The sequence below is a fragment of the Streptomyces sp. NPDC034049 genome, assembly GCF_055575575.1.
This window is the reverse complement of the sequence record NZ_JBVISJ010000006.1, coordinates 230,687-287,728: the sequence shown is the minus strand read 5'-3', so window position 1 is coordinate 287,728 and position 57,042 is coordinate 230,687. Positions and strand designations below refer to the sequence as shown.

Below are 57,042 nucleotides of genomic sequence, written 5' to 3'. Positions count from 1 at the left end.
GGCGTTTCCCGTACGCCCGTTCACCATTACTCGGTGTGTGCGAACGGCGACCCGGTGTGTAAATGACCAGAGCGTACTCCTGTCGCGAGGGTGATTTCAGTCGGTTGCTGAATATGACACAGCGATGATCCGGTCGGACTAAGCTCGCCCGCAGCGCACCGAGTTGAGATGTATTCGGGCGCTTGTTCCAAAAAATACCGAAGAACCAGTTTGATGCGTGGATGAACCCGAGCAACCTCCAGCAACACCCCGCAAGTCCCCCCACCTTCAGCCGAACCGTCTTTAGAGGGCATACATGGTGAGTGTTCAATCGCCTCCCGGTGGCCGTGAACTTCCCTACGCGCGCGTGCTGCCACTACCGGCGATACTGATGGCCGCGGCGACCGGGACCACCGTCTTTCTGGTGACGGGACCGGCCCGGCTCGCCGTCGGCTTGTGCGGAGCCGTCGCGACGCTCCTGCTGCTCGCGGTCGCCGTCGTCGCGGTGCGCGGCGGCCGCCGTACGGTCCGCGAACTGCGCGCCGAACAGCAGCGGCAGACCGCCTTCCTCGAGCAGCGGATCGCCGCCCACGACCAGGAATTCACCCGGCTGGGCAAGGAGATCCTGCCCGCCGCGCTGTACCGGCTGCGCACCGGAGAATCCCCCTCAGAGGTGATTCGTCACGTCGTCGACGGTGACGCCGAATGGCGCGAACTTCCCGAATCCCAGCGCGACTTGCTGCGCACCCTGCTCACCATCGTCGACCGCGAGGAAGCGCTGCGCGACTCCTCGCAGCGGTCCTTCGTCAACATCGCCCGCCGCGTCCAGGCGATCGTGCACCAGCAGAACAACGAACTCCGCGAGATGGAGGAGGACCACGGGCGCAACCCCGAGGTCTTCGACGACCTGCTGCGCATCGACCACGGCACCGCCCTGATCGGCCGCCTCGCCGACTCCATCGCCGTCCTCGGCGGCAGCCGCCCCGGCCGTGTGTGGTCCCGGCCCGTCCCGCTCTACAGCGTGCTGCGCGGCGCCATGTCCCGCATCCTGGAGTACCGCCGCATCGAGCTCGAATCGATCGCCAAGGTCAACGTCAACGGCGTCGGCGTCGAGCCGGTCATCCACGCCTGCGCGGAACTCCTCGACAACGCCACCCGCTACTCGCCGCCCCACACCAAGGTGCACGTCACCGCGGTGGAGGTGCAGACCGGCATCGCCATCGAGATCGAGGACGGCGGCATCAGCCTCAGCGAGGAGAGCCGCGCCAAGGTCGAGGACATGCTCGCCAAGGCACAGCAGGGTGTGGACATCCAGGAGATGGGCGACACCCCGCGCCTCGGCCTCGCCGTCGTGGGCCGCCTGTCGACCATGTACAAGATGCACGTCTCGCTGCGGCCCTCCGCCTACGGCGGCGTCCGCGCCGTGATCATCGTGCCCCGCGACCTGCTGACCGACGAACCCGCCCCCGGCCTCGCGCACGGCATCGGCGCCGGTGCCGTGACGACCATCGACAACGGCGGAGTCGAAGGACCCAACCGCAAGCCCAAGCGCCGCCGCCCCACCACCGGACCGCGAATCCCGAGCTCCGCGGAGGAGATGAGCCGGGAGATGGAGGACGACGTTCCCGTCGTCACCGAGTGGACCGCCAACGGCCTGCCGCAGCGCCGCAGCCGCAGCACGATCCCGCTCAGCCAGCGCTACGCCGAGGCCGCCGCCGCGGAGGCCGCCGCCGAGGCCGCCATGGCCGCCGCCCCCGTGTGGCAGCCGGAGCCCGAACCGGAGAAGGAGCTGCCGCCGCCCGGCATGTGGGTCGAGGCGTTCATGGCCGGGCTCAAGGGCGATCCCGACCCGAACGCCCGACGGAACCCGGACGACTCGACGGCGTCCACCGCTCTCACCGCGAACACCGAGCCGGCCCGCACCGAGGCCGACGACGAGGGGGACCTCAAGTGATCCAGCAACGAGCCAATTTCGACTGGCTGCTGAAGGATCTGGCCGACGGCGTACCCGGTATCCAGCAGATCGTCGTGCTCTCCGCCGACGGTCTGCGGATCGCCCGCCACGGCGGCGACCCGGACGCCGCCGACCGGGTCGCGGCCGCCTGCGCGGGACTGCAGAGCCTGGCCGGGGCCGTGGCCGGTGAGATCCCGCACAGCGACGGCCACATGCGGATGGTCATCATCGAGATCAACGGCGGCTACTTCTACATGATGGCCGCCGGGGCCAACGCCTATCTCGCGGTCCTCGCCAACGAGGTCGCCGAACCCGGCCTGATGAGCAACCGCATGCGCGACCTCGTCGACCGGATCGGCTCCCACCTCACCAGTCCGCCGCGGCGGAACGGGCAGACCGTATGACGCCTCCGCAACGCCGACGGCGCCAACCCAAGCACGAGCCCTCGCCTCCGCCGCCCCTGTCGTCCTCGTTGCCGTCGCCGCCCTCCCCGTCCGACGGGAAGGACTCCACCGGCGGATCGGGCGGCCGGCCGCCCGAGCGGCTCTACATCCTCACCGGCGCGGACGGCGAGCGAGCACCGATCGACCTCGTCACGTTAATCGTGGCGCGGGCCGATCCGCCGCCGTCCGCCGCTCCGGAGCAGTCGGCGTTGCTGCGGATGTGCCAGGCCCCCTTGTCCGTGGCCGAGATCTCGGCCTATCTCAACCTGCCGATCAGCGTGGTGACCGTCCTGCTCACCGAGCTGCTGACGGCTGAACTGGTTCAGGCGCGCGCACCGGTCGTCCGGCAGGCGCGGGCAGACCGTTCCCTCCTCGAAGCGGTGATGCATGGACTTCAAAAGCTCTGACACCATCACGGGTCCACGGACCGAGGACCACCTGCCGCACACCGCACAGGCCGCGGCGAAGATCGTGATCGTGGGCGGTTTCGGCGTCGGCAAGACGACCATGGTGGGGTCCGTCAGCGAGATCAGGCCGCTGACGACCGAGGAGACCATGACCCAGGCCGGCATCGGGGTCGACGACAACTTCGGCTCCAAGACCAAGACGGCCACCACCGTGGCCATGGACTTCGGCCGCATCAGCATCACCGACGAGCTGGTGCTCTATCTGTTCGGCACCCCCGGGCAGGAGCGCTTCTGGTTCCTGTGGAACGGCCTGTTCGAGGGTGCCCTCGGGGCGGTCGTCCTGGTCGACACCCGCCGGCTGGAGGTCAGCTTCGACGTCATGGGCCGCCTGGAGGAACGCGGTGTGCCCTTCGTCGTGGCCGTCAACGACTTCCCCGACGCGCCCCGCTACGCCATCGATGAACTGCGCCAGGCGCTCGACCTGGCCGCGGAGATCCCGATCATCCGCTGCGACGCCCGCCGCCGGGCGTCCAGCAGGGACGTCCTGATGACCCTCATGACCTTCCTGCACTCCCTGGCGATGTCGGGGGCGGCGGCACCGGGGGCGGCCACGGCCTGACCGGCACGCGCGCGCCGCCGCGCGCGTGCCGCGGAGCCCGCTCAGCGGTCCCGCACCCCCCCATCACCCTCAGACACCGGATCCACCTCAGTTCGAAAGCGATCACCGTGACGCCTGAATCGAAGTCCCCGACCGGCACGGACGACCCCACGCTCGGGCCGCCCCCCGGTTGCCCCGCCCACGGCACGGGCACCGACGGGCTCCGCCGCCTGTACGGCCCCGAGGCGGAGGACCTGGGAGCCGTGTACGAAAAGCTCCGCGCGGAACACGGCTCGGTGGCCCCCGCCCTGCTCCACGACGACGTACCCATCTGGGTGGTGCTGGGGCACGGCGAGAACCTGCACATGGTGAGTACGCCGTCGCAGTACTCCCGGGACACCCGTCTGTGGAACAAGCTCCAGGACGGCACGTTCAAGCCCGACAACCCGCTGATGCCGCACATCGCGTGGCAGCCCATCTGCTGCCACGCCGAGGGCGACGAGCACCTGCGGCTGCGCGGCGCGGTCACCGGCGCCATGTCGACCATCAACTTCCGCGGCATCCGCCGCAGCATCAACCGCTACACCCAGCAGCTCGTCAACGAGTTCTGCGAGGAGGGCGAGGCGGACCTCGTCAGCCAGTTCGCCGAGCATCTGCCGATGGCGGTGATGTGCGAGATCCTCGGTATGCCCGAGGAGTACAACGACCGGATCGTGCACGCCGCCCGCGACATGCTCAAGGGCACCGAGACGGCGATCGCTAGCAACGCCTACATCATGGAAGCCCTGATGGGACTCACCGCCCGCCGCAGGGCGAACCCGCAGGACGACTTCACCAGCCACCTGATCAACCACCCGGCCGGGCTCAACGACGAGGAGGTGAGCCAGCACCTGCGCGTCGTGCTCATCGCCGCGTACGAGGCCACCACCAACCTCCTCGCCAACGTGCTGCGCGTGGTCCTCACCAACCCCGGCTTCCGCGCCCAGCTCAAGGGCGGCCAGATGACGGTGCCCGAGGCGGTCGAGCAGTCCCTGTGGGACGAGCCCCCGTTCAGCACGCAACTCGCCTACTTCGCCAAGCAGGACACGGAGCTGGGCGGTCAGCGGATCCGCAAGGGCGACGGTCTCCTCTTCGGTATCGCGCCGGGCAACGTCGACCCGCGGGTACGGCCCGACCTCACCGCCAACATGCAGGGCAACCGCTCCCACCTCGCCTTCGGCGGCGGCCCGCACGAATGCCCGGGCCAGGACACGGGCCGAGCCATCGCCGATGTCGGCGTCGACGCCCTGCTGGCGCGTCTGCCCGACATCCAGCTCAACTGCGAGGAGCACGAGCTGCGTTGGCGGGCCTCGATCTCGACCCGGCATCTGGTCGCGCTCCCGGTGCGGTTCGAGCCGAAGGAGAGGGAAGTCCTGGAGTCGCGGCCCCTGGGCCGTCCCGTACCGGCACAGCGTGCGGGACAGCAGGCCGCCACGGCGTGCCCGGTGTCCGGGGCCGCCCCGTCCGGGACCGCGCGGTCGGCGCCGACCGCGGCCGAACCGCCCGCCCGGCCCGGTCTCCTGCGCCGTGTGCTGCTGTGGATGAGCGGCCGATAGCCGAGCCCTCAGGCCCGGGCGTCGTGCGGGGTGCCCGCCCACTCCTCGTACGACGCCCACGCCTGGAGCACCCGCCCGCTCATGAACCGGTGCTCGTGCCCGGTGACCGGATCGGTGAACTGCATGGTCCGCGCCAGCAGTTGCAGCGGACGCCCGAAGTCGTCGGCCGGCACGGGACCTCGCACCTCCGGGTAGAGCGGGTCACCGAGAATCGGCACGCCCAAGGCGGCCATGTGCACCCGTAGTTGATGCGTCTGCCCGGTGCGGGGCGTGAGCCGGTAGCGGGCCAGGCCGTCGCCTCGCCGCTCCAGCAGCTCCACACCACTGACGGCGTTGGGTTCGCCGTCGACCTCCCGGGCCGCCATCACCCCGCGTTCCTTCACGATCCGACTGCGCACGGTGCGGGGGAGGGCGAGCGCCGGGTCGTACGGGGCGACGGCCTCGTACTCCTTGGTGACGAGCCGGTCGCGGAACAGCGACTGGTAGGCGCCCCGCTCCTCGGGGCGCACGGTGAACAGCACCAGCCCGGCGGTCAGCCGGTCCAGGCGGTGGGCGGCGCCCAGCGCGGGCAGCCCCAGCTCGCGGCGGAGCCGGGCCAGCGCGGTCTCGGCGACATGGCTGCCCCGTGGTGTCGTGGCCAGGAAGTGCGGCTTGTCGACCACGACGACATGCTCGTCGCGGTACACGACGTCCAGCGCGAACGGCACCGGCACCTCGTACGGCAGGTCCCGGTGGAACCACACGTACATGCCCGGCACATACGCCGTGTCACGCGCCACGGCCCGCCCGTCGACGTCCACGACCAGCCCCGCGTCCAGCATGCCGTCGATCACGCCCGGCCCGGGCGCCAGCCGCTCCACCAGGTGATCACGCACGGTCGCCCATGCCTTCCCCTGCGGCAGCCGGACCCGCACCGGGTCGACCCCGTCGCGCTGCGGCAGGGGAGAAGGGGGGACCGGACTTCTGCGTCTCATCACGGTCAAGCGTACGAGGGGACCGGCGGCGCGGGCGCCGTCCGGTCCCCCTTCCGAGCGGGCTCGGGGTCGGTCGCGTCAGGCGGCGCACCGGTAGCGGTCGGTGGCCTCGTGCCAGTGGTAGGAGCCCGCTGCCCAGCCCTGGATGGCCCTGGCGTGGCGGAGGACGGCGCGCTGGGTGTGCTGGCTCGTCCGCAGATCGTGCAGGGCCTGTGGGAGGTCCGACGCGACCGTCTCCTCCAGGGTTCTGACACGGCCCGTCAGGATGTGGTTGACGAGCGAGACCGCTTCATGGAGGGGGACGCCGTGCAGTTCCTGGGTGACGCGCACGATGTTGTTCTTGGCGACACCTTCGTGCACCTCCTTGGGGTAGGACACGATGTCGTTGTGCAGGTCGACGGTGTCCCGGAACGCGTTGATCAGTACGGTGAAGGGGCGGGTCGCGCGGATGTCCTCGGTTATCTCCCAGCCGAGCGAGTGCTCCATCAGCAGGGCGCTGCATCCGGCCGCACCGTAGTCACGGCGCATCTCCATCTGCTCGATGAGGTCGGGGAACCGATGACGGGTCAGGTTCTCCGTCTCCCACAACGAGGCTTCCAGGAACTGGCGTATGGACCTGGTGTACAGGAACTGCCACGCGAGGGAAGCCGCGGGCGCGGTGCGCTGCCACAGGTCTGCCAGCGCGTGTTCCAGCGGCTCCTTCGGAGTCGGGCCCGAATCCGGTGCGTGCGCGGTCACCGGCAGGAAGGACATCAGGCGCTCGATGCGGTCGAGTATCTCCTCGCGCTTTCCGAGCGCCTCGCACCAGGGCAGGAAGATGTCGTCGAGGCACCAGATCACACTGTGCCAACCGGACAGCAGTTCCAGCTCACGGGCCGACGCGTGCGGATAGGTCAGGGCGGTGAAGCGCGTGAAGTCCGCCCGGTCGAAGATCTCGGCACTCCACCCGCCGTGGTGCGAATCGGTGTGCTGCGGTTCGAGTAATCCCATGGAGTGGGCCCACGCGCGAACGCGTGGACGGGTCTCGTCCAAATGAGGGTTCACCCTGGCCGGGAACGGCATGTAGAACGAGGGTATCTGGAAGGTGTCCGCCACGGCTGCCTCCTGTCTGTGACGACGTGCCTCTGCACCGCCCTCTGCCCTGGGTCGACGGCGTGCGGCCGCCCCCAGGTCATGAATGACGCGCTGTGCTTCCTCCGCGCTGCCACCGCGGCACCGCCGACCTGCGGACGAACTGGGCTTGCGGCTTGCTGGGCGGAACCGGTCGAACGGGGCCTCGTTGCCTGCGTGCCGGGCGGTGTCGTCGGCCATGACCGTCGAGGTGACGTACGGACGGTGCAGAAAATCCGTGATCACCACTGCCGCGGCCGAGCCGCCGACGACCGGGCCGTGAACCGCCCCCGCCTTCCTCTGGACGCTCTCCGGGTAATTGACCTTCCAAACCACCATCCGCTCCACGCTGTCCTGCGTCAACCTCGGCGGACCGTCCGGCACGAGGAGCTGAGAAGCCCTATGGGGATTTGTCAACCGTTTGGCTTGAATCTGGGGCGACGAGGGTGAAAACAGGCCACTCCCCTGCGAAAGGTGTACGAGTCACCGTGGGACGCTCTCTCATCCCCGCCCCCTGCCGCGACGGCAACCCGCCCTGACGATCCACCACTTCGCACCATGCGATGGTCGCGATGCGGCGGAAAAGGGCGTGCGCCCCCGGCGCGTGGAGCGGCCCTCCGGTCCGCTCTGCCCGGCGCGCCGTCCGTGCCGGGCCTGTGTGCCGGCCGAGCAAGCGGCTCACCGCCGAGGCGGGACGTGGTGGTGGTACCGAGTGGGGCGCCCGTCACCGGGAGCGCGTGCGGTGGCGGTGCGTGAGGCGGTAGGCGAGGCCCGCGGTGACGGTGGCCAGGAGGAACAGCACGGTGAACCACTGGAACCACCAGTGGCCGCCGGCCGGGTCGTAGACGTCTGCTCGGGGCCAGGCCAGGTTGACGGTCATGAAGAGGCCGTAGAGCAGGGCGAGGGCGTTGACGGGGAGACCCCAGCGGCCCAGGGAGAAGAGAGGCTTGCCGGTCTCGTCGGTGCCGGTCGAGGGGAACTCGCCCTTCAGGCGCCGTATCAGCAGGGGGCCCGTGACCATCGCGTACGCCAGGTACAGCATCACGATGCAGGTCGTGCCGATGGCCAGGAACGCCTCCGGCGAGGCGAAGTTGAGGAGCAGCAGGGCGGCCGCGAGGACGCCGACGACCAGGGCGGGGGCGGTGGGCATGCCGGTGCGCGGGTTGACCTTTGCGAGCCGCCCGGCGAAGGGGAGTTGACCGTCGCGGGCCATCGAGAAGAGCATGCGGCAGGCCGACGTCTGGATCGCCAGCGTGGCCACGGTGATCGCCACCACCACGTCGGCGAGCAGGACGCGGCCCACGCCGTCACCGAGGCTGCTGGTCAGCACATAGCTCAGGCCGTCCACGCCCAGCCTGCCGTCGGTCAGGCTCGGCGCGGCGAGCAGACCGCCGAGGACGAGCAGACCGCCGAGCAGACCGGCCGCGCCGAGGGCCGTGAGGATCGTGCGGGGCGCGGTCCGGCGCGGATGGTGGGTCTCCTCGCTCATCTCGCCCGCGCTGTCGAAGCCGATCATCACGTACGCCGCCATGAACGAGCCCACCAGCAGGGCACCCAGCAGATCGGTACTGCCCTCGGCCATGTGGAAGGTGATGCCGGGGGAGCGCTCGGAGTGGGTGAACAGCAGGACGACGATCAGGATCGCGCCGATGATCTCGGCGGTCACGCCGACCCGGTTGACCACGGACAGCACCCGGTTGTCCAGGACGTTCACGAACGTCGTGAGCACCAGCAGGAGCACGCCCAGGACGGCCGCGTTCGCCGCGCCCGTCGGCGAGGTGGGCGTCGGGTCGCCGCCCACGAGCTGGAAGCCCGACCAGATCGCCGGCAGCACCATCTGGAGCGCGAGCGCGGCCGCCGCGACCACCACGATCTGTCCGATCACCATGGTCCAGCCGGCGAACCAGCCGAAGGTCCGGTTCGACAGGCGGGTGGACCACTGGTAGATCGAGCCCGATATCGGATAGCGCGCCGCGAGTTCCGCGAAGCAGGCGGCCACCAGCAATTGACCGACGAGCACCGCGGGCCAGGTCCAGAAGAAGACCGGGCCGCCGAACGCGTAGCCGAAGGCGAAGAACTGGAAGACGGTCGTGAGGACGGAGATGAAGGAGAAACCGGCGGCGAACGAGGCGTATCTGCTCAGGCTGCGGTGCAGCTCCTGGGCGTAGCCGAACTCGGTCAGCGAGCGGTCGTCGGGGGAGTGGGGCGGCTCCGGACGGAGGTCGGGGGCAGTGCTCGTCATGGCGGCAACCTGCTTTCGCAACAAGCGGCGCGAGCATTCGCGCACGAGCGGCGCGAATTCCTGTCGGGCGACAGAAATTAGGGGAGGCCTGTGTCGCGCGAGTCACACGACCATGTCCGGAGGGAGCCCAAATCCTCACGACCATGGCAGGGGTGGGTGGTTGCGACAAGGCGCGGCCGAGAATGCTCGAGGAGGCCGACGGGCGACGCCCGGAGGGGGCCGGAGCACGCCTGATCGCGCCGGGATACGGTCGGAGACCGCTCCCCCCGACCCTGGTGAGGAACCTCCGGATGAACGACGTTGCGCCGCCGCCAGGACCGCCCTCCCATCGGCTTCTTCCCGGCGCGTCCGAGTCGCCCGTCCTGCTGCACGTGCCGCACGGTTCGCGGGCGATCCCGGCAGCCGTGCGGAGCGGCATCGTGCTCGACGACGCCGCGCTGGAGCGGGAGTTGGACCACATCACCGACGCGTACACGGACCAGATCGCCGAGCGGGCCGCCGGGTGGGCGGCCGTGCGCCCGTGGCGGTTCGTGAACCAGCTGTCCCGGCTGGTGGTCGATCCCGAGCGCTTCCCGGACGAGCGGGAGGAGATGCTGGCCGTGGGCATGGGGGCGGTCTACACGAGGACCACGCACGGGGAGGTGCTGCGTCCGGCCGGTCACGACGGGCTGCCCCTCGACGGCAGCGCGCGGTCGCTCGTCGACGGGTACTTCCGTCCGTACGCCGACGCCATGACCGACGCCGTCACCGACCGGCTGGCGGCCGTGGGACGGGTGGTGGTCGTCGACGTCCACTCGTACCCGAGCGGGCGTCTGCCCTACGAGCTGCACGGCGACGGGCCCCGGCCGCCGGTCTGTCTGGGCACCGACCCCTTCCACACACCGGCCGAGCTGCTCGCCGCCGCCGAGGAGGCGTTCGCCGGGTTCGGTGGGACGGGTGTCGACAGCCCGTTCGGGGGCGCGTACGTCCCGCTGACGTACTACGGGCACGACCCCAGGGTGACCGCGCTGATGATCGAGATCCGCCGGGACGTCTACATGGCCGAGCCGGGCGGGGCGGCGGGCCCTGGGGTGGACGAACTTGCACAGGCGCTGGCACGCCTGGTGGACCGGCTCACGGACGTCTGAAGGTCCCCAGGCCGTTCGCGTCGAGCGCCTCGATCGTCACCGACGTCGCCCGGCCGTTCTCGTCGCCCTTGAAGGTCACGCCGGAGGGGCCGGTCGCGTTCTCGCCCACCGTCTCGTAGAAGAAGGTGTCGCCGTCGTAGTGGGTCAGACGGAACGTCATGGGCCGCGGGCCGAGGCGCAGCGTCAGGTCGCCGCCCGTCTCGGTGACCGTGAGGGGGCCGTAGTACGGGTTGGCGTAGGTGCCGGTGTAGGTGGAGTCGGCGCGGGCGTCGGAGGCGTCGTCCGGGGGCTCGGAGTAGTCCGTGGGCGAGCGGAGTTCGTCCTCCTCGTGCTCGTAGATCCCGGCGGCCAGTTCCAGCCAGTCCTCGGTCGGCTTGCCGTGCTGGGCGGTGTCGAAGAAGTTCAGGGCGACGGCGTCCGCGAGGCCGACCGGTGCGCCGTTGGTGAGGACGACGATGCCGAGCTGTTCGCCGGGCAGCATCGTGACGTTGGTGTGGGCGCCGAGGGCGAAGGCGCCGGTGTGGCTCAGCCGGAGGCGGCCGAGGTCGTCGTAGGAGACGTTCCAGCCGAGGCCGTAGAAGCCGGCGCGGCCCGCCGGTGCGGGGGGCGGCTGCGAGACGGTCTCGGGGAGGTGGGTGCGTTCGAGGGGGTCGGCCGCGATGACGCGGTCGCCGTCGAGTTCGCCGTCGGCGAGCTGGAGCCGCAGCCAGCGCGAGAGGTCGCGGGCCGAGGAACTGGCGCCGCCCGCCGGGGCCTGGGCATCGGCGTCCCGGACGTACCGAGCCTCCCAGTCGGCGGGGTCCCCGCCGTCCGATCCCTCTTTCTCGACGTGGGCGAACGCCTTGTTGTTCGTGCCCTCGTAGTCGCTGAAGCGGGAGCTGGTGGCGTCCATGCCGGCCGGCTCGTAGAGGACGTCCTCGGAGAGCTTCTCCCAGGTCGTGCCGGCGGCGTCGGCGACGGCCTCACCCGCCGCCGTCAGACCGAAGTTGGTGTACGCGTAGCTCGCGCGGAACGGTGTCAGGGGCTCCAGCCGGAGGCGGTCGACGATGTAGTCGCTGTCGTAGCCGAGGTCCTCCAGGAGGTCGCCGGCGTGGTCGGGCAGACCGCTGCGGTGGGAGAAGAGGTCGGCCAGGGTGACGTGGTCGGTCACCCACGGGTCCTTGAGGGCGAAGCCGGGGAGGTGTTCGGTCACCGGGTCGTCCCAGTCGACGGTCTTGTCGCCGACGGCCCCGGCTACCACGGTCGAGGCCAGCGGCTTCGACAGGGACGCCAGCTGGAACACGGTGTCCGGGTCGACCGGTGCCTCCTGGCCGACGTGCCGCTTGCCGTAGCCCTCCAGGTGGACCACCCGGTCCTTGTGGACGACGGCGACCGCGACGCCCGGCACCCCGGTCCGGTCCATGCCGCGCTCGACGATGCCGTCGACGGCCTCGACGGCCCGGTCGACGTCCTCCTGTGTGAGCTGGGGCGGCGGCTGCGGCGGGGGTGCGGCCGAGGCGGTGCCGATGCCGTACGGGACACCGCCGAGGACCAGGAGCGAGGCCAGGGCGGTCGCGGCCCCGGCCCTGGTTCCGGTCCCGGCCCAGATCCTGGGCGCTCCCTGGGCCTTGCCTCCGCGGCGGGCCCTCTGGTGCCGAACAGCCATGTGTTCATTCAAACGGGTGAGCCGCGCTTTGTCCTGACGAAGCCGCGCCTTCCCGTCCTGATGAAGCCGCGCGCCCTCCCGTCCTGGCGAAGCCGCGCGCCTTCCCGACCTGGCGAAGCCGCATGCCCCCGCCCGGGCAGGGCGCGCCCGCCCGGTGGCAGGGTCGCCGGATCAGGCCGTCGTCGCGGCGCTCTCCTGCTCGGACTCCACGCGGGCGTTCCACTCCTTCTTCGCGGCCTGCCAGCCGTCCTCGTCGTGGCCGAGGCGCCAGTAGCCGGAGACGGACAAGTCCTCGCGGGGGACGGCGAGTTCGACGCGGAGCAGGCGGCGCAGCTCCTTGACGAAGCCGGCTTCGCCGTGGACGAAGGCGTGCAGTCGGCCCTCGGGGAACTCCAGTGCGCGCACGGCCTCGACGAGGGCCGCGCCGACGGGCCGGTCCCCGCGGTGCAGCCAGACCACTTCCACGTCGGAGTTGATCTTCTGCTCCTCCTCGGCGCCGGCGACCTCGACGATCGCGTGCGCGCGGGCGCCGTCGGGAAGGGCCTCCAGCGAGGCGCCGATCGCCGGCAAGGCGGACTCGTCACCGACCAGGAGATGCCAGTCGGCCTCCGGGTTGGGCGCGTACGCGCCGCCGGGGCCCAGAAAGCGGATCAGCTCGCCCGGCTGGACGCGCGTGGCCCAGGGACCGGCGATGCCCTCGTCGCCGTGGAGCACGAAGTCGATGGTCAGCTCGCGCAGTTCGGGGTCCCAGGCACGCACGGTGTACGTCCGGGTCACCGGCCACTGGTCCCGGGGGAACTCCGCGCGGATCCGCTCGATGTCGAAAGGCTCCGGATAGGTCACGCCCTCGGGCCCGAACAGGAGCTTCACATAGTGATCGGTGCTGCCGCGCAGGGCGAACTCGGCGAGGCCGTCGCCACCGAGCACGACGCGCTGCATGTGCGGAGTGAGCCGCTCGGTGCGGACGACTCGCGCGGAGTGGGGCTTCGGGGTCCTGCGTACCGGACGCTCTGCCATGACGGCCTCCCAAATACCTAGCTAAGGCTTACCTAAGTTACCATCTCCCCCTTGTCGACACTCCATGCTCGGAGCGAAGACGAGGACTTCACGATGTGAATCGCGCCTCAGGCCCCTCACCACCGAGTGTCACCCCACCCACCGGCGTACGCCCCCTCCACCAGGCGTGCCTCATCACGTCCCGAGCGTCGCCAGCAGTCGCTGCAACGATCCGCCGAGCCCCCAGCGCGCCGCGAGCGCCTCCAGCGCCGCCGGATCCCGCGGAGCGCGCGGGAGCGCCGTGTCGACGTGCGGCAAGGGTACGTCCGCCGCCACCAGCACCACCTTGGGCGCCACCGCGACATAGGCCCGCGCCTCGTCGAGCCTCTTGCGCTGCGACGGGGTCAGCTTCGCCGCCGGGTCGTCGACGGCGGCCATGATCCCGGCCAGGTCGCCGAACTGGTCGAGCAGCTTCGCCGCCGTCTTCTCGCCGATGCCGGGCACCCCCGGCAGACCGTCGCTCGGGTCGCCGCGCAGCAGGGCCAGATCCGCGTACCCGCGCCCGACCACCCCGTACTTCTCGCGCAGCCACGCCTCGTCGGTGAGCTGCAGGGTGCCGACGCCCTTCAGCGGGTACAGCACCCGCACCTCGCGCTCGTCGTCGACCAGCTGGTACAGGTCGCGGTCGCCGGTGACGATGTCGACCGGCTCCTTCGCCCGTGCCGTGAAGGTGCCGATCACGTCGTCCGCCTCGTACCCGGCGACGCCCACGCGCGCGATGCCGAGCGCGTCCAGCACCGCCTCGATCACCGGTACCTGCGGGGAGAGGGTGTCCGGCACCTCCTCCTCGTCCGGCCCGGCCTCGTGCTCCTCGGCGACGCGGTGCGCCTTGTAGGAGGGGATCAGGTCGACCCGCCACTGCGGGCGCCAGTCCGCGTCCATGCACGCCACCAGGTCCGTCGGCCGGTGGTCCTTGACCAGCCGGTCGATGAATTCGAGCAGCCCGCGCACGGCGTTCACCGGGGTGCCGTCCGGGGCCTTCACGGATTCCGGCACCCCGAAATAGGCGCGGAAGTACAACGAGGCGGTGTCGAGAAGCATCAGGCGTCGGGTCACGTCCCGCATCATGCCGTACACCACGGACACCCCGCCGCCGACGCAGCAGCGCGCGGCTCTCCCCGCACCGGCGTGCGGGCTCCGCGACACCGGCGTGCGGCCCTCGGTGGGTCGACCCGCGTGCCCTCCGGCGACCGCGCGTGCGCCCCGTGGAGGTGTTCCGTGAACGCCCCTGGCCTGCGGTGAATGCCCTGTGAAGCGGGACACGGTCGCGTTTCGCCGGTCGGGCCGGGGCAGGCGCGGCCCCGGAGCAGCGCCGGTCGTGGTGTCCACACCGCGGACCGGGCGGGCCGATCCCGCCGCGCTCCACGGCCGACCTGCGGGCGGGGGAGGCGGGCCGTTTCGTAGCGAACCAAGAGGTGCACGTGTCAGCCAGGGAGTCATCCAGACTCGAAGCCGAGGGCCTGTTCAAGGTGTTCGGCAGACGACCCGACGACGCGGTGGACCGGCTGAGGGCCGGCGCCGACCGCGAGGAACTGCGAGCCGAGGGCACCACCGCCGCCGTGATCGACGCCTCCTTCACGGTGGAGCCGGGCCAGATCTTCGTCGTCATGGGCCTGTCCGGGTCCGGCAAGTCCACACTGCTGCGCATGCTCAACGGGCTCCTGGAGCCCACCGCGGGCCACGTCCGCTTCGGCGGACGGGACCTGACCGCGATCGACGAGCGCGAACTGCGGGCGGTGCGCGCCACCGGCATCAGCATGGTCTTCCAGCACTTCGCGCTCTTCCCCCACCGCAGCGTCCTGGAGAACGCCGCGTACGGCCTGGAGGTCCAGGGCGTGCCGCGCGCCGAACGGCTGCGGCGCGCCACCGAGGCGCTGGCCCTGTGCGGCCTGGCCGGCTGGGAGAAGTCCTGGCCCGACGAGCTGTCCGGCGGGATGCAGCAGCGCGTGGGCCTGGCCCGCGCGCTCGCCACCGACGCCGACGTGCTGCTGATGGACGAGTCGTTCAGCGCGCTCGACCCGCTGATCCGCCGTGACATGCAGGACCAGCTGCTGGAGCTCCAGCAGACCCTGAAGAAGACCATCGTCTTCATCACGCACGACCTCAACGAGGCCATGCGCCTCGGCGATCGCATCGCCGTCATGCGCGACGGCCGCATCGTGCAGACCGGCACCGCCGAGGACATCCTGATCCGTCCCGCCGACGACTACGTGGCCTCCTTCACCCAGGACGTCGACCGCTCCCGGGTGCTCACCGCCGGGGCCGTGATGGACACCGCCGTACGCGGCGACGAGGCGGACTGCGGCTGCGGGACCGCGACGCCCGACATGCCGTTCGCGGACCTCTGCGCGCTCAGCGCCCGTCTGTCCCACCCGGTCGCGGTGCTCGACGGGAAGGGCGCCGTCGTCGGCGTGGTGCCGCAGCGGCGCCTGATCGGCTTCCTCGGCGACCGGGACGGTCAGGACGGCCGGTACGACCAGGTCGGCAGGCCGGACCCGCAGGGCGCGCCCGTGCCCTGTGACGCCCCGCGCGACAAGGCCGTACGGGCGGTGAAGGCCAGTGCCTAGGATCCACCTCGGCGACTGGGTCGCCCACGGCGTGGACTGGCTGCGGGACCATCTCGGGCCGCTCTTCGACCTCGTCAAGGTCGTCGTCGAGGCCATGTACGACGCGGCGAACGCGGTGCTCACCGCCCCCGACCCCCTGCTGCTCGCCGGCATCCTCGCCGTGCTCGCCGTCTGGCTGCGCGGGCTGCTCCCCGGTGTGCTGGCCTTCGCGGGCCTGGCGCTCATCGACTCGATCGAGCAGTGGGAACCGGCGATGAACTCGCTCGCGCTGGTGCTGGTCTCCTGCGTGATCATCTTCGCCGTCGCCGTGCCGATCGGTATCTGGGCGGCCCGCAGCCGCGCGGTCAGCGGCGCGATCCGCCCCGCGCTCGACTTCATGCAGACGATGCCGGCGATGGTCTATCTGATCCCGGGCATCTTCTTCTTCGGCGTGGGTCCGGTGCCCGGCATGGTCGCCACCATCGTCTTCGCGATGCCGCCCGCCGTACGCCTCACCGAACTCGGCATCCGGCAGGTCGACGCCGAACTCGTCGAAGCGGCCGAGGCGTTCGGCACCCCTCCGCGCCGCACGCTGTGGCGGGTGCAGCTGCCGCTGGCGCTGCCCACGATCATGGCGGGTGTCAACCAGGTGATCATGCTGGCCCTGTCGATGGTCGTCATCGCGGGCATGGTCGGCGGCGGCGGACTCGGCTCCACCGTGTACGACGGCATCAGCTCCGTGGACGTCGGCCTCGGTTTCGAGGGCGGTATCGCGGTCGTCATCCTCGCGATCTACCTCGACCGGATGACCGGCGCTCTCAACCAGCGCGTGTCGCCGCTCGGCCGCCGCGCCCTCGCCAGGGCGAACACGGCCGTCGGCGGACTCGGCTTCCTGCGCTGGAAGCCGGCCACCCCGGTCGCGATGGTCGGTGTGGTCGTCCTCGCGCTGGTCGCCGGCGGCCTGAACGTCTTCGGCCGGTCGGCCGACGGCACCGAGGTGACCTCGAACGTCGGCCGGGGCCGCCCCATCAGCATGGGCTACATCGACTGGCCCGAGGGCGTCGCCTCCACCTACCTCTGGAAGGAGATCCTCCAGCAGCGCGGCTTCACCCCGCGGACCAGGTCGCTGGAGGTCGGCGCCCTCTACAACGGGCAGGCGCAGGGCAGCGTCGACATCCAGACCAACTCCTGGCTGCCGGCCACGCACGCCTCGTACTGGGCGAAGTACAAGGACCGGCTGGAGGACTACGGCAGCTGGTACGACAAGACCTCGCTGGAGATCGCCGTCCCCTCCTACGTCAAGGGTGTGAAGTCCCTCGACGACCTCAAGGGCAGGGCCGACCTGTTCAAGGGGAAGATCTACGGCATCGAGCCCGGCGCGGGCGAGACCAGGCTCTACGAGGACGAGGTCCAGCACGCGTACGGACTCGAGGGCGAGTACCAGCTGGTCAAGTCCAACACCTCCGCGATGCTGGCCCAGCTGGACCGTGCCTACCAGAAGAAGGAACCCATCGCGGTCACGCTCTGGTCGCCGCACTGGGCGTACGACGAGTACGAGCTGACCAAGCTGAAGGACCCCGAGGGCGCCTTCGGCGCGGGCGACGGGATCCACACCCTCGGGCGGAAGGGCTTCGCGAAGGACGAGCCCCAGGTCGCCCGGTGGCTGAAGGACTTCAAGCTCGGTGACGCCCAGCTCACCTCCCTCGAAGGGGCGATCCAGGACGCGGGCAAGGGGCACCAGGAGGACGGCGTCCGGGCCTGGCTGAAGAAGAACCCCGGGATCGTCGACAAGCTGGCCCCGGTCGCCGGGTCCCACTACGAGCGGGGCAGGCAGGCCGGTGCCGCGCCGGTCATCGGCTACCCGGCGTGGGACGAGGGCATCGCCGTCACCCAGCTCTGGGAGAACGTCCTGGAGAAGCGCGGCTACCGGCCGAAGAAGACCAAGCTCGACATCGGCCCGCTGTTCACGGGCCTGTCCACCGGGCAGGTCGACGTCGAGTTCGACGCCTGGCTGCCGGTGGCGCAGAAGTCGTACTGGGACAAGTACCGCGACGATCTCGTCGACCTCGGCGCCTGGTACGACCGGACGTCACTGGAGATCGCCGTCCCGTCGTACGTGAAGGGCGTGCGCACGATGGACGATCTGCGGGCGCACAAGGACGAGTTCAAGGGCCGGATCGTCGGCATCGAGCCCGGCACCGGTGAGATGGTCCGCCTGGAGAACACCGTCATGCCGGCCTACGGGCTGTCGGACTTCAAGCTCACCAAGGCCGGGACGAGTTCGATGCTGGCCGAGCTGGACCGCGCCTACGCGAACAGGGAGCCGATCGCCGTCGTGCTCTGGTCGCCGCACTGGGCGTACGACAAGTACGACCTGACGCGGCTCGCCGACCCCGAGAAGACCTGGGGCGCGAACAACCAGATCCGTACGCTCGCGCACCGGGACTTCCCCGAGAAGTACGCCGAGCTGAACGGCTGGCTGAAGAACTGGCACATGACCCCGGAGGAGCTGATGAGCCTGGAGCAGGCCGTCCAGAAGGCCGGGCGGGGCCGGGAGGACGAGGGCGTCGAGAAGTGGATCGACGCGCACCCGGGGATCGTCGACGAGATGGCCCCCGTGACGTAGCAGGACGCGACGGCCCGAACGTACGAAGGGGTTCGCGTACGGGCGTACGAGAAAGATCCGGACAACCCTGGGGCGGTCCGCATCCACCCGGTTCCGCCCCCTGGCGGCCGGGTGGGGCGGGCCGCTCCCGCGTCCCCAACTCCTCTTCAGGGTACCTGCCTTGGCGGGACGGCAAGCGGCCGCGCCGTCCTCCCGGGACGATGTCGTGGCTGCGCGGGACGGCTTCGGCGATCGGCGGACCCGCACCGGCGGCGTGGTGACACTGTGTGCCGGAGGGGGTGCTGCGCGCGGTCGCGGGGGCCGCGGTGACCCTCGCCGGGCGGTGCGACGAGGCCGCCAGAACGGAGGCGGGGTGGTGGCCGTGCTGGCGAGAAGTGTGAGCATGGACCCCCTGCCGTTTCACAGCGATGTGACGGGCGCGTGAAACGGTTTGCCGAACATGCGTAGGGTGCAGAGAACTCATCAGGACCATCGCGCCCGATGAGTGCCGGACGGGTGGGCATCCGTACCCGGACCAGTGAGCGTTCGCGGACCCGTCCGACGGGAGTCCGCGAGCCGACCGACGAGCGAAGGAGGGAGCCGGAGCGATGGGCGACCACAAAGAACAGCCCCTTCGGGTGGGCGCGGCCGTCCGGCGGCGGCGCCGGGCACAAAAGCTCACCCTCGCTGCCGTGGCCGAGCGCAGCGGCCTGTCGGTCCCCTTCCTCAGCCAGGTCGAGAACGAACGGGCCCGCCCCAGCAGGCCCTCCCTGGAACGTATCGCGGACGCCCTCGGCACCACCGCCGTCGAACTCCTCGCCGCGGCCGACCCGGCGTGCAGCGTCGACGTCGTGCGCGCCGCCGACGAGGACGGCTTCACGCCCCCCGACGCCTCCTCGCGCTCCCTGGTGCGCGGTCACCACCAGTTGCACGCCATGGAGTTCACCGGCGACCACGACGAGGGCCGCGAGGTCCAGCACCGCAACGACGAGCTGATGTACGTCGTCGACGGCGCCGTCGAGGTCGAGGCCGAGGGCCGTGCCCACCGCCTCGGACGCGGTGACACGCTGTACATGTCCGGTGGCGTACGGCATCGCTGGCGGGCCACCGAGCCCGAGACCCGGGTGATCGTGGTCGCCGTCGCGGACCACATCGAGGCCCTGGAGGACCGCCACCGCAAGGGCGCGTGACGCCGTGGTGCGCTCGATCCCCCGGGTCGTCTCCCTCGTCCCGTCCCTCACGGAGGCCGTCGCCGTCTCGCTGCCCGGCGTGCTGGTCGGCGCCACCGACTGGTGCGCCCACCCGGGTGATCTTGACGTGGTGCGCATCGGCGGCACCAAGAACCCCCGGACCGACGCCGTCGTCCGTCTCGCCCCCGATCTCGTCATCGCCAACGAGGAGGAGAACCGGGAGCCGGACCTGGCCGCCCTGCGGGAGGCGGGTGTCGAGGTCCTCGTCACCGAGGTACGGGACGTGCCGGGCGCCTGCGCCGAACTGGACCGGGTGCTGCGGGCCTGCGGGGCCCGGTCCCGGCCGCGCTGGCTGGACGAGGCGGAGTCGGCGTGGTCCCGGCCGACGGGCGCTGCCGACGGGCCGCTGACGCCGGGCCGCAGGACGACCGCCGTCGTGCCCGTCTGGCGGCGGCCGTGGATGGTCCTCGGCCGGGACACCTTCGCCGGTGACGTGCTCGCCCGGCTCGGTGTGGACCACCTGTACGCCGGGCACGCGGAGCGCTACCCGCGGGTGCCCGTGGAGGAGCTGCGGGCCGCCGCGCCCGACGTCGTGGTCCTGCCAGACGAGCCGTACCGCTTCACCGCCGACGACGGCCCCGAGGCCTTCCCGGGGGTGTCGTGCGCGCTGGTCAGCGGCCGGCACCTCACCTGGTACGGGCCGTCGCTGGCCGAGGCTCCGCGGGTGCTGGACGCGGCGCTGCGGGCAGCGCGCCGCTGACCAGACCGCGCGCGGTGCACCCGGCGGCGGTGGTCCAGGCCGCCAGCAGCAGTGCGTACAGCGCGACGGCGAGGGCGTCGAGGGCGACCAGCCCCGTGTGCCGGGCCAGTCCCGTCGCACCGGTCGCACAGGTGCCGACCGGGAAGGTGAACGCCCACCAGGCCATCGAGAACCCCATGCCCCGCCGCCGGGCGCGGACCACCAGGGCGGCGGCGAGCGCGAGCCAGAACAGCGCGAAGCCCAGGACGGGCACACCGTAGAGAACGGCGAACGGGGCGAAGGCGTGCGCGTACGGGGCCGGTACGGCGCCCGGGGCCGCGTCGGCGAGGTTGCCTACGGCGGTGGTCGACTGCCCGAGCGGGCCCAGGACCAGGAACAGGCTCGGCGTGAGCGCGAGCGGCAACGGCCCCGCCGCGACGAGCCGGCCGCACACCGCCGGCAGTACGACCAGGGTGGCCAGCAGGCTCAGCCCGAACAGCGCGAGACAGCCGAACAGCAGCGTCTGCCGGGCCTGCCCCGGCGGCAGGTACGGCACGAGCAGCGGACCGAGCGCGGCGGAGACCATCGGGGCGACGAGGGGGAGCAGCAGGGCGGGGGTGACCCGGTCCGCGTCGATCCGCTGTCGGACGATCAGCAGATATGGCACGACCACGGCGGCGAGAACGCCCGCGACGGTCCCGGCGCCGAAGAGCACGACGTCCAGGGCGACGGCCGCCCGCACGCCGATCCAGTCACGGCCGACGACGAGGGCACCGCCGCCGACGGCCAGCAGGGCCATGGAGAGACAGCCGTGGAAGGGGGCCACGGCCGGGTCGAGGAGGTCGGCGCGGGCCTGGTCGCGGTGGTGGGTCCAGTGCAGGGCGCGGGCGCCGAGCACGGCGACCAGGGCGACGAGCGCGAGCGCCCACACCGCCGCACAGGCCGTCCGCAGACCCGGGAGGTCCAGGGGGAGCCCGGCACCGGCGGAGGCCACGATCGCGGTGCCCATGACCGGGGCGTACCAGTTCGGACCGAGGTGGCGGAGGGCGGGGAACGGGCGGGGGCGGGAGTGGGCTCGCGAGGGGGAGGGAGGCGTGGAACCCAGGACCGGATGGGCTGGATGGGCGGGATGGGCTGGATGGGCTGGGCGGACTGCGGTGGCCATGTTTGCGAGCGTCCCGCTGCCGGGCGGGGCCCACCAGGGAGTTCGGCTGTATGGGGACATAAGCTGGGGTTATGAGTGAGACGAGCGGGGAGCGGGGCGGACTGGCCCACCGGGTGCCGGACCTCGGGGCGCTCGAACTGCTGCTGGCCGTGGCCCGGCTGGGTTCGCTCGGGCGGGCGGCGCGGGAGCTGGGCATCACCCAGCCCGCCGCGAGCAGTCGTATCCGCTCGATGGAACGCCAGCTGGGGGTCGCGCTGGTCGACCGGTCGCCGCGCGGGTCCCGGCTCACCGACGCGGGGGCGCTCGTCACCGACTGGGCCCGGCGGATCGTGGAGGCGGCCGAGGCGTTCGACGTGGGCGCGCAGGCGTTGCGGGACCGGCGTGACTCGCGGCTCCGGGTCGCCGCGAGCATGACCATCGCCGAGTATCTGCTGCCGGGCTGGCTCATCGCGCTGCGCGCCGAACGGCCGGACACGGCGGTGTCGCTCCTCGCGGGCAACTCGACGGTCGTGGCGGAGCGGTTGCTGGCGGACGAGGCCGACCTGGGGTTCGTGGAGGGGCCGACCGTGCCGGCCGGGCTGGACGCGGCCGTGATAGCGCACGACCACCTGATCGTCGTGACCGCGCCGAGTCACCCCTGGGCGCGCCGCCGCAAGCCGCTGGAGGCGGCCGAGCTGGCCTCCACGCCGTTGATCCTGCGCGAGAAGGGGTCGGGTACGCGGCAGGTCCTGGAGGCGGCCCTGGGGGGCCTCGCCCGGCCGCTCATCGAGCTGTCCTCCACGACGGCGGTCAAGTCCTCCGCGCTGAGCGGCGCCGGCCCGGCGGTGCTCAGCGAACTCGCCCTCGGCGAGGAACTCTCCGCCCGCCGACTGGTCCGCGTCCCGGTGAACGGGGTCCGCCTACGGCGCGCCCTCCGAGCGGTCTGGCCGACGGGCCACCGCCCGGCGGGCCCGGCACGGGACCTGCTGGGGCTGACGAGGGGGGTGGCGACCGGCGGGTGAGTCGCCGGGCGCGGGTGCGTGGGGCTTCTCGCGCGGTTCCCCGCGTCCCTGAAAAGCAGGGGCCGCGCCCCGTGCTTTTCGTCGAAGGGCCGAAGGCGCCTTCAGGGGCGCGGGGAACTGCGCGACCAGCCCCCACCGGGCCCGCACCCGACGACGCACCCCCCGCTCAGCGCCCCGCGGCCTCCACCAGCGCTCGCATCACCCGCACGTCCTCGCCCATCTCCGGATGCCACTGGACGCCCAACACCCACGCGGGGGCGGGTAGTTCGATGGCCTCGATCGTGCCGTCGGAGGCGTGGGCCGAGGCCAGCAGGCCGGGGCCCAGGTCGTCCACCGCCTGGTGGTGGTACGTGGGGACGTCGGTCTCCTCGGGGACGAGGTCGCCGTAGCGCGTGCCCGGTACCGGCTTCACCGCGTGGCGGCCGAAGACGCCGACCTCGGCCACGTGGTCGTCGATGTGCTGGATCAGTGTGCCGCCGAGCGCGACGTTCAGCAGCTGCATGCCCCGGCAGATGCCCAGCAGCGGTGTCCCGGTGTCCAGCGCCGCCCGGATCAGCGCCAGCTCCCACGCGTCGCGCGCCGGCGCGGCCGGGCCGCAGCGCGGGGAGCGGTCGGCGCCGTAGCGGGCGGGGTCGACATCGGGCCCGCCCGCGATGACCAGGCCGTCGAGACGGGCGACCGCCGCGGCGGCGTACGACGGGTCGTCCGGCGGCAGCATCGCGGCGACGCCGCCCGCCGCCTGTACGAGCCGGGGGTAGCCGACCGGCAGCAGCGCCGCCTCCAGCTCCCAGACACCCCAGCGCGCGCCCGACTCCAGATACGTACTCACACCGATCAACGGCCTGGTCACACATGCTCCTCACGCGTGGAAGTCACGAAACCCCGCACCACCGAACCCGTGGAACGGAGCGCTCAGTCCCGTGCCAACTCTGCCTCGGCCGCGGCCAGCGCGGCGAATTCCTCCTCCGGCGCCTTCGCCACCAGGTGCTTGCGGCTGTAGAACCCGAAGTACGCCGCCGCGACCGCGTACACGCCGAGCGCGATCAGCGCCGCCGTCACGTCCACCAGGAACGTCGCCACCAGCGCCGAGCACGCGAGGACGAGGGCGACCGAGGAGGTCAGCACGCCGCCCGGCGTCCGGTACGGCCGCTCCAGACCCGGCTCGCGGCGGCGCAGGACGATGTGCGAGAGGGACATCAGCGCGTAGCTGATGGTGGCGCCGAAGACGGCGATGTTCAGCATCCGGCCGCCGTCCCCGGTGGCCGCGGCCAGCGCGAAGCCGATCGTGCCCGGCACCAGCAGCCCCAGGTACGGGGCCTTGCGGCCGCTGGTGAGGGAGAGGACCCGGGGGAGGTAGCCGGCCCGGGAGAGCGCGAAGAGCTGGCGGGAACCCGCGTAGATCAGCGAGAAGAACGAGGCCACGAGGCCGGCCAGACCGGCGTAGTTCACGAAACGGCTCAGCGCCGTGGCCTTGCCGTCCGGCTGGAGTGCCTCGACCAGCGGATTGCCCGCCGCCTGGATGGCGTTCGAGCCGCGCGCGCCGGCCGCGGCGAAGAAGGTGATGACCGCCAGCACCACCAGGACGGCCATCGACGAGCGGATGGCCTTGGGGAGCGTACGGGCAGGGTCCCTGGTCTCCTCGGCGGCCAGCGGCACGCCCTCGACGCCCAGGAAGAACCACATGCCGAACGGGAACGCCGCCCAGATGCCCAGCAGCCCCATGGGCAGCCAGGAACTCGCGCCGAACGCCGAGGAGTCGACCGGGATGTCGTCCAGCGCGGACACGCTGAAGTCGGGCAGCGCGCCCAGGGCGAACACGATCAGGGCGAAGACCGCGATCCCCGTGACGACGAAGCTGGCGATCAGCGCCTCACCGACGCCCCAGAGGTGGATGCCGATGAAGATCGCGAAGCAGACGAGGTACACCGGCCAGCCGGACTCCAGGCCGAACAGGCCCAGCGACTCCACATATTCGCCGATGAAGATCACGATCGCGGCGGGGGCGAGCACGTACTCGATCAGGATCGCCGTGCCGGTCAGGAAGCCGCCCCAGGGGCCGAGCGCCCGGCGTGCGAAGCCGTAGCCGCCGCCAGCCGTGGGCAGGATCGCGGACAGCTCGGCGAGGGCGAAGACCATGCAGGCGTACATGGTGCCCATGAGCACCGTGGCGATCGCCAGACCGCCGAAACCGCCCTCCGCCAGGCCGAGGTTCCAGCCGGAGAAGTCGCCGGAGACGACATACGCGACGCCGAGGCCGGTCAGCAGCACCCAGCCGGCGCTGCCCCGGCGGAGCGTCCGGCGCTCCAGATAGTCGTCCGCCGCGTCGGCGGTGTCCGTGTCTTTCAGGGACATGGCGAGCACTCTCCCCACTCAAAGGAATGGATCCATACCTTTGTGGGGTGGGTGGCCGAAAAGCAATACCCCTGCGTTAAGCGAGCGTAAATACGTGTTCATCCGAGGAAGCCGCGCAGCAGGGCCGCCGTGCCCGCGCAGTGTTCCCGCATGATCTCCCGCGCCGCCTCCGCGTCCTCGTCGAGGACGGCCTCCACCAGGGCCGTGTGCTGCTGCTGGGAGTGCTCCAGGTTGCGCACCAGCAGGGGGATGCAGTCGAGCAGGTCGTTCACCCCGGCGCGTACGCCCGCGTACTGGGCGGCCAGCGAGGGGGAGCCCGACAGCTCGGCGAGGGTGAGGTGCAGCAGGGTGTCCAGCCGCCGGTACTCCGCGAGCGGCGCGTTGTGGGTGCGCGCCAGGGCCCCGCGCAGCCGCTCGGTCTGCTCGCCGGTCAGGCCGTGCGCCGCGCAGAGCCCCGCCGCGCCCACCTCCAGCACCTCGCGGAAGCGCAGCGTGTCCTCGACGTCGATGCCCTTCAGGCGTCGGCGCAGCTCGTCCTCGTCCGGAGTGGCGACGCGGGGCAGCACGAACGTGCCGCCGTACCGCCCGCGGCGCGCCTCGATCAGGCCCTGGTCCTGGAGCACCTTCAGCACCTCGCGCAGCGTCACCCGGCTGATCCCGAGCCGCTCCGCCAGCTCGCGTTCGGCCGGCAGCCGTTCGCCGCCGGGCACCAGGCCGAGCCGGACCACCTGGAGGATCTGCTCCAGCGCCTCCTCGAAGCCGTTGCCCGCCCGGACCGGACGCAGGACGGACGCCAGTCGGTCGTCGGCCCACGGAGTCTCCGGTTCCGCCCCTGTCCGCGACATGTGACCGTTCCCCCTTCCCAACTAATGGTTACGGGTAATACCTTATGGCTCCCGGATGGCTGAATGGCTCCGGGGTGGCCGAAGAAGCCCCTAGGAGGCTTTCCCGTGGCAGACCGCACACCCCCGCTCTCCGTCGAGGAACTCCACACCCTCGTCGCGGGCGGTGAGATCGACACTGTCGTCCTGGCCTTCCCCGACATGCAAGGGCGCCTCCAGGGCAAGCGGTTCGCCGCGCGCTTCTTCCTCGACGAGGTACTCGCCCACGGCACCGAGGGCTGCAACTACCTCCTCGCCGTCGACACCGAGATGAACACCGTCGACGGCTACGCGATGTCCTCCTGGGACCGGGGCTACGGCGACTTCGCCATGCACCCCGACCTGTCGACCCTGCGCCGGGTGCCCTGGAACGAGGGCACGGCCATGCTCATCGCCGACCTCGCCTGGAACGACGGCTCACCGGTCGTCGCCGCGCCCCGCCAGATCCTGCGCCGCCAGCTGGAACGCCTCGCCGAACTCGGCTACACGGCCAACGTCGGCACCGAGCTGGAGTTCATCGTCTTCAAGGACACCTACGAGCAGGCCTGGGACGCCGGCTACAAGGGTTTGACCCCGGCGAACCAGTACAACATCGACTACTCGGTCCTCGGCACGGGCCGCATCGAGCCCCTGCTGCGGCGCATCCGCAACGAGATGGCGGCCGCCGGGCTGACCGTCGAGTCCGCCAAGGGCGAGTGCAACCCCGGCCAGCACGAGATCGCCTTCAAGTACGACGAGGCCCTGGTCACCTGCGACCAGCACGCGATCTACAAGACCGGCGCCAAGGAGATCGCCTCGCAGGAGGGCGTCTCGCTCACCTTCATGGCGAAGTACAACGAGCGCGAGGGCAACTCCTGCCACATCCACCTCTCCCTCGCGGACGCCGACGGCACCAACGTCATGGCCGACGGACAGGACATGTCCCAGGTCATGCGGTACTTCCTCGCCGGACAGCTCGCCGCCCTGCGCGACTTCTCGCTGCTCTACGCCCCCAACATCAACTCCTACAAGCGGTTCCAGCCGGGCTCCTTCGCCCCCACCGCCGTGGCCTGGGGCTACGACAACCGCACCTGCGCCCTCAGGGTCGTCGGCCACGGCCGCTCGATGCGCTTCGAGAACCGGCTCCCCGGCGGTGACGTCAACCCGCACCTCGCCGTCTCCGGACTGATCGCGGCCGGCCTGTACGGCATCGAGCAGAAGCTGGAACTGCCGGAGGTGTGTGCCGGCAACGCCTACGCCGCCGAGTACGACCACGTGCCGACCACCCTGCGCGAGGCCGCCGAACTCTGGGAGAACAGCCCCATCGCCAAGGCCGCCTTCGGCGACGAGGTCGTCGCGCACTACCTGAACATGGCCCGCGTCGAGCTGGCGGCCTTCGACGCCGCCGTGACCGACTGGGAGCTGCGCCGCTCCTTCGAACGTCTGTGAGGCATCCCTTGTCCCAGCACCACATCCTGGACGTCCTCAACCCGGCGACGGAGGAGGTGATCGCCGCCGTCGCGGGCGCCGCCGAGCACGACGTCGACGCGGCCGTGCGCCGGGCGGAGAAGGCACAGCACGCCTGGGCCGCCGTCGCCCCGGCCGACCGGGCCCGGCTGCTGCGCCGCTTCGCCGCCGTCGTCGACGACCACATCGAGGAACTCGCCCTGCTGGAGGTCCGCGAGGCCGGACACACCCTCGGCAACGCCCGCTGGGAGGCCGGCAACGTCCGGGACCTGCTCGACTACGCCGCCGGCGGGATCGAACGGCTCTCCGGCCGGCAGATCCCGGTCCCCGGCGGACTGAACGTCACGATCCTCGAACCGCTCGGGGTCGTCGGCGTGATCGCGCCCTGGAACTTCCCCATGCCGATCGCCGCCTGGGGCACCGCACCCGCACTCGCCGCCGGCAACGCCGTGATCCTCAAGCCCGCCGAGACCACCCCGCTCACCGCGCTGCGCCTCGCCGAACTCGCCCTGGAGTCCGGGCTCCCGGAACACCTCCTCCAAGTGCTGCCCGGACGCGGCGACATCACCGGCGAGGCCCTCGTCCGCCACCCCGGCGTCGCCAAGATCGTGTTCACCGGCTCCACCCGGACCGGCAAACGCGTCATGGAACTCTGTGCCGACCAGGTCAAGCAGGTCACCCTCGAACTCGGCGGCAAGAGCCCCAACATCGTCTTCGCCGACGCCGACCTCAAGGCGGCCGTCGACCCGTTCTCCTTCCTCGACAACGCCGGCCAGGACTGCTGCGCCCGCACCCGCGTCCTGGTCCAGGAGTCCGTGTACGACGAGGTGAAGAGCCTGCTCGCCGAGTCGCTGGCCGGCGTGGTCGTGGGCGACCCCGCCGACGAGAAGACCCAGATGGGCCCGCTGATCTCCCGTCAACAGCTGGACCGCGTACGGTCGTTCGTGCCCGACGACGCCTCCGCGCTGCGGGGCGACGCCCCCGAGGGGCCCGGCTTCTGGTTCCCGCCGACCGTCCTCACCGGCGAACTGCCCGACTCCGCCGCCGCCCGCGAGGAGATCTTCGGCCCGGTCGCCGTCCTGCTGCCCTTCACCGACGAGGCGGACGCCGTCCGGCTCGCCAACGACACCCCGTACGGCCTCTCCGGCTCCATCTGGACCCGGGACGTCGGCCGCGCCCTGCGCGTCTCCCAGGGCGTCCGCGCGGGCAACCTGTCCGTCAACTCCCACTCCAGCGTCCGCTACTGGACCCCCTTCGGCGGCTTCAAGCAGTCCGGCATCGGCCGTGAGCTGGGCCCGGACGCACTCGCCGCGTTCACCGAGACCAAGAACGTCTTCATCAGCACGGAAGGCTCCGCACAGTGACCTCGACGACCCCTGAGAACATCTGCCGCCGCCTGGTCGGCCGCACCGCCGTCATCACCGGCGCCGGCAGCGGCATCGGCCTCGCCACCGCGCGCCGACTCGCCTCCGAGGGCGCGCGCGTCGTCTGCGGCGACGTGGACGAGGCTCGCGGCAAGGCGGTCGCCGAGGAGGTCGACGGAATCTTCGTGAAGGTCGACGTCACCGACCCCGAGCAGGTCGAGGCGCTCTTCAAGACCGCCTACGACACCTACGGCAGCGTCGACATCGCCTTCAACAACGCGGGCATCTCACCGCCCGACGACGACTCCATCCTGGAGACCGGCCTGGAGGCCTGGAAGCGGGTCCAGGAGGTCAACCTCACCTCCGTCTACCTGTGCTGCAAGGCAGCGATCCCCTACATGCGCCGCCAGGGCAAGGGCTCGATCATCAACACCGCGTCCTTCGTGGCCCGGATGGGCGCCGCCACCTCCCAGATCTCGTACACGGCCTCCAAGGGCGGTGTGCTGGCGATGTCGCGGGAACTGGGCGTGCAGTTCGCCCGCGAGGGCATCCGCGTCAACGCGCTCTGCCCGGGGCCGGTGAACACCCCCCTCCTCCAGGAACTGTTCGCCAAGGACCCGGAGCGGGCCGCGCGCCGGCTCGTGCACATCCCGGTCGGCCGGTTCGCCGAGGCCACCGAGATCGCGGCCGCCGTCGCGTTCCTCGCCAGCGACGACTCGTCCTTCGTGAACGCCACCGACTTCCTGGTCGACGGCGGTATCTCGGGCGCCTACGTCACCCCGCTCTAGGCGGTACATCCGCCTGCGTCACCCCGCTCGGGCGGTACGTCCCGGCCCGCGCGGGGCGCTGCCCTCCCGCACCGCGCGGGGCGCTGCCTCCCGGCCACCGCAACACCGACCCCGCCGGTGTGATTAGAGTGCCGGGATGAGCAGTTCGCCGCCGCCCGGCTGGTACCGCGACCCGTCCTTCCCGCTCACCGAACGCTGGTGGGACGGGACCACGTGGACCGACCACCGGCGCCAGCCGGCACAGCCCGTGCCACCTGTGCCCCAGCCCGGGCCGCCCGCGCGCCGGGGTCCCGGCCGCACCAAGGTCGTGGCCCTGGCCGCCGCCGGGGCCGTCCTGGTGGCCGGGGCGGTCACCGGCGGTGTCCTGCTGCTCGGCGAGGACGGCGACGGCGGCCGGGAGACACGGACCACCACGGCGTCCCCGACCTCCGAGACCGACGGGCAGGACAGCCCTTCCCCGACCGAGTCCGCCGGCCCTTCCCCCTCCGGGGACGCGAACCTCGTCGTGGACGACCTCAACGGCATCACGTTCCCGATCCCCGACGGCTGGGAGAACGGCGACCGCTCCGGTGAGGACGACGCCGTCCTGGTCACGGACGGCACCTTCGACTGCCCCGGCGAGGGCAGTGTCTGCCGCGGGGGCATCGTCGTCTCGCGCACCGTCACCGGCAGCGACGAGACCTCCCCGAAGGTCCTCGCCGAGAACGACGTCGAGGACGCCGCGAAGGACGCCTTCGACCGCAACGGCCTGGACCAGCAGCCGTACGACGGCATCACCGGCCACGAGGTCGTCGGCTCCGGTTCGGTCGCCGTCGCGGGCCGCGCCGGCTACTACGTGCGCTGGCGGGTGACCACGGGAGCCGGGGCCGGCGGCTACGTCCAGTCCCTCGTCTTCCCCTCCAGCAGCGGCTCCGGGGCACCGGTCCTGGTCCGCTTCGCCCTCGACGCGGGCGACGAGGGCCCGCCGCTCGACGACATCGACGAGATCGTCGAGGGCATCCGACCGGCGGGCGACACGGACACCGACACGGGCGGGGGAGTGGGCAGCAGCCTCGGCCCCTCGTGACCCCCGCTACCGGAACGCGCTACAGGAACGTGTGACCCTCGCCGCGATACGTCGGCACCGTCGCCGTCACCTCGTCGCCCTCCACCAGGTGCAGCACGTCGAACCGCTCGCACAGCTCACCGGCCTTGGCGTGCCGGAACCACACCTTGTCGCCGAGCAGCAGATCGTCCGCGGGCGCGCCCAGCAGCGGGGTCTGCACCTCGCCGGGGCCCTCCTGCGGGTCGTACTTCAGCCCCTCCGGCAGATACGGCACCGGCAGCCGGTCGGCCCCCGGCGCGCCGGAGGCCGGATAACCGCCGCCCAGGACGGTGACGACCCCGACACCCGGGCGCCGTACGACGGGCATCGCGAACAGCGCGGCCGGACGCCCCGTGAACGAGGTGTAGTTGTCGAACAGCCGCGGCACGTACAGCCCGGACCCCGCGCCGATCTCGGTGACCGCGTCCTCGGCCGCCGTGTGCTGCACACTGCCCGTGCCGCCGCCGTTGACGAACTCCAGGTCCGGCGCCACCCGCCGGACGGCGCGCACCACTTCGGCCCGCCGCGCGGCCAGTTCCTTCTTCGCGGTGGCCTGCATCATCCGCACGGCCCGCGACCGCAGCGGCCGACCGGCCACCGAGTCGCCGACACCGGCGATATGCCCCTCGTACGCCATGATCCCGACCAGCTTGAACCCCGGGCGCTCGGCGACGGCGCGCGCCATGTCGGCGACCTGCGCGGGGGAGTGCAGGGGGGAGCGCCGCGCGCCGACGCGCACCCGTCCGCCGAGCAGCTTCAGCGAGGTGTCCAGCTCCAGGCAGACCCGGACGACTTCGGTGCCGCCGCGGCGGGAGTTGTCGATCAGCTGGAGCTGGGCGGGGTCGTCCACCATCACGGTCACCGCGGCGGCGAGCTTGGGGTCGCCCGCCAGTTCGGCGAAGGCCTCGTGGTCGGCCGACGGGTACGCGAGGAGGACGTCGTCGAACCCGGAACGGGCCAGCCACAGCGACTCGTCGAGCGTGAACGACATGATGCCCCGGAAGCCCTCACGGGCCAGGACCCTCTCCAGCAGGGCCCGGCAGCGAACGGACTTGCTCGCGACGCGGATCGGCTTGCCGCCGGCCCTGCGGACGAGGTCGTCGGCGTTGGCGTCGAAGGCGTCGAGGTCGACGATCGCCAGCGGGGCGTCGAGATGAGCTGTGGCCCGGTCGTACCGGGCCCGGTCGGCGGCGCGCGCAGTCATGCACGAAGCCTGCCAGACATGATTACCGCAGGGTAGGGGGACGTTCCGGGCTAAAGCCACGGTCCCGCGGACTGGTTCCCGTTGGACCGGGGCCAACCCGTAGAGTGACGCGCACGCAGGGACGACCTCGACGGGATGCCGATCCGCTGCCACGGGTATGGCTTGCCCGAGGTGTCGGCGGGCCCCGGCGGGCGACACCCACGCTGTGCGTGACGGCCGCTCCCCACGGGCGGCGGGGCACCCGGACGACCTCGGGGTCCCGGTCCGTACGGACGACGACCTCCGGGTCGGTGGGAAGGACGACCCTCGGGTCGGCAGGAAGCGACGACCTCCGGGTCTGCACGGGACGAGGAAACGGGGGGTGCATGAGCACGGAAGCGCGCCGCGCCTCCATTCCCCCACGCCCCCCGGTCCCGCCCCGCCCCTCCATACCACCGGGCCAGGACCCGTCGGCCCCGGCCCCGGACACCCCGACGGACACCCCGCCCCCGACCGCCCCGGCGGCCGACACCACACACCCGGCGGCCCCGACCCGGCCGCCGTCCCGGGAAACCGCGCCGGACCGGGAGACACCGGGCAGGCGCCCGCACACGACAGGTGACCCGGGCCCGCGGCCGTCCGTCGGTGGCGGCCAGGGGGCGCGGCCGTCCGGGCCGGACAGGTCCGCGTCCGCGACGCCGGGGCCGATTCCTCCCCCCGGCTCCGGTCCCCGGGGCGGTTACTCGGCCCTGCCGCCCCGCCCCGATCGCGCGCCCGCGGCCGGCGGCGGGCCCACCGCGCCCCGTCGCCCGCAGCGGCCGTCCTCGGCCGGGGTGCCCGCGCGCCCCACCACCCCGCCCCGCCCTTCCACGGCACCCTCGCCGACACCGGGCGCGGCCCGCGACGGACGGCGTCCCGGTGCGGCGGACGCGCCGAACACCCCTGCGAACAGCCGGAGTTCCGGTGGTCGGGGTGAGCCCGGGCCCTCCCGCGGCCGCGCTTCCGGTCCGGTCGCCGGGCACACCGACCCCTCGCGGGGTTCCCGACAGCCGACCCCCCAGCCGACCCCCCAACCGACCCCCCAGCGGCCCACTCACGGCTCCGGCCAGGCCAACGGGCGCAATCCGGCGCGCGGTTCGGGCGAGGCGTCGGAGCGGACAACCGCGCGGGGTGCCGGGCAGACGGCCGCCGGTCGCGGCTCCGCGCGCGATGCCGGGCGTGATGCGGGACAGGGCGGCAACGGGCGTGGTTCCACGCGGGGTTCCGGCCAGTCGTTCGGGCAGAGCGCGGGCCGTGGTTCCGCCGTGGACGGTGGGGGCGGACGCCGCGCCGAACACCCGCGCTTCTCCGACTTCCGGCGTGCCACGAACCAGAACGCCGGCACCTCCGCCACTCCGCCCCCGCCCCCGGCGGCCTCCGCCCGCTTCCCGGACGCGCCTCCCCGGACCTCCGCCCGTCGCCCGGAGACCCCTCCCGCGGCCTCGGCCGCCTCCCCGGACGACCGACGAGCGACCTGGACCCGCTACCGGAACACCCCGCCGCCGTCCGCGACCCGGTTCCCGGACGAGCCGCCGGCGGCGTCCGCCCGCTTCCCGGACGAGCGGCCCGCCCCCGGGCGGGCGAACGACACCCCGCCCCCGGCCTCGGCACGCTTCCCCGACGCCCCGCCCGCCGCGCACGACACCGGACGGCGTACGGCCCCCGCCGCGCGGGCCCCGGGTGCCCGGACCGGTGACTCGGCCGCGCCCCTCGGCGAGCGCGCGCCCCGGCCCACGGGCTCCTCGGGACCCTCCGCCGACGGCGCACCACCACGTCCCGTTGGACCGGCCCCCGCCGGCAACGCGTCCCGCCCCACCGGCTCCGGCCCGCACGACGCGACCGCCCGCCCGCCCGGACAGTCCTCGGCGTCGGCGGCGGCCTCGACACCGCGCGACCGCATACCGGCGTCCGGTGGCACCGTGCCGCCCCCGGTCTCGCCCCTGCGACGTCCACTGCCCGAGGAGGCAGGCCCCGAGGGGACTCCCCGCCCGCGGTCCCTCACCCCCGAGCGCCCCGGCGGCTGGCAGCCGCCCTCGGGCCCCTCACGGCGCTCGGCCGAGGCCATCGACGGCGTGCTCGGCACGCCCCAGGGACGGCCCTTCGTGACCTTCGCGCAGCCGGACACCTCCGCGTGGACGCCGCCCGAGCCGCACGACGGACGGCGCAAACCCCGGCCCACCAAGGCGCGGGCGGCGGCCGTGGCCGCGTGCGTCGTGCTCGGCGTCGGACTCATCGGCGGTGCGGCGGCCGGGAGTTGGCTCACCGGGGACTCCGGTACGGACGACTCCCGCACCAGCTTCGCCGCGGCCGGCGACCTGTGGCACGGCGTGCCCGTCGACGTCCTGTTCCCGCCCACCGTCCAGGGCGAGGGCGCCGGACCCGGCGGCACCGACCGCACCTGGACCCGGATCGCCGTCGCACCCGACAGCGGCTGCGCCGACGCCTTCGACCCGCTGCTGCGCAAGGCCCTCGCCCCGGTCGGCTGCCTGCGGCTGCTGCGCGCCACCTACACCGACGCGACCCGCAGCAACGTCACCACCGTCGGCCTGCTGTTCACCAGGACGGACGCCGCCGCAATGACCGCGCTCAGGGCCCGCTTCACCCAGGACGGCCTCGACCGCCGGACCGACCTGATGCCCCGCCCGTACGCCGCCGAGGGGACGGTCGCCGCCGGCTTCGGCGACGACCAGCGGGCCTCCTGGACGATCTCCGTCCTCACCGACGTGCCCGTGGTCGTCTACGCGGTCTCCGGCTTCGCCGACGGCCGCACCGTCACCGAACCGCAGGCCGCCGAGGACGCGATGAAGCCCGGCGCCACCACCGCCCCCGCCCAGTCGGGCCTCGGCCACGAGGCGAAGGGCCTCGCCGACCGCATCGAACGCGGCCTGCGCAAGACCGCCGCGTCCGCCACGGAGCAGCCCTCGTGAAAGCCGACGAACCCGAGACCGCCGCACCCGCCCACCCGGACGGGCCGACCGAGACGGCCGCCGCTCCCGCGAACGCCGCGCACGCCGTGCACGCGCACACCGCTTCCGCCACGCACGACGCCCAAGCGCCCGCCGACATCCCCCCGCGCGCCCCCGGAGCCGACCGTCGGCGGCGTCTGCGGAGCGCTCTGCTCAGTGTGCCCCTCGCCGCCTCCCTGGCCCTCCTGCCGTCCACCGCCGCGCACGCCGACGGCATCCGGGACCAGCAGTGGGCACTGGACGCGATGCGTACGCAGGAGGCGTGGCGTGCGACGAAGGGCGCCGGGATCACCGTCGCCGTGCTCGACACCGGCGTCGACGACGAACACCCCGACCTGGCCGGCAACGTCCTGCCGACGAAGGACATGGTCGGCTTCGGGGCCTCGCGCGGCGACCGGTCCTGGGCGCGGCACGGCACGGCCATGGCCGGCATCATCGCCGGACACGGCCACGGGGTGAACCGCTCCGAGGGCGTCCTCGGCATCGCCCCCGAGGCCAAGATCCTCCCCGTCCGCGTCATCCTCGAGGACGGCGACTCGGCCCGCTCCAAGGCCCGCAACACCCGGGGCAACGCCCTCGCCGACGGCATCCGCTGGGCCGCCGACCAGGGCGTCGACGTCATCAACCTCTCCCTCGGCGACGACTCCGAGTCCGCCCACCCGGAACCCTCCGAGGACGCGGCCGTCCAGTACGCCCTCGCGAAGGGTTCGATCGTCGTCGCCTCGGCCGGCAACGGCGGCGAGAAGGGCGACCACGTCTCCTACCCGGCGGCCTACCCGGGCGTGATAGCGGTGACCGCGGTCGACGAGGACGGCGACCGTGCCCCGTTCTCCACCCGCCGCTGGTACGCGACCGTCAGCGCCCCCGGGATGCACGTCGTCATCGCCGACCCCGACCGCAAGTACTACGAGGGCTGGGGCACCAGCGCCGCCGCGGCCTTCGTCTCCGGTGCCGTCGCCCTCATCCGGGCGGCCCACCCCGCCCTCACCCCCGCCCAGGTCAAACGCCTCCTGGAGGACACCGCCCGCGAGGCGCCGGTCGGCGGTCGCGACGACTCCCGGGGCTTCGGTTTCATCGACCCGGCCGCCGCCATCGAGGAGGGCGGCAAGCTGAAGCCCGACGATCTCAAGGCCGCGTCGCACGGCGGCAGGTACTTCGGCTCCGGCCCGGACCCGGTCGAGGAGGAGGACCCCACGGCCGGCTGGGCGGCCCCCGCCGCGGGCGGCCTCGGCGTGCTCCTGCTGATCACCGCCGTGGTGATCTGGCGCGGGCGGGGCCGTGGCCGCCCCGACGAGTTCATCGTCTGACACCCGCGCCTACGAGCCGGTGGCCACCCGCGCCGCGTCCGCCCCTCCGGAGGGGCCCACCTCCTCCGCCGAAGCCGCCGCGTCCTCCGTACCCGCCGCGTCCGCCGCCGTGTCCGCGAAGACCGACACCGCCGCCTTCGCCGCCGCCTCGACCGTCGCGACGCCCTTCGCCTTCGTCGTGTGGCCGTCGGACACCACGGCGACCAGGTACGCGCGCCCGTCCACCGAGACCCGGCCGACACTGTTGATGTCCCACAGGCCGGTGGCGGTGCGGGGCAGCCAGCCGTTCTTCAGGGCGAAGCCCGATCCCGAGGCCCCGCCCGTCGCCGCGGCGGAGACACCCCAGTCCTGGCCCTCGGCGATCCGCGCCAGCAGATCCTGGACGTAGGCCCGCGAGTCCGCGCTCAGTACGGAGTTGTCGTCGTCCCCGAACACCTGCCGGAGCAGGACGAGTTGATCGGCAGCCGTGGTCAGGGTGAGGCCCCAGTACAGCCCGTCGCCGCCCTCGGTCGCCGTCAGCCCGAACCGCTCGTTCGCCGCGTCCAGGCCGGCCGCCTGCCCGATGACCTTCCACAGCTCCGTCGCGGAGGCGTTGTCGCTGTCGCGGATCATCGCCGAGGCGTACGTCCTCTCCTGCGCGGTGAGCCGCCGGTCCGCGTCCTCGGCCTGGAGCAGCAGCGCCGCCAGGATGTCCAGCTTGACGATGCTCGCGGTGTCGAACCGGGCGTCCCCGTACACGGCCGAGTCGCCGGACGCCACGTCGAGCACGGCCACGGACACCGCCGCCCCGTCCTCGACGGTCAGCTCCGCCAGGGCCGTCGCGAGCAGTTCGTCGTGGTCCACCTCGGGCACCGCCACAGGTTCCACCGAAGCCTCCTCAGCGGCCACCGACGAGGGTGCCGACGGCCCCGACGACGATACGGCCGAGGCGCCGCGGTCCTGTGCCTGGGCCCGCACGAACACCGTTCCCGCGGCCGTGCCGCCCACCAGGACGACGGAGGCGAGCGCGAGAGGGAGGAGCGGACGGCGCCCGGACGTACGGGCACGGCGACGGGCTCGGCGAGAGGACATACCGCGATGCTTCTGTGCCGGGCTGTGCGTGTGGTTAGGCGATTGTTAGATGGTTGTCAGGGTCGGCTGAGAAAACCGTGAGTGAGGTGACGAACACGTTTCCGGCCTGCCGAACGCCCAGGAGACTTCCCCCGATAGGGTCGACGACCGTGGCGAACAAGAACATTCCCGACCCCGGCTTCTCCGACGACGACGGCTCCGCCGACCCCCGGCTGAGCGCCGCGCTCGCCGCCTGGGCCGACGACCGCACCGCCGTGGGCCCCGTCCTCGAAGCGCTCAAGGGTGCCCGGCTGCTCGTGCCCGTCGTGGCCGTGCTCGGCGAGGTTGAGGTGGACGATCAGGAGGGGCGCGAAGCTCGTTGGAAGGGCGGTGGTGGGCGACGGGAGGGCGGACTGCGCCGCGAGAAGACCAGCGACATGGCCGTCCCCACCCTCAAGGCCGGCGGCCGCACCGCCCTGCCCGCCTTCACCTCCACCGAGAGCCTCGCGCGCTGGGACCCCGCCGCCCGCCCCGTCGCCGTACCGCTGCACCAGGCGCTGCAGGCCGCCGCGCACGAGAAGGCCGACACGATCGTGCTCGACCTGTCCGGCCCCGTCCCCTTCGAGCTGACCGGCCGCGCCCTGCTCGCGCTCGCCGAGGGACGCACCACCACCGACCCGCTCGCCGACCCCGCCGTCCGCGACGCCGTACGCTCCGCCGTCGCCGCCGAGCCGGCCGTGCTCCGCGCCCACCTCGGCCCCGGACAGGCCGACGGCACCCTGGCTCTGATCCTCGACGAGGCCGCGCCCCCGGCCGAGACGGCGCAGTCCGTCGCCGGGCGCCTCGCCGCCGACGAGACACTGAGGGCCCGCCTGGTGCGCGGCCTCGACCTGGCACTGCTGCCGGCCGGGGCCACACCACCGGGCGAGCCCTTGTACGTACGGGCGTAGTCGTCCCGCAGCGCTGCGGGACTAGCCGTAGATCGGGCCCGTGTACTTCTCGCCCGGGCCCTGGCCCGGCTCGTCCGGGACGAGCGACGCCTCGCGGAACGCCAGCTGCAGCGACTTCAGGCCGTCGCGCAGCGGGGCCGCGTGGAAGGAGCTGATCTCGGTCGCGGAGGCGTCCAGCAGACCGGCGAGGGCGGTGACCAGCTTGCGGGCCTCGTCCAGGTCCTTGTACTTGTCGCCCTCCTCGGTCAGACCGAGCTTCACCGCGGCGGCGCTCATCAGGTTGACGGCGACCGTCACGATCACCTCGACCGCGGGGACCTCGGCGATGTCGCGGGTCATCGAGTCGAAGTCGGGGTTCTCAGGAGGGGTCTCACTCATGCCCCACACGATAGGCCCCGGCACGTGCCTCCCGACCTGCGGGAGTCGCCGCGGCTCGATTGGCACGTCAGGTTTGAACCCGGTATGGTGGTGTCCACGACCGGCTGGACACCTGTGTGTCCGGCCCGCAAGTGGAGGCTCCGCACTCCCACCTGACTGTCCTCCGGGACGGCAGGTCACCCGGTCAGGCGGCCCCCACCGTTCCGTACGGACGGTGGAGTCGTCCGATATTGCGCCCCGCGGCACACCCGCGGCGGTGCTCCGGCAGTTCATGGAGCCCCGCCTGTGTTCCGTCCGGGGCATTTTTCGTGGCTCCCGGTGGTTGGTCCAGATGTCAACCAGACATGACGCGGCGGTCCGCCAGACCGTCGTGTGGTGCTACCGAGGAGGATCCATCAGCGCCGAGCCCCGCATCAACGACCGGATTCGCGTTCCCGAGGTGCGACTTGTCGGTCCCAGCGGCGAGCAGGTCGGGATTGTTCCGCTTGCCAAGGCCCTGGAGCTTGCGCAGGAGTACGACCTCGATCTCGTCGAGGTGGCCGCGAACGCCCGTCCGCCGGTCTGCAAGCTCATGGACTACGGGAAGTTCAAGTACGAGTCGGCCATGAAGGCCCGTGAGGCGCGCAAGAACCAGGCGCACACGGTCATCAAGGAGATGAAGCTCCGGCCGAAGATCGACCCGCACGACTATGACACCAAGAAGGGTCACGTCGTCCGGTTCCTCAAGCAGGGCGACAAGGTCAAGATCACGATCATGTTCCGTGGTCGCGAGCAGTCCCGGCCCGAGCTGGGCTACCGGCTGCTGCAGCGTCTCGCGTCGGACGTCGAGGACCTCGGGTTCGTCGAGTCGAACCCGAAGCAGGACGGCCGAAACATGATCATGGTCCTCGGTCCGCACAAGAAGAAGACCGAGGCGATGGCCGAGGCCCGTCAGGCGCAGGAAGCCCGGAAGGCGGAAGCGAAGGCCAACCCCGGCAAGTCGCAGAACGCCGCCGACGCCGAGCACTCCGACGTGGAGCACGTCGAAGCCGAGGCGCCGGCAGAGGAGCCTGCCGAGGCGTAAGTCCCCGGGACGCGAGTCCGGGGGAAGCCCTGGACACCGGTCCAGGGTGCCAACCGAAAGAAATGACGTTCCGTCGTGCCCGGTTTAGCGACCGGGCACCGGAGCGCCACTGACGAGGAGAGAACGGCGCTATGCCGAAGAACAAGTCGCACAGCGGTGCCAGCAAGCGCTTCAAGATCACCGGCTCCGGCAAGGTGCTCCGTGAGCGCGCCGGCAAGCGCCACCTGCTCGAGCACAAGTCGTCCCGCGTGACGCGTCGCCTCACCGGCAACGCCGAGATGGCCCCGGGCGACGCCGCGAAGATCAAGAAGCTTCTCGGCAAGTGACGTACCCGGCGCCCCTCGTGAGCGCCGTACGTCAGGACCGGGACCCCATCGATTTCGGGTCGTGTGACGACAACCACGGCCCCGCTACAAGGAGTTAACAAGTGGCACGCGTCAAGCGGGCAGTCAACGCCCACAAGAAGCGCCGGGCGATCCTCGAGCAGGCCTCCGGCTACCGCGGTCAGCGTTCGCGCCTGTACCGCAAGGCCAAGGAGCAGGTCACCCACTCGCTGGTCTACAACTACAACGACCGCAAGAAGCGCAAGGGCGACTTCCGTCAGCTGTGGATCCAGCGCATCAACGCTGCGGCCCGCCAGAACGGCATGACGTACAACCGCCTCATCCAGGGTCTGAAGGCCGCGAACATCGAGGTCGACCGCAAGATCCTCGCCGAGCTGGCCGTCAACGACGCCCCCGCGTTCGCCGCGCTCGTCGAGGTCGCGCAGAAGGCGCTGCCGGCGGACGTGAACGCGCCCAAGGCGGCGTGACGCTCGCGCTGGCCTGAGCCGTGTGAGATGTGACCCGGACCCGCAGGTGCTTGCCGCCTGCGGGTCCGGGTGTTTTTGGTGCGTGCCGGTGCGTCGTCGGGTGCGGGTACGTGGGGCTTCTCGCGCAGTTCCCCGCGCCCCTGAAAGACCAGGCCCCTGCGGGCCGAGAAGCACGGGGCGCAGCCCGTGCTTTTCAGGGGCGCGGGGAACTGCGCGAGAAGCCCCACCGGCCCGCACCCGCTGACGCACCGAACCCCCCGAGCTCTCCGATCCAAAGGTGACCCATGCCTGCCGTCCCCGAGTTGATCTCCCCCCGGTCCGCCCGCGTCGCCGCGGCCCGCCGGCTGGCGAAGCGGAACTTCCGGGGGAAGGACCGGCTGTTCCTGGCCGAGGGCCCGCAGGCCGTCCGGGAGGCCACCGGGCGCCCGGACACCCTGGTCGAGCTGTTCGTCACGGTCGACGCCGCGGAGCGCTACGCCGACATCGTCCAAGACGCCCGCACCGCCGGCGCCCGCGTCCACCTCGCCGACGAGGCCGTCATCGCCGACATCTCCACCACCGTCACCCCCCAGGGGCTCGTCGGGATCTGCCGGTTCCTCGACACCCCCTTCGACGAGATCCTCGCCGCGCGCCCGAGGCTCGTCGCCGTCCTCGCCCACGTCCGCGACCCCGGCAACGCCGGCACCGTGCTGCGGTGCGCCGACGCCGCCGGCGCGGAAGCCGTCGTGCTCACCGACGCCTCTGTGGACCTCTACAACCCCAAGGCCGTGCGCGCCTCCGTCGGATCGCTCTTCCATCTGCCGGTCGCCGTCGGCGTGCCCGTGGAGGAGGCCGTCGCGGGGCTCAAGGGCATCGGCGTACGTGTCCTCGCCGCCGACGGCGCGGGGCAGGACGACCTCGACGACGAACTCGACAAGGGCACCATGGGCGGGCCCACGGCCTGGGTGTTCGGCAACGAGGCCTGGGGGCTGCCCGAGGAGACCCGGGCACTCGCCGACGCCGTCGTGCGCGTTCCCATCCACGGAAAGGCGGAAAGCCTGAACCTGGCGACCGCCGCCGCCGTATGTCTCTACGCGTCCGCCCGTGCACAGCGCGCCTTCGGAGGGTGCCGCACCGTCACGCCCAGCTAGTAGGGTGACGGGCTCGGGGGCCCACTGCACAACGCGAGAGGTGGGGTACGGGGATGAGGGTCGGCACGAGCGGCACACCGGTGGCACGGGACGTGCTCGCCACATCCGCGGCCCGGCAGGGCGACCTCGCCGACCTGGGCATCGACCCCGACGACCTCCCCGACGGACTGGTCGTGGCCGACGAGAACGGCCGCGTGATCTGCTTCAACGCCGCCGCCGCCCGGATCACCGCGATCCCCGCCGCCGACGCCCTCGGCCGCCCCCTCGAATGGGCCCTCCCCTTAGAAGACCTCGAAGGCCGCCGCTGGTGGCAGCTGACCGACCCCTACGGAGGGCTCGCCATCCGGGTCGGGCAGCCCGAGCGGAACCTGCTGCTGCCCGGGGCGCGCGAGATCCTCGTATCGGCCCGTTACGTCCGGACGGAGCCGACCGGGCCCGTCCGCCGGGTCGTCGTCTCGCTGCGCGACACCGAGGCCCGGCGCCGCACCGAGCGCAGTCACGCGGAGCTGATCGCCACCGTCGCCCACGAGCTGCGCTCCCCCCTGACGTCGGTCAAGGGGTTCACCGCGACGCTGCTCGCCAAGTGGGAGCGGTTCACGGACGACCAGAAGAAGCTGATGCTGGAGACCGTCGACGCCGACGCCAACCGGGTCACCCGGCTCATCGCCGAACTGCTCGACATCTCGCGGATCGACTCGGGACGGCTGGAGGTGCGGCGGCAGCCCGTCGACATGGGCGCCGCCGTCGGACGGCACATCCAGGCATACGTCGCGGCCGGACAGCCCGCCGACCGGTTCCTGCTGCGGATCGAGCAGCCGCTGCCCGCCCTGTGGGCCGACCCGGACAAGATCGACCAGGTGCTGAGCAACCTGCTCGAAAATGCGGTGCGGCACGGCGAGGGAACCGTCACGATTGACGTCACGCCCACGGCGTCCCCCCGGGAAGGGGAGGACACCGGCACGTCGGTCACGGTGAGCGACGAGGGCAGTGGCATCCCGGAGGAGTCCATGAACCGCGTCTTCACCCGCTTCTGGCGGGGCAGCAAGCGCGGTGGCACCGGCCTCGGGCTGTACATCGTCAAGGGCATCGTCGAAGCCCACGGCGGCACCATCACGGTCGGACGCGCCCACGGCGGCGGCGCCGAGTTCCGATTTACGTTGCCCGTGGCGGCGCCGGCCTACCTGGCCTGAGCACCACGGGCGCGTTCGCAAGCCCTCCACCCCGTTAGACTCGGCCTTTGGCACCTTTGTGTCCCAAAAACCGTGACGATCTGTCCACGAGTCGGTACGGGGACCATCCGCCAGCCAATCGGAAGCACGGGAAGAGATGTCGGCACCGAATAAGTCGTACGACCCTGTAGAGGTCGAGGCCTTGAAACCGGAAGAGATCGAGCGCATGCGGGACGAGGCGCTCGCCGCCTTCGCCGCCGCGGACTCCCTCGACGCGCTCCAGGAGGCCAAGGTCGCCCACACCGGGGGCACCTCCCCGCTGGCCCTCGCCAACCGCGAGATCGGCGCGCTGCCCCCGCAGGCCAAGGCCGCCGCGGGCAAGCTCGTCGGCCAGGCCAGGGGCGCGGTGAACAAGGGCCTCGCCGCCCGCCAGAGCGAGCTGGAGGCCGAGCGCGACGCCCGGGTGCTGGTCGAGGAGGCGGTGGACGTCACGCTGCCCTACGACCGCGTACCGGCCGGCGCCCGCCACCCGCTCACCACGCTGTCGGAGCGCATCGAGGACATCTTCGTGGCCATGGGCTACGAGGTCGCCGAGGGCCCCCAGGTCGAGGCCGAGTGGTTCAACTTCGACGCCCTCAACATCGGCCCGGACCACCCGGCCCGCGGCGAGGCCGACACCTTCTTCGTGCAGGGCCCCGAGGGCGGCACCGAGTCCGGCGTCGTGCTGCGCACCCACACCTCGCCCGTGCAGATCCGCTCCCTGCTCGACCGCGAGCTGCCGGTGTACGTGATCTGCCCCGGCCGCGTGTACCGCACCGACGAGCTGGACGCCACGCACACCCCGGTCTTCCACCAGGTCGAGCTGCTCGCCGTCGACGAGGGCCTGACCATGGCCGACCTCAAGGGCACCCTCGACCACATGGTCCAGTCGCTGTTCGGCGAGGGCATGAAGACCCGGCTCCGGCCGAACTTCTTCCCGTTCACCGAGCCGTCCGCCGAGATGGACATGCTCTGCTACGTCTGCAAGGGCACCTCCGTCGGCAACCCCGACCGCCCCTGCCGCACCTGCTCCAGCGAGGGCTGGATCGAGCTCGGCGGCTGCGGCATGGTCAACCCCCGGGTGCTCACCGCCTGCGGTGTCGACTCCGAGAAGTACAGCGGATTCGCCTTCGGGTTCGGCATCGAGCGGATGCTGATGTTCCGCCACAACGTCGAAGACATGCGAGACATGGTCGAGGGTGACGTCCGGTTCACCCGGCCGTTCGGGATGGAGATCTGATGCGGGTCCCGCTTTCCTGGCTGCGGGAGTACGTCGACCTGCCGGCCACCGAGACCGGTCGTGACGTCCAGGCCAAGCTGATCTCGGCCGGTCTGGAGGTCGAGACGGTCGAGCAGCTCGGCGACGGCCTCAAGGGCCCCCTCGTCGTCGGTCAGGTGCTGACCATCGAGGAGCTGACGGAGTTCAAGAAGCCCATCCGCTTCTGCACCGTCGACGTCGGCACCGCCAACGGCACCGGCGAGCCCCAGGAGATCGTCTGCGGCGCCCGTAACTTCGCCGTCGGCGACAAGGTCGTCGTGGTCCTCCCGGGCGCCGAACTGCCCGGCGGCTTCGCCATCTCCGCGCGCAAGACCTACGGCCGCAACTCGCACGGCATGATCTGCTCCAGCGACGAGCTGGGCATGGGCGACGACGGCACCAAGGGCATCATCGTGCTGCCGCCGGAGACCGAGGTCGGCAAGGACGCGATCGAGCTGCTGGAGCTGGTCGACGAGGTCCTGGACATCGCCGTCACGCCCGACCGCGGCTACTGCCTGTCGATCCGCGGCGTCGCCCGCGAGACCGCCATCGCCTACGGCCTGCCGCTGCGCGACCCGGCGCTCCTCGACGTCCCGGGCCCGAACGCGTTCGGCCACCCCGTCCAGGTCTCCGACCCGCTCGGCTGCGACCGCTTCACCGCCCGCACCGTCACCGGTCTCGACCCCGAGGCGCGCTCCCCGATCTGGCTCAAGCGCCGGCTGCAGAAGGTCGGCATGCGCCCGATCTCGCTCGCCGTCGACATCACCAACTACGTGATGATGGAGCTGGGCCAGCCGCTGCACGCCTACGACCGCTCCCTCGTCCAGGGCACGATCGGTGTGCGCCGGGCCGAGGAGGGCGAGAAGATCGTCACCCTCGACGGCACGACCCGCACCCTGCACGCCGAGGACCTGGTGATCACCGACGAGCGCGGCCCCATCGGCCTCGCCGGGGTCATGGGCGGCGCCGACACGGAGATCGCCGATCACGACGATGTGGAGAACGCCTCCAGCGACGTCGTCATCGAGGCCGCCCACTTCGACCAGGTCTCCATCGCCCGCACCGCCCGCCGGCACAAGCTGTCGTCGGAGGCGTCCCGCCGCTTCGAGCGCGGCGTCGACCCGCTGGCGGCGGCCGCCGCCGCCCAGCGCACCGTCGATCTGCTGGTGCTCCTCGCGGGCGGCACCGCCGACGCGGGCGTCACCGAGGTGATCGCCCCGTCCGCTCCGCGCACGATCACGATCCCGGCGGACCACCCGGACAAGGTCGCGGGCGTCGAGTACGGCCGCGAGACCGTCGTACGCCGCCTCCAGGAGGTCGGCTGCGACGTCTACGGGACGGACGAGCTGATCGTCACCGTGCCGTCGTGGCGGCCCGACCTCACCGACCCGAACGACCTGGCCGAAGAGGTCATCCGCCTGGAGGGCTACGAGAACCTGCCCTCCACACTGCCCAGGCCCCCGGCCGGGCGCGGCCTCACCCACCGGCAGCGACTGCACCGCCGCGTCGGGCGGGCGCTGGCCGGCGCCGGATTCGTCGAGGCTCCGAACTACCCGTTCATCGGCGAGCAGGTCTTCGACCAGCTCGGCCTGGACGCCGACGACCCGGCCCGCCGCGTCGTCAGGCTCACCAACCCGCTGAGCGACGAGGAGCCCGCACTGCGCACCTCGCTGCTGCCGGGTCTGCTGGGCGCGCTGCGGCGCAACGACGGCCGGGGCACGCACGACCTCGCCCTGTTCGAGACCGGCCTGGTCTTCCTCCCCCGTGAGGAGCAGCGCGTCGCCGTCGCGCTGCCGGTCGACCGCCGGCCCACCGACGAGGAGATCGCGACGCTGAACGCCGCGCTGCCCGAGCAGCCGCGCCATGTGGCCGTCGTCGTCGCCGGGGCCCGCGAGCAGGCCGGCTGGTGGGGCAAGGGGCGCCCCGCCGACTGGGCCGACACCGTCGAGGCCGGCCGCGCGGTCGCCCGCGAGGCCGGTGCCGAACTGGTCGTCCGCAAGGGCCAGTACGGCCCCTGGCACCCCGGGCGCTGCGCCGAGTTCGTGGTCGTCGCCGACGGCACCGAGCGGGTCGTCGGCCACGCCGGCGAGCTGCACCCGCGTGTCCTCAAGGCGCTCGGACTGCCGGCCCGGACCGCCGCGATGGAGATCGATCTGGACGCCCTGGAGCAGGTGGGGGACAGCACCCCGCACGCACCGAGCATCTCCACGTTCCCGGTCGCCACGCAGGACGTCGCGCTCGTCGTCGACGCGTTCGTGCCGCACGCCGACGTGGAGGCCGCGCTGCGTGAGGGCGCCGGTGAACTCCTGGAGGGCATCCGGCTGTTCGACGTCTACGAGAACGCGGAGCAGCTGGGCGACGGACGGAAGTCACTGGCGTACGCGCTGCGCTTCCGGGCCGCGGACCGCACACTGACCGTCGACGAGGCGTCGGCGGCCCGGGACGCGGCGGTCGCCCTCGCGGGCGAGCGTACGGGAGCCGTGCTGCGGAGTTAGGGCGTCTGAGGGGTGGGGGACTGCGGTTCCTACGGCGGCTGCGGGTGGTTCGTGGCTCGTCGCGCAGTTCCCCGCGCCCCTGGCGCGCGACGCATCCATGAGTCACCTCACTCATTCGGGTGACAATTGTGGGTGATCGCCCCCATCCGGGCGTGCTGTGGACAGAATCGGACCGGCCTTTCTGGGCCTCACGCGCTGTCCGGGCCTGATGGGGGGCCAACGGCATGATTCGAGTCAGGGCTGGGATTCCTCGCCGGACATGGTCCCGGGGGCGAGGGCTTCTCGGTCGGCGGTCCGTCCGTGCCGGTGCCCGGATGGCGGGCGGCGCTGTGTGCCTCGCCGTCGGCACCGGGCTGATGCTGCACGTCAGGCGGGTGATGCTGCGGGAAGTGCGGCAGGCGCGCGCGGTCGCGGGCGCCACGCGGAGCGTCCTGCTCAGGCCGCTGCCCGCACGGATCGACGGGCTCGCCACCGCCGCCGTCCAGCTCTCCGCCGACCGGGGTGCCACCCTCGGCGGCGACCTGTACGAGGTGATCGCCACCGAGCACGGTGTACGGGTGGTGATGGGCGACGTACGCGGTCACGGCCTCGCCGCCGTCGGCACCGTCGCCGCCGTCCTCGGCTGTTTCCGCGAGGCCGTCCACGACGAGGCCGACCTCGCCGGGGTCCTCGCCCGTCTCGACCGTGCGCTCGCCCGGCACCTCCGCGCCCGCAGCCGCGCCGAGGACACCGAGGACTTCGTCACGGTCCTCCTCCTGGAGATCACCCCCGACGGCGAACTCCACGCCCTCAACTGCGGCCACCCCTGGCCCTACCTGCTCGGCGTCAACCGAGCGGCACCCCTCGCCCGTGCCGACCCGCTGCCCCCGCTCGGCCTCTTCCCGCTCCCCGCCGAACTGCCGGTCACGGCCTGCGGCCAACTCCTCCCGGGCGAGGCCCTGTTCCTCCACACGGACGGCGTGGAGGACGCGAGGGACAGCCAAGGGCGTTTCTTTCCTCTGCCGGGCGCGCTGAGGGAAGCCGTACGCGGCCGTCCCATCTCTCCCCAGTCGGTACTCCGAGCCGTCTTCACGCAACTCCTCCGCCACACGGCGGGAAGACCGAAGGACGACATCGCGATACTGGTACTCCGCAACGACCGCCCACTTGTCTTCAGGGGCGCGGGGCCGCATACATCTGCGGCTCCGCCGCGGGGCGCGACCAGCCACCAACGACCCGCAGCCGACAACCCACCTGTCGCCCCCACCCCGTAGTCGCTCCCGTTCCGCCCGGCAGGGCCACCGCACTGTACGAGGGGGAGCCGGCGGCCCGGCCGGCCTCTTGGCGAGGGATCCCAGTCAACCTGACCGGAACTCTCTGCGACAGCGTGCACACAGCCCGAATTCGGGCGTTCCCGTCACACCCCGTGTGAAGAGGGAGGCGCTACGCTGCGATTCGCCGGCACCGAGCCACCGGAGGGCCTCCATGCAGCCCAACACCCTGCTCGACGCGATCCTCGACGAGGCCGGTATCTCCCACGCCGGTCTCGCCGCCCACGTCAATCAGGCGGGGCGCGCCCGGGGGCTGGCGCTGAGATACGAACACACCGCCGTGGCACGGTGGTTGAAGGGGCAGCGGCCGCGCGGACAGGTGCCCGACCTGATCTGCGAGGTGCTCGCCGGGCGGCTGCGCCGCACCGTCACCCTCGACGACATCGGGCTCGGCGTGCCGGGCGAGGCGGCCTCCCCGCACGGCGCCGGGCTCTCCGGGTTCGTGGAGCGCGCCACCGCGCTGTGGCGCTCCGACGAACAACAGCGCCCCCATGTCCTCGGCGCCCCCGCCGTCACCGGGACGCCCGCCGTGATGCCCGTCTGGGAGTGGGAGAACCCGCCGGAGGACGTCGACGTCTCCCGCGGCGGACGGCATCGCGTCAGCATGGCCGACATCGAGATGCTGCGCGCGGCCCGGACGCACTACGAGCAGATGTACCGCAAGGCCGGCGGCGTCGCCACCCGCACCAGGATCGTCGGGTTCCTCAACGCCGAGGCCGCGCCGCTGCTGCGGGGCAGCTACACCGATGCCACCGGCCGCCAACTGCACCGGGCGACGGGCGGGTTGGTCGCGATCGCCGGGATCTGCGCGTACGACTCCGACGCCCACGGCCTGGCCCAGCGCTACTTCCACCAGGCGCTGCGGCTGGCCAAGGCCAGTGGGGACCGGGGGCTTGGGGCGTATGTGATCGCGCTCCTCGTCAACCAGTCGCTGTTCATGCGGGAGCACCGGCAGGCCGTCGCCTTCGCCGAGGCCGCGCTGCGCACGGCCGGCCCGCACATCACCCCGGCGCTCGCCTCCGACCTGTACGCGATGCAGGCGAAGGCGTACGCGCACCTCGGCGACGGCACGAGCGCGCTGTCCTGCATCCGGCGGGCGGAGCAGGCCGCCGAGCGCATCCGGCGCGGGTACGAACCCGATGAGACCGGCTATGTCCAACCCGGCCTGGTGAACGTACAGGTGGCGGAGGCGCTGCTCAGCCTCGGCGACCTGACGGCCGCGGCGGAGCACGCGGCGGCGGCCGTGGACACGCCGGCGCACGACCGGGGGCGGGTGCACCGGCTCGCGATGCTCAGCCAGATCGAACTGCGGCAGGGAAACGCGGACAAGGCGGTGGCCACCGCGGTCGAGATGGCCGAGCGGGCGCGCGGAATGGAGTCCATGCGCCTGCGTGACCGACTCCGGTCGGTACGCGAGCACCTCGTGCGCAGCGGCTGCGCGGGGACCTCCGAGGCCGCCGAACTCATCGACGGGGCACTGCGCGTACCGCTCTGACGCGGTCCCGGGGCGCGGCCGTGCACCGGCCGTGCGCCTGCTGTCACCCAGCTACTGCTGCGATATTGCCACTTACTCGGCGGAAGGTGGCAGAACCGTGCAGTGGACGAAACAGAGCGAACAAACTGTGTACTCGAACCGCTGGTTCAGCGTCAATCTCGCGGATGTGGCGTTGCCGGACGGGCGGCACCTCGATCACTTCCTGATACGGCTGCGGCCTGTCGCCGTGGCCACCGTGGTCAACGAGGCGAACGAGGTGCTGCTCCTGTGGCGGCACCGCTTCATCACCGACAGTTGGGGCTGGGAGCTCGCGGCGGGCGTCGTCGAGGACGGCGAAGCCATCGCCGAGGCAGCCGCCCGCGAACTGGAGGAGGAGACCGGATGGCGGCCGGGACCCCTGCACCACCTGATGAGCGTCGAGCCCTCCAACGGGCTCACCGACGCGCTGCACCACGTCTACTGGGCCGACGAGGGCGCATACATCGGGCACCCCGTGGACGACTTCGAGTCGGACCGCCGGGAATGGGTCCCCCTCAAGCTCGTCCCCGACATGGTCGCCCGCGGCGAGGTCCCGGCCGCCAACATGGCGGCCGCCCTGCTCCTGCTGCATCATCTACGGCTCGGGCAGGACACCCGGCTGTGAATCACCCGCCGTGTCCCGCCCGGGAGGCTAGTGGCCCAGCGCCTGCCAGACGGACACCACCAGGGCGCCCAGGGCCGTGAGGGCCGCCACCGCGGGCAGCGGCCAGCGGGCGTGCTCCAGGGTGACGAGCCGCGTGTTGAGGTCGTCGAGTTCCTTGGCGCTCTGTTCGGCGCGGTGGCTCAGCAGGGTCAGCCCTCCTTCGACGCGTGTGTGCGCCACATCCAGGCGGCGGCGTAACTCTGCGAGTTCGCCGTGGTGCACCGGATGCTCGGGGTCGATGGCCACGAGTCCGCTCCTTTCTGTAGTCGTCCGGTCCCTTGCGTGCGCACGTGAAGTCAACTCGCCTGGTGGGCGCGTGAGGAGAGTGTGCGCAGGGCATATGCGTGTCCGCCGCGCACACGGTGTGTGAATACGACGGGCCCGGCACCCAGAAGGGTGCCGGGCCCGAACGCGCGAGGGGACTGACGGTGCGTAGTCGGACTGCCGGTGGTCAGGCGTACGCGTAGAAGCCCGAACCCGTCTTCCGGCCGAGTCGCCCCGCGTCCACCATGCGCTGCAGCAGCGGGGGAGCGGCGTACAGCGGCTCCTTGTACTCCTCGTACATGCTGTTGGCGATGGAGACGATGGTGTCCAGACCGATCAGGTCGGAGAGCTTCAGCGGGCCCATCGGGTGGGCGCAGCCCAGCTCCATGCCGTTGTCGATGTCCTCGCGGCCCGCGATGCCCGACTCGAACATCCGGATCGCGGAGAGCAGGTACGGCACCAGCAGCGCGTTGACGACGAAGCCCGAGCGGTCCTGGGCCCGCACGGGGTGCTTGCCGAGGACCTTCTCGGCGAACAGCTGCGCCCGGCTGAGCGTGCCCTCGGAGGTGGTCAGCGCCGGGATCAGCTCGACGAGCTGCTGCACCGGGGCCGGGTTGAAGAAGTGGATGCCGATGACATGGTCCGGCCGCGAGGTGGCGACCGCGAGCTTCACCAGCGGGATCGAGGAGGTGTTGGAGGCGAGGATCGCGTCCGGGCGGGTCACCACCTGGTCGAGCACCTGGAAGATCTCCGTCTTCACCTGCTCGTTCTCCACGACCGCCTCGATGACGAGGTCACGGTCGGCGAACTCGCCGAGATCGGTGGTGAAGCTCAGGCGCGCCTGGGTCCCGTCCCGCTCGGCCTCGGTGATCTTGCCGCGCTCGGCGGCCTTGGCGAGGGAGTTGAACAGCCGGGTGCGGCCGATCTCCAGGGCTTCGCCGGTGGTCTCGGCGACCTTGACGTCCAGTCCGGCGCGGGCGCACACCTCGGCGATGCCCGCTCCCATCTGGCCGCAGCCCACGACTCCGACGCGGGCAATGTCTCCCGCCGGGATGTCCGTCACATCGTCCCTTTCCATGGTCCTCGTGCCTGGCAGATACCCCTGGTGGAGGCCTGCGCCAAACCTGCACGTTACCCGCGCCGCCTACTGATCAGTATCCCGGGTGTCACATGGAAGGCTGGTCCGGGACCGGTCCGCGCGACGGCGGACACGCGGTAGGTGGAGGTACGAGGATGCATCGCAAGCCACGGATGTCACGGCGGGCCTTCTGGGCGACCGCGGCGGCGACCCTCGTGGCGGCGGGCGGGGTGGCGGCGGGCACCGCCATCGCCGGCGGCGAACCGAGCCCGCGCCGCAGGGCGGGCGAGGGCGAGCTGCGCGGCATGTGGCTGGCCACCGTCCTCAACCGGGACTGGCCCTCGAAGGCCGGCCTGACCGCGGCGGAACAGCGCGCCGAACTCCTCGCCCGGCTCGACACCGCCGTGGACCGCCGCCTCAACGCGGTGATCTTCCAGGTACGCCCCAGCGCCGACGCACTCTGGCCCTCCCCGTACGAGCCCTGGTCGCAGTACCTCACCGGCACCCAGGGCAAGGACCCCGGCTGGGACCCACTGGGCACGGCCGTCCAGGAGGCGCACGCCCGGGGGCTCCAACTGCATGCCTGGTTCAACCCGTACCGGGTCGCGGTCCACACCGACCCGAGCCGGCTGGTCGCCTCCCATCCGGCCCGGCAGAACCCCGACTGGGTCGTCCCCTACGGCGGCAAGCTCTACTACAACCCCGGCATCCCCGCCGTCCGCGCCTTCGTGGAGAAGGCCATGCTCGACGCCGTCCGCAAGTACGCCGTGGACGCCGTGCACTTCGACGACTACTTCTACCCGTACCCGGTGGCCGGCCAGGTCTTCGACGACGACGCGGCCTACGACCGGTACGGCGCGAGCTTCCCCAACCGGGCGGCCTGGCGGCGCGACAACATCGACCTGCTGGTGCGCGAGACGGCGGCCCAGATCAAGGCGATCCGCCCCGGCACCCAGTTCGGGATCAGCCCCTTCGGGGTGTGGCGCAACGCGGTGACCGACGAGCGGGGCTCGGACACCCGGGCGGGCGTGCAGACCTACGACGACCTGCACGCGGACACCCGGAAGTGGGTCCGGGAGAACTGGATCGACTACATCGTCCCGCAGCTGTACTGGAACATCGGCTTCGCCGCCGCCGACTACGCCAAGCTGCTGCCCTGGTGGGCGGAGACCGCCCGGGGCAGCGGGACGCGGCTGTACATCGGGGAGGCCCTCTACAAGGCGGGCGACCCGGCCCAGCCCGCGGCCTGGCAGGACCCGGTCGAACTCTCGCGGCACCTCACCCTGGCCCGCGACGTCCCGGAGGCGCGCGGACACGTCTTCTTCTCGGCCAGGGAGGTCGAGGAGGACAAGATCGGCGCGATGGCGCGCGTGGTCGCCGACCACTACCAGCGGCCGGCGGAACCACCGCGCTGACGAAGACCCGCTACTTGGTGTCCCCGGGGTGACGGACGACCGTGTCCGGGCCCGGGGACATCAGCGCCTCGTGCCCGTCGTCGAACCTGACCCGGTAGGGCGGGTTCCCGTTCTGGCCGAGCACCTCCAGGACCTCCGCGGTCCGGTCGTGGTGCCCGACGGTCCTGCCGTGCACCAACAGGGTGTCGCCTTTGGTTGCCTGCATCGGGGGCCTCCTCGTCTCGCACGGGAGTGGCGGTCCGTGACCGCAGTCTATTGCGGGCGGTGCCGGTTGCACCGGTCGCGTACGGGCTCAGGCGGACGAACGCTGGGTGACCGCGATGCAGACCAGTACCGCGGCCGCCGTCAGGGGCGCGGCCGGGGTGAGCTGCTCGCCGAGGAGCAGCACCGACCACACCAGTGTGAGCAGCGGCTGCGCCAGCTGCAACTGGCTGGCCTTGGGTATGCCGATCGCCGCCATGCCCCGGTACCAGACGACCAGCCCCAGGAACTGGGACCCGGCCGCCACCCACACCAGCCCGGCCACGCTGTGCGCGGTCAGCTGCGCCGGTTCGTACGACAGGGCCAGCAGCGCGCCCGGCACGCTCAGCGGCAGACAGAGCACCAGGGCCCAGCCGATGACCTGCCAGCCGGGCATCATCCGCGCCAGCCGGCCGCCCTCGGTGTAGCCGGCCGCACAGACCAGCAGCGCGCCGAAAAGATAGAGATCGGCCGTGGTGAGGGAGCCCCCGCTCTGCGTCACGGTGAACGCGAGCACCGCGGCGGCTCCGGCGAGGGCGGCCGCCCAGAAGGTGCGCGAGGGGCGGGTGCCCATGCGCAGAGCCGAGAACAGGGCGGTCGTCAGCGGGAGCAGACCGACCACGACGGCGGCGTGCGCGGTGGTGGAGGTCCGCAGCGCGAGCGTGGTCAGCATCGGGAACCCCAGCACGACCCCGGCGGCCACGACCGCGAGCCCCGCCCAGTGCCGACGGCCCGGCAGCGGCACCCGCAGGACCAGCAGACACACCCCCGCGAGGACGGCGGCCAGCACGCTGCGCACGGCGACCAGCGACCAGGGGCCGAAGCCCTCCAGGCCCCAGGCGGTGGCGGGGAAGGTGAGGGAGAAGGCGGTGACACCGAGGGCCGCCAGGAGCGTGCCGCCGCCGGCGCGGCGGGTGTCGGCACCGGCGCCGCTCGCCGGGGCGGACCCGGCCGCCCCGGTGTTCTGTCGTCGGCCGGTGCCTGCCGCTACTGATGTGCCGGCGTCCACCGCTACTGATGTCGGGGTGATAGCGCTACTCTCTACTCTCATGCATGAGCGTAGCAGTGGGGCGGAACTGGCGGAACAGCTACGGAAGGAGCTTGACCGCTACTCGGTCGGTGGAAAGCTGCCGTCGAGCCGGGCCCTCGTCGAGCGGTTCCGGGTGAGCCCGGTGACCGTGTCGCGCGCGCTGGCGCACCTGGCCGCCGAGGGGCTCGTGGTGACCCGGCCGGGGGCGGGCGCCTTCCGGGCCGCCCCGCGCGAGAGCGGTACGGCACCGGTGGGGGACACCTCCTGGCAGGAGGTCGCGCTGAGCGCGGACGGCAGCGCCGAGCCCTCGCCCCGCACGGTGGACGCCTCCGGGGTCCTGGTCTCGCTCGCCTCCCCGCCGCCCGGTGTCATCGAGTTCAACGGCGGCTATCTGCACCCGTCGTTGCAGCCGGAGCAGGCGATGGGCGCCGCCCTGTCCCGGGCGGGGCGCCGGCCCGGGGTGTGGGCGCGGCCGCCGGTCGAGGGAGTGCCGGAGCTGCGCGAGTGGTTCGCGCGGAGCATCGGCGGAGCGATCACCTCGGCCGAGGTGATCGTCGCGGCGGGCGGCCAGTCCGCCCTGACCACCGCCCTGCGCGCCCTCGCCCCGCCCGGGGCGGCCGTGCTCGTCGAGTCGCCCACCTACCCCGGCATGCTGGCGATCGCACGGGCGGCCGGGCTGCGCCCCGTGCCGGTCCCGGTGGACGCGGACGGGGTCAGACCCGCCCTCCTCGCCGACGCGTTCAAGGCGTCCGGCGCCCGGGTCTTCGTCTGCCAGCCGCTCTTCCAGAACCCCACCGGCGCCGTCCTGGCGGCCGACCGCAGGGGCGAGGTGCTGCGGATCGCCCGTGCGGCGGGGGCCTTCGTCGTGGAGGACGACTTCGTACGCCGGCTCGTGCACGAGGACGCCGGTCCCCTGCCGCGGCCCCTGGTGGCCGACGATCCCGACGGCGTGGTCGTGCATGTCTCCTCGCTGACCAAGGCGACCTCGCCCAGCTTCCGGGTGGGTGCCCTGGCCGCGCGGGGCCCGGTCCTGGAGCGGCTGCGCGCCATCCAGGTCGTCGACACCTTCTTCGTGCCGCGCCCCCTTCAGGAGGCCGCCCTCGAACTCGTCGGCTCGCCCGCCTGGCCCCGCCATCTCCGCGCGGTCTCACGGGAGTTGAAGCTCCGTCGGGATGCCCTCACCTCCGGGCTGCGCTCACGTCTGCCCCAACTCGCCCTGCCCCACATCCCTTCCGGCGGCTACCACCTCTGGCTGCGCCTCCCCGACGGCACCGACGAGCCCGCCCTGGTCGCCGCCGCCCTCCGCGCGGGGGTCGCCGTCACCCCCGGGCGCCCCTACTTCAGCGCCGAACCCCCGGCCGGCCACCTGCGGTTGAGCTTCGCGGGGGTCGCGGGCGCGGGCGAGATCGCGGAAGGGCTCCGGCGCCTGGAGGAGGCCGTAAACGGTTCGACAGCGGGCGCCCGGCCTGCGAACGTCCTGCCATGAGCGACGAGTCGAACCCCGCCGTACCCACGGGCTACGAGATCTCCGACGATCCCGGACGCATCGACGTCGGACGGGTCCACCACTGGCTGTCCACCGATGCCTACTGGGCCCTCGGCCGCGCCCGCGAGAAGCAGGAGAGCGCGATCCGGGGATCGCTCAACTTCGGTGCGTACGAGGTGGGTTCGGGGGAGCAGGTGGCGTACGCGCGGGTGGTGACCGACCGGGCCACGTTCGCCTGGCTCTGCGATGTGTACGTCGCCCCGTCGGCGCGCGGGAAGGGGCTCGGCACCGCGCTGGTCGCGGCCGTGTGCGAGCACCTCCGGGCGTACGGGCTGCGGCGTGTCCTGCTCGCCACGCACGACGCGCACGGCGTCTACGCGAAGCTCGGGTTCGAGCCGCTCGCCAAGCCCGATCGGTGGATGGCTCTGGTGTCCGAGTGAGGGGCGGGGTGCGGCGACGAGTGCCCGGAGCGGCGGACGCGGTACCCCCCGGTAACTCCTGAGTAACGCCTCTTGACCTGCGGAGAACCCCGTTCCACCATCGCCGCATGCATCTTCGGGTCACGTTCGTCGCCGCCGCGCGCTGCTCCTCGCTGCTCGCGGAGCGCTTCGAGGACGACCGGCCGCTGGACCAGGCCGGCTGGGACGAAGTGCAGCGCGCCGCCCACGAGCTGGTGCCGCTGGCGGCGGCCGAGCTGCGCTACTGCTCGCCGACGCCCCGCAGCCGGGCCACCGGGGACGCCCTCGGCTACGCGCCGCTGGCCCAGCCCGCGCTGCGGGACTGCGACATGGGCCGCTGGCGCGGCTTCACACTGGGCGAGGCCATGGCGCGCGAGCCCTCGGCCGTGGACGCCTGGCTCGCCGACCCGCACGCCACCCCGCACGGCGGCGAGTCGCTGATCGGGTTCATCTCCCGCATAGGCGGCTGGCTGGAGACCCGTCCGGTGGGGGAGGGCGGCCGTGTCGTCGCGGTGGCCGAGCCGTCCGTGCTGCGCGCCGCCCTGGTCTACGCGCTGAAGGCCCCGCCGTCGTCGTACTGGAACATGGACATCCGCCCCCTGTCGACGGTCACGGTCGCGGGGCACGCGGGCCGCTGGAACCTGCGGCTGGGCGCCCCTCAGTAGGAGCGGGGCCCCCGGCCGACCGGTCGCGGGTGTAGTCGGTGACCAGGAGCAGATCCTTCGCGGGGCCGCCGACCCGCCACATCGTCCGCCAGCGGTCCTCGCCGTACACCTCGAACTCGCCCCGGTAGAGGTCGGCGACGCAGGGGTGGTCCGTGCGCCACCGCCCGGTGGTCAGGTCCAGGTCGTGGAAAGGGCGGTCGTCCGCGAAACGGACATCGGCCGTGCCGGGCGTGGCGCCCGGGAGGAAGCGCAGGGTGCGTTCGGCGGGGCGCGGGACGCCCTGCCAGACGAAAGTTCCGGCTTCCCGGTGCAGCAGGCCGCCGTCGTCCAGCGGGCTGAAAACCGTCGTCCCCGAGAACTCCCCCTCCGCGCCGCTCGCGAGATCCCGCACGGACCGCAGGACCCGCCATCCCCCGACGAGATGCGCCAGGACATCGGGAACTGGCAGGAAACCGCTCATCAGGCCTTCTTTTCCGAGACTTTCGGTGCCGTGCGACCCGTTGACGCTGTCCAGGTCACCTCCCTATCTTGCCGTTCGAAGTGCTGATCATCGTCCGGTATTTCGAATGACTCCCGTGCGACGCCAGTCAACTCCCTGCACCTCACGACCCCCACCCCGAGACGCGGAGTATCCATGTCACGCAGTACCCGCACCCGTTGGAGACTCGGCCTCACCGCCACCGCCTTCCTGGTGGCCGCCGCCTCCGTCCCGGCCCCCGCGCACGCCGAGGACGTCACGGACTACGCGATCACCGTCGACCCGACCGCCCGGGGCGCGAAGATCGACGAC

51 protein-coding genes and 1 pseudogene (1 of these 52 running past the window's edge) are annotated in these 57,042 nt (G+C 72.2%); 33 read left to right on the top strand and 19 right to left on the bottom strand.

The window, feature by feature from the left end; genetic code table 11:
• The first annotated feature begins 295 nt into the window (after positions 1-295).
• The 5 genes from ACZ52C_RS20045 (at position 296) to ACZ52C_RS20025 (ending at position 4,976) form a co-directional block, all read left to right on the top strand.
• Entirely contained in the window at positions 296-1,933 is a 1,638-nt protein-coding gene (locus tag ACZ52C_RS20045) for a sensor histidine kinase (RefSeq protein ID WP_469075977.1), read from the top strand.
• Positions 1,930-2,337: a roadblock/LC7 domain-containing protein gene (locus ACZ52C_RS20040; RefSeq protein WP_045557122.1), complete on the top strand. Its 408-nt coding sequence runs from the start codon at positions 1,930-1,932 to the stop codon at positions 2,335-2,337. The genes ACZ52C_RS20045 and ACZ52C_RS20040 overlap by 4 nt, the downstream gene beginning before the upstream one ends.
• The gene (locus ACZ52C_RS20035; protein WP_469075976.1) at positions 2,334-2,783 is read left to right on the top strand and encodes a DUF742 domain-containing protein; all 450 of its coding nucleotides are present in this window, start codon (positions 2,334-2,336) and stop codon (positions 2,781-2,783) included. Before ACZ52C_RS20040 ends, ACZ52C_RS20035 begins: the two co-directional genes overlap by 4 nt.
• A complete protein-coding gene (locus ACZ52C_RS20030; RefSeq protein ID WP_469075975.1) occupies positions 2,764-3,402 on the top strand; it encodes a GTP-binding protein in 639 nt (212 codons plus the stop codon). The genes ACZ52C_RS20035 and ACZ52C_RS20030 overlap by 20 nt, the downstream gene beginning before the upstream one ends.
• 107 nt (positions 3,403-3,509) lie before the next feature.
• Positions 3,510-4,976 carry a cytochrome P450 gene (locus ACZ52C_RS20025; protein WP_469075974.1) on the top strand — a complete coding sequence of 489 codons (1,467 nt, stop codon included), beginning with the start codon at positions 3,510-3,512 and terminating at the stop codon, positions 4,974-4,976.
• Positions 4,977-4,984: 8 nt separating this feature from the next.
• Here ACZ52C_RS20025 and ACZ52C_RS20020 read toward each other — a convergent pair whose 3' ends face one another.
• From ACZ52C_RS20020 to ACZ52C_RS20005, 4 genes and pseudogenes are all read right to left on the bottom strand, one after another.
• Positions 4,985-5,950, bottom strand: coding sequence for an RluA family pseudouridine synthase (locus ACZ52C_RS20020; RefSeq protein ID WP_469075973.1), 966 nt, complete (start codon positions 5,948-5,950; stop codon positions 4,985-4,987).
• Positions 5,951-6,028: 78 nt separating this feature from the next.
• Complete coding sequence (locus ACZ52C_RS20015; protein WP_469076156.1) at positions 6,029-7,045, bottom strand: terpene synthase family protein; 1,017 nt, start codon at positions 7,043-7,045, stop codon at positions 6,029-6,031.
• A gap of 207 nt (positions 7,046-7,252) precedes the next feature.
• Positions 7,253-7,444: pseudogene (locus ACZ52C_RS20010) on the bottom strand (DUF6192 family protein); the annotation flags it as partial.
• 340 nt (positions 7,445-7,784) lie between these two features.
• Positions 7,785-9,302: an amino acid permease gene (locus ACZ52C_RS20005; protein ID WP_469075972.1), complete on the bottom strand. Its 1,518-nt coding sequence runs from the start codon at positions 9,300-9,302 to the stop codon at positions 7,785-7,787.
• A 290-nt stretch (positions 9,303-9,592) separates the two neighbouring features.
• Between ACZ52C_RS20005 and ACZ52C_RS20000 the strand changes: the two genes are divergently transcribed.
• A complete protein-coding gene (locus ACZ52C_RS20000; RefSeq protein ID WP_469075971.1) occupies positions 9,593-10,429 on the top strand; it encodes an N-formylglutamate amidohydrolase in 837 nt (278 codons plus the stop codon).
• Here the strand turns inward: ACZ52C_RS20000 and ACZ52C_RS19995 are convergent.
• From ACZ52C_RS19995 to ACZ52C_RS19985, 3 genes are all read right to left on the bottom strand, one after another.
• Positions 10,416-12,074, bottom strand: a complete 1,659-nt coding sequence (locus ACZ52C_RS19995; protein ID WP_469075970.1) for a serine hydrolase — start codon at positions 12,072-12,074, stop codon at positions 10,416-10,418. The two genes, ACZ52C_RS20000 and ACZ52C_RS19995, sit on opposite strands and share 14 nt — an antisense overlap.
• Before the next feature lie 171 nt (positions 12,075-12,245).
• Complete coding sequence (locus ACZ52C_RS19990) at positions 12,246-13,091, bottom strand: siderophore-interacting protein (RefSeq protein ID WP_469075969.1); 846 nt, start codon at positions 13,089-13,091, stop codon at positions 12,246-12,248.
• A gap of 174 nt (positions 13,092-13,265) precedes the next feature.
• Positions 13,266-14,195 (bottom strand): 5'-3' exonuclease, encoded by a 930-nt coding sequence (locus ACZ52C_RS19985; RefSeq protein WP_469076155.1) that lies wholly within the window; start codon positions 14,193-14,195, stop codon positions 13,266-13,268.
• Between the two features lie 356 nt (positions 14,196-14,551).
• On the opposite strand from ACZ52C_RS19985, the gene ACZ52C_RS19980 reads away from it, so the two are divergent.
• The 4 genes from ACZ52C_RS19980 to ACZ52C_RS19965 all read left to right on the top strand — a co-directional run bounded on the left by ACZ52C_RS19980 (position 14,552) and on the right by ACZ52C_RS19965 (position 20,231).
• Positions 14,552-15,697: a quaternary amine ABC transporter ATP-binding protein gene (locus ACZ52C_RS19980; protein WP_469075968.1), complete on the top strand. Its 1,146-nt coding sequence runs from the start codon at positions 14,552-14,554 to the stop codon at positions 15,695-15,697.
• A complete protein-coding gene (locus ACZ52C_RS19975) occupies positions 15,690-18,302 on the top strand; it encodes an ABC transporter permease/substrate binding protein (RefSeq protein WP_469075967.1) in 2,613 nt (870 codons plus the stop codon). The genes ACZ52C_RS19980 and ACZ52C_RS19975 overlap by 8 nt, the downstream gene beginning before the upstream one ends.
• A 587-nt stretch (positions 18,303-18,889) precedes the next feature.
• The gene (locus tag ACZ52C_RS19970; RefSeq protein ID WP_086800290.1) at positions 18,890-19,471 is read left to right on the top strand and encodes a helix-turn-helix domain-containing protein; all 582 of its coding nucleotides are present in this window, start codon (positions 18,890-18,892) and stop codon (positions 19,469-19,471) included.
• A 7-nt stretch (positions 19,472-19,478) separates the two neighbouring features.
• The gene (locus tag ACZ52C_RS19965; RefSeq protein WP_469076154.1) at positions 19,479-20,231 is read left to right on the top strand and encodes a helical backbone metal receptor; all 753 of its coding nucleotides are present in this window, start codon (positions 19,479-19,481) and stop codon (positions 20,229-20,231) included.
• On the opposite strand, the gene ACZ52C_RS19960 is transcribed toward ACZ52C_RS19965, so the two are convergent.
• Positions 20,158-21,375 carry a TDT family transporter gene (locus ACZ52C_RS19960; RefSeq protein WP_469075966.1) on the bottom strand — a complete coding sequence of 406 codons (1,218 nt, stop codon included), beginning with the start codon at positions 21,373-21,375 and terminating at the stop codon, positions 20,158-20,160. The two genes, ACZ52C_RS19965 and ACZ52C_RS19960, sit on opposite strands and share 74 nt — an antisense overlap.
• Before the next feature lie 71 nt (positions 21,376-21,446).
• Here ACZ52C_RS19960 and ACZ52C_RS19955 point away from each other — a divergent pair, with 71 nt between their 5' ends.
• Entirely contained in the window at positions 21,447-22,376 is a 930-nt protein-coding gene (locus tag ACZ52C_RS19955; RefSeq protein ID WP_469075965.1) for a LysR family transcriptional regulator, read from the top strand.
• Between the two features lie 166 nt (positions 22,377-22,542).
• On the opposite strand, the gene ACZ52C_RS19950 is transcribed toward ACZ52C_RS19955, so the two are convergent.
• The 3 genes from ACZ52C_RS19950 to ACZ52C_RS19940 all read right to left on the bottom strand — a co-directional run bounded on the left by ACZ52C_RS19950 (position 22,543) and on the right by ACZ52C_RS19940 (position 25,573).
• Entirely contained in the window at positions 22,543-23,226 is a 684-nt protein-coding gene (locus tag ACZ52C_RS19950) for a gamma-glutamyl-gamma-aminobutyrate hydrolase family protein (RefSeq protein ID WP_469075964.1), read from the bottom strand.
• Positions 23,227-23,288: 62 nt separating this feature from the next.
• Positions 23,289-24,728, bottom strand: a complete 1,440-nt coding sequence (eat, locus tag ACZ52C_RS19945) for an ethanolamine permease (RefSeq protein WP_469075963.1) — start codon at positions 24,726-24,728, stop codon at positions 23,289-23,291.
• A gap of 98 nt (positions 24,729-24,826) precedes the next feature.
• On the bottom strand, positions 24,827-25,573 hold the full coding sequence (locus ACZ52C_RS19940) for a FadR/GntR family transcriptional regulator (protein WP_469075962.1): 747 nt from the start codon (positions 25,571-25,573) through the stop codon (positions 24,827-24,829).
• A 105-nt stretch (positions 25,574-25,678) separates the two neighbouring features.
• On the opposite strand from ACZ52C_RS19940, the gene ACZ52C_RS19935 reads away from it, so the two are divergent.
• The 4 genes from ACZ52C_RS19935 (at position 25,679) to ACZ52C_RS19920 (ending at position 30,273) form a co-directional block, all read left to right on the top strand.
• Positions 25,679-27,037, top strand: coding sequence for a glutamine synthetase family protein (locus ACZ52C_RS19935; protein WP_469075961.1), 1,359 nt, complete (start codon positions 25,679-25,681; stop codon positions 27,035-27,037).
• Between the two features lie 8 nt (positions 27,038-27,045).
• Positions 27,046-28,419, top strand: coding sequence for an aldehyde dehydrogenase family protein (locus tag ACZ52C_RS19930; RefSeq protein WP_469075960.1), 1,374 nt, complete (start codon positions 27,046-27,048; stop codon positions 28,417-28,419).
• Entirely contained in the window at positions 28,416-29,207 is a 792-nt protein-coding gene (locus tag ACZ52C_RS19925; RefSeq protein ID WP_469075959.1) for a 3-oxoacyl-ACP reductase, read from the top strand. Before ACZ52C_RS19930 ends, ACZ52C_RS19925 begins: the two co-directional genes overlap by 4 nt.
• Before the next feature lie 136 nt (positions 29,208-29,343).
• Positions 29,344-30,273, top strand: coding sequence for a DUF2510 domain-containing protein (locus tag ACZ52C_RS19920; protein ID WP_469075958.1), 930 nt, complete (start codon positions 29,344-29,346; stop codon positions 30,271-30,273).
• Positions 30,274-30,292: 19 nt separating this feature from the next.
• Here ACZ52C_RS19920 and ACZ52C_RS19915 read toward each other — a convergent pair whose 3' ends face one another.
• Positions 30,293-31,495 (bottom strand): amino acid deaminase/aldolase, encoded by a 1,203-nt coding sequence (locus ACZ52C_RS19915; protein ID WP_469075957.1) that lies wholly within the window; start codon positions 31,493-31,495, stop codon positions 30,293-30,295.
• A gap of 1,283 nt (positions 31,496-32,778) precedes the next feature.
• Between ACZ52C_RS19915 and ACZ52C_RS19910 the strand changes: the two genes are divergently transcribed.
• Together ACZ52C_RS19910 and mycP are read left to right on the top strand one after the other, a co-directional pair.
• Positions 32,779-34,440, top strand: a complete 1,662-nt coding sequence (locus ACZ52C_RS19910) for a hypothetical protein (RefSeq protein WP_469075956.1) — start codon at positions 32,779-32,781, stop codon at positions 34,438-34,440.
• A 137-nt stretch (positions 34,441-34,577) separates the two neighbouring features.
• Complete coding sequence (gene mycP / locus ACZ52C_RS19905; protein ID WP_469076153.1) at positions 34,578-35,786, top strand: type VII secretion-associated serine protease mycosin; 1,209 nt, start codon at positions 34,578-34,580, stop codon at positions 35,784-35,786.
• 9 nt (positions 35,787-35,795) lie between these two features.
• Here mycP and ACZ52C_RS19900 read toward each other — a convergent pair whose 3' ends face one another.
• Positions 35,796-36,857: a serine hydrolase gene (locus tag ACZ52C_RS19900; RefSeq protein ID WP_469075955.1), complete on the bottom strand. Its 1,062-nt coding sequence runs from the start codon at positions 36,855-36,857 to the stop codon at positions 35,796-35,798.
• A 149-nt stretch (positions 36,858-37,006) separates the two neighbouring features.
• Here ACZ52C_RS19900 and ACZ52C_RS19895 point away from each other — a divergent pair, with 149 nt between their 5' ends.
• Positions 37,007-37,786 carry an SseB family protein gene (locus tag ACZ52C_RS19895; RefSeq protein WP_469075954.1) on the top strand — a complete coding sequence of 260 codons (780 nt, stop codon included), beginning with the start codon at positions 37,007-37,009 and terminating at the stop codon, positions 37,784-37,786.
• 21 nt (positions 37,787-37,807) lie between these two features.
• Here the strand turns inward: ACZ52C_RS19895 and ACZ52C_RS19890 are convergent, their stop codons facing one another.
• Positions 37,808-38,164 (bottom strand): DUF1844 domain-containing protein, encoded by a 357-nt coding sequence (locus ACZ52C_RS19890; RefSeq protein WP_033531706.1) that lies wholly within the window; start codon positions 38,162-38,164, stop codon positions 37,808-37,810.
• Positions 38,165-38,534: 370 nt separating this feature from the next.
• On the opposite strand from ACZ52C_RS19890, the gene infC reads away from it, so the two are divergent.
• From infC to ACZ52C_RS19840, 10 genes are all read left to right on the top strand, one after another.
• Positions 38,535-39,227 carry a translation initiation factor IF-3 gene (infC, locus tag ACZ52C_RS19885; RefSeq protein WP_060885396.1) on the top strand — a complete coding sequence of 231 codons (693 nt, stop codon included), beginning with the start codon at positions 38,535-38,537 and terminating at the stop codon, positions 39,225-39,227.
• Between the two features lie 131 nt (positions 39,228-39,358).
• Positions 39,359-39,553: a 50S ribosomal protein L35 gene (gene rpmI / locus ACZ52C_RS19880; RefSeq protein WP_003977225.1), complete on the top strand. Its 195-nt coding sequence runs from the start codon at positions 39,359-39,361 to the stop codon at positions 39,551-39,553.
• 101 nt (positions 39,554-39,654) lie between these two features.
• Positions 39,655-40,038, top strand: coding sequence for a 50S ribosomal protein L20 (rplT, locus tag ACZ52C_RS19875; RefSeq protein WP_045557148.1), 384 nt, complete (start codon positions 39,655-39,657; stop codon positions 40,036-40,038).
• A gap of 284 nt (positions 40,039-40,322) precedes the next feature.
• Complete coding sequence (locus ACZ52C_RS19870) at positions 40,323-41,168, top strand: TrmH family RNA methyltransferase (protein ID WP_469075953.1); 846 nt, start codon at positions 40,323-40,325, stop codon at positions 41,166-41,168.
• 53 nt (positions 41,169-41,221) lie between these two features.
• Entirely contained in the window at positions 41,222-42,358 is a 1,137-nt protein-coding gene (locus tag ACZ52C_RS19865; RefSeq protein ID WP_319105795.1) for a sensor histidine kinase, read from the top strand.
• A gap of 136 nt (positions 42,359-42,494) precedes the next feature.
• The gene (gene pheS, locus ACZ52C_RS19860; protein WP_469075952.1) at positions 42,495-43,616 is read left to right on the top strand and encodes a phenylalanine--tRNA ligase subunit alpha; all 1,122 of its coding nucleotides are present in this window, start codon (positions 42,495-42,497) and stop codon (positions 43,614-43,616) included.
• Positions 43,616-46,129: a phenylalanine--tRNA ligase subunit beta gene (pheT, locus tag ACZ52C_RS19855; protein ID WP_469075951.1), complete on the top strand. Its 2,514-nt coding sequence runs from the start codon at positions 43,616-43,618 to the stop codon at positions 46,127-46,129. Before pheS ends, pheT begins: the two co-directional genes overlap by 1 nt.
• Positions 46,130-46,443: 314 nt before the next feature.
• Complete coding sequence (locus ACZ52C_RS19850) at positions 46,444-47,382, top strand: PP2C family protein-serine/threonine phosphatase (protein WP_469075950.1); 939 nt, start codon at positions 46,444-46,446, stop codon at positions 47,380-47,382.
• Positions 47,383-47,593: 211 nt separating this feature from the next.
• Positions 47,594-48,934: a transcriptional regulator gene (locus ACZ52C_RS19845; RefSeq protein WP_469075949.1), complete on the top strand. Its 1,341-nt coding sequence runs from the start codon at positions 47,594-47,596 to the stop codon at positions 48,932-48,934.
• 97 nt (positions 48,935-49,031) lie between these two features.
• Positions 49,032-49,577 carry an NUDIX domain-containing protein gene (locus ACZ52C_RS19840; protein WP_469075948.1) on the top strand — a complete coding sequence of 182 codons (546 nt, stop codon included), beginning with the start codon at positions 49,032-49,034 and terminating at the stop codon, positions 49,575-49,577.
• 27 nt (positions 49,578-49,604) lie between these two features.
• Here the strand turns inward: ACZ52C_RS19840 and ACZ52C_RS19835 are convergent, their stop codons facing one another.
• Both ACZ52C_RS19835 and ACZ52C_RS19830 read right to left on the bottom strand, forming a co-directional pair.
• Entirely contained in the window at positions 49,605-49,862 is a 258-nt protein-coding gene (locus tag ACZ52C_RS19835; protein WP_469075947.1) for a hypothetical protein, read from the bottom strand.
• A 205-nt stretch (positions 49,863-50,067) separates the two neighbouring features.
• Complete coding sequence (locus ACZ52C_RS19830; RefSeq protein ID WP_319105803.1) at positions 50,068-50,958, bottom strand: 3-hydroxybutyryl-CoA dehydrogenase; 891 nt, start codon at positions 50,956-50,958, stop codon at positions 50,068-50,070.
• Between the two features lie 155 nt (positions 50,959-51,113).
• Between ACZ52C_RS19830 and ACZ52C_RS19825 the strand changes: the two genes are divergently transcribed.
• Positions 51,114-52,373: a glycoside hydrolase family 10-like protein gene (locus tag ACZ52C_RS19825; protein WP_469075946.1), complete on the top strand. Its 1,260-nt coding sequence runs from the start codon at positions 51,114-51,116 to the stop codon at positions 52,371-52,373.
• Between the two features lie 10 nt (positions 52,374-52,383).
• Here ACZ52C_RS19825 and ACZ52C_RS19820 read toward each other — a convergent pair whose 3' ends face one another.
• Positions 52,384-52,578: a DUF1918 domain-containing protein gene (locus tag ACZ52C_RS19820; protein WP_469075945.1), complete on the bottom strand. Its 195-nt coding sequence runs from the start codon at positions 52,576-52,578 to the stop codon at positions 52,384-52,386.
• 87 nt (positions 52,579-52,665) lie between these two features.
• Positions 52,666-53,664 carry a DMT family transporter gene (locus tag ACZ52C_RS19815; protein ID WP_469075944.1) on the bottom strand — a complete coding sequence of 333 codons (999 nt, stop codon included), beginning with the start codon at positions 53,662-53,664 and terminating at the stop codon, positions 52,666-52,668.
• On the opposite strand from ACZ52C_RS19815, the gene ACZ52C_RS19810 reads away from it, so the two are divergent.
• The 3 genes from ACZ52C_RS19810 to ACZ52C_RS19800 all read left to right on the top strand — a co-directional run bounded on the left by ACZ52C_RS19810 (position 53,663) and on the right by ACZ52C_RS19800 (position 56,252).
• Entirely contained in the window at positions 53,663-55,129 is a 1,467-nt protein-coding gene (locus ACZ52C_RS19810) for an aminotransferase-like domain-containing protein (protein ID WP_469075943.1), read from the top strand. The two genes, ACZ52C_RS19815 and ACZ52C_RS19810, sit on opposite strands and share 2 nt — an antisense overlap.
• Complete coding sequence (locus tag ACZ52C_RS19805) at positions 55,126-55,569, top strand: GNAT family N-acetyltransferase (protein WP_469075942.1); 444 nt, start codon at positions 55,126-55,128, stop codon at positions 55,567-55,569. Before ACZ52C_RS19810 ends, ACZ52C_RS19805 begins: the two co-directional genes overlap by 4 nt.
• Positions 55,570-55,676: 107 nt before the next feature.
• A complete protein-coding gene (locus tag ACZ52C_RS19800) occupies positions 55,677-56,252 on the top strand; it encodes a histidine phosphatase family protein (protein WP_469075941.1) in 576 nt (191 codons plus the stop codon).
• On the opposite strand, the gene ACZ52C_RS19795 is transcribed toward ACZ52C_RS19800, so the two are convergent.
• Positions 56,197-56,712, bottom strand: a complete 516-nt coding sequence (locus ACZ52C_RS19795) for a DUF6314 family protein (RefSeq protein ID WP_469075940.1) — start codon at positions 56,710-56,712, stop codon at positions 56,197-56,199. The genes ACZ52C_RS19800 and ACZ52C_RS19795 overlap by 56 nt on opposite strands.
• A gap of 174 nt (positions 56,713-56,886) precedes the next feature.
• On the opposite strand from ACZ52C_RS19795, the gene ACZ52C_RS19790 reads away from it, so the two are divergent.
• Positions 56,887-57,042, top strand: partial view of an alpha-L-arabinofuranosidase C-terminal domain-containing protein gene (locus tag ACZ52C_RS19790; RefSeq protein WP_469075939.1) — the start only. Its footprint extends 2,328 nt past the window's final position; the window shows 156 of its 2,484 coding nt (coding positions 1-156); the start codon lies at positions 56,887-56,889; its stop codon lies off the right edge, out of view.

Coding starts and splice junctions, on each gene's coding strand:
- ACZ52C_RS19870 (WP_469075953.1), top strand. CDS start 40,323: ATGCCTGCCGTCCCCGAGTTGATCTCCCCCCGGTCCGCCCGCGTCGCC.
- ACZ52C_RS19995 (WP_469075970.1), bottom strand. CDS start 12,074: ATGGCTGTTCGGCACCAGAGGGCCCGCCGCGGAGGCAAGGCCCAGGGA.
- ACZ52C_RS19940 (WP_469075962.1), bottom strand. CDS start 25,573: ATGTCGCGGACAGGGGCGGAACCGGAGACTCCGTGGGCCGACGACCGA.
- ACZ52C_RS19990 (WP_469075969.1), bottom strand. CDS start 13,091: ATGGCAGAGCGTCCGGTACGCAGGACCCCGAAGCCCCACTCCGCGCGA.
- ACZ52C_RS19810 (WP_469075943.1), top strand. CDS start 53,663: ATGCATGAGCGTAGCAGTGGGGCGGAACTGGCGGAACAGCTACGGAAG.
- ACZ52C_RS20000 (WP_469075971.1), top strand. CDS start 9,593: ATGAACGACGTTGCGCCGCCGCCAGGACCGCCCTCCCATCGGCTTCTT.
- ACZ52C_RS19825 (WP_469075946.1), top strand. CDS start 51,114: ATGCATCGCAAGCCACGGATGTCACGGCGGGCCTTCTGGGCGACCGCG.
- ACZ52C_RS19915 (WP_469075957.1), bottom strand. CDS start 31,495: ATGACTGCGCGCGCCGCCGACCGGGCCCGGTACGACCGGGCCACAGCT.
- pheS (WP_469075952.1), top strand. CDS start 42,495: ATGTCGGCACCGAATAAGTCGTACGACCCTGTAGAGGTCGAGGCCTTG.
- ACZ52C_RS19890 (WP_033531706.1), bottom strand. CDS start 38,164: ATGAGTGAGACCCCTCCTGAGAACCCCGACTTCGACTCGATGACCCGC.
- rpmI (WP_003977225.1), top strand. CDS start 39,359: ATGCCGAAGAACAAGTCGCACAGCGGTGCCAGCAAGCGCTTCAAGATC.
- ACZ52C_RS20035 (WP_469075976.1), top strand. CDS start 2,334: ATGACGCCTCCGCAACGCCGACGGCGCCAACCCAAGCACGAGCCCTCG.
- ACZ52C_RS19845 (WP_469075949.1), top strand. CDS start 47,594: ATGCAGCCCAACACCCTGCTCGACGCGATCCTCGACGAGGCCGGTATC.
- ACZ52C_RS19815 (WP_469075944.1), bottom strand. CDS start 53,664: ATGAGAGTAGAGAGTAGCGCTATCACCCCGACATCAGTAGCGGTGGAC.
- ACZ52C_RS19920 (WP_469075958.1), top strand. CDS start 29,344: ATGAGCAGTTCGCCGCCGCCCGGCTGGTACCGCGACCCGTCCTTCCCG.
- ACZ52C_RS19985 (WP_469076155.1), bottom strand. CDS start 14,195: ATGCGGGACGTGACCCGACGCCTGATGCTTCTCGACACCGCCTCGTTG.
- ACZ52C_RS19830 (WP_319105803.1), bottom strand. CDS start 50,958: ATGGAAAGGGACGATGTGACGGACATCCCGGCGGGAGACATTGCCCGC.
- ACZ52C_RS19955 (WP_469075965.1), top strand. CDS start 21,447: ATGAGTGAGACGAGCGGGGAGCGGGGCGGACTGGCCCACCGGGTGCCG.
- ACZ52C_RS19960 (WP_469075966.1), bottom strand. CDS start 21,375: ATGGCCACCGCAGTCCGCCCAGCCCATCCAGCCCATCCCGCCCATCCA.
- ACZ52C_RS19970 (WP_086800290.1), top strand. CDS start 18,890: ATGGGCGACCACAAAGAACAGCCCCTTCGGGTGGGCGCGGCCGTCCGG.
- ACZ52C_RS19805 (WP_469075942.1), top strand. CDS start 55,126: ATGAGCGACGAGTCGAACCCCGCCGTACCCACGGGCTACGAGATCTCC.
- ACZ52C_RS19820 (WP_469075945.1), bottom strand. CDS start 52,578: ATGCAGGCAACCAAAGGCGACACCCTGTTGGTGCACGGCAGGACCGTC.
- ACZ52C_RS19795 (WP_469075940.1), bottom strand. CDS start 56,712: ATGAGCGGTTTCCTGCCAGTTCCCGATGTCCTGGCGCATCTCGTCGGG.
- pheT (WP_469075951.1), top strand. CDS start 43,616: ATGCGGGTCCCGCTTTCCTGGCTGCGGGAGTACGTCGACCTGCCGGCC.
- ACZ52C_RS20030 (WP_469075975.1), top strand. CDS start 2,764: ATGGACTTCAAAAGCTCTGACACCATCACGGGTCCACGGACCGAGGAC.
- ACZ52C_RS20005 (WP_469075972.1), bottom strand. CDS start 9,302: ATGACGAGCACTGCCCCCGACCTCCGTCCGGAGCCGCCCCACTCCCCC.
- ACZ52C_RS19850 (WP_469075950.1), top strand. CDS start 46,444: ATGGCGGGCGGCGCTGTGTGCCTCGCCGTCGGCACCGGGCTGATGCTG.
- ACZ52C_RS20045 (WP_469075977.1), top strand. CDS start 296: ATGGTGAGTGTTCAATCGCCTCCCGGTGGCCGTGAACTTCCCTACGCG.
- ACZ52C_RS19800 (WP_469075941.1), top strand. CDS start 55,677: ATGCATCTTCGGGTCACGTTCGTCGCCGCCGCGCGCTGCTCCTCGCTG.
- ACZ52C_RS19865 (WP_319105795.1), top strand. CDS start 41,222: ATGAGGGTCGGCACGAGCGGCACACCGGTGGCACGGGACGTGCTCGCC.
- ACZ52C_RS19900 (WP_469075955.1), bottom strand. CDS start 36,857: ATGTCCTCTCGCCGAGCCCGTCGCCGTGCCCGTACGTCCGGGCGCCGT.
- eat (WP_469075963.1), bottom strand. CDS start 24,728: ATGTCCCTGAAAGACACGGACACCGCCGACGCGGCGGACGACTATCTG.
- ACZ52C_RS20020 (WP_469075973.1), bottom strand. CDS start 5,950: ATGAGACGCAGAAGTCCGGTCCCCCCTTCTCCCCTGCCGCAGCGCGAC.